Origin of the sequence: Jiulongibacter sediminis, assembly GCF_001306455.1 — a bacterium.
Classification (GTDB): domain Bacteria; phylum Bacteroidota; class Bacteroidia; order Cytophagales; family Spirosomataceae; genus Jiulongibacter; species Jiulongibacter sediminis.
In genome coordinates this window covers 173,015-230,685 of sequence record NZ_LGTQ01000006.1, presented here as the reverse complement: position 1 = coordinate 230,685, position 57,671 = coordinate 173,015, and the positions used below count along the sequence as shown (strand labels likewise).

The following is a 57,671-nucleotide window of genomic DNA, read 5'->3' as shown; positions in this document are numbered from 1 at the left end:
CCGAATGCTGAAGAAGCCGTATCAAAGGCTCTGGAACTGGATCAGAAAAGAAGAGATACCCAAAAAGAACTTGACGATACGCTTGCTCAGTCGAACAGCATTTCCAAACAAATAGGAATGCTGATGAAAGAAGGCAAGAAAGAGGAAGCCGAGCAGGCCAAAGCTCAAACAGGCGAGCTGAAGAGCAAGTCAAAAGAGCTTGAAGAAGTATTGCGTGAGGTGAGTATTGAGCTAACAGAGCACTTATATACGCTACCAAACCTGCCGCATGAAAGTGTGCCGGTGGGTAGATCAGCGGATGATAATGAAACGGTATTGACTCAAGGCGAAATCCCTAAATTACATGAAGGAGCTAAGCCTCATTGGGAGCTTATCAGCGATTATGATATTGTGGATTTTGAGCTCGGCAACAAAGTGACTGGTGCTGGTTTCCCGTTTTATAAGGGAAAAGGAGCCCGTATTCAGCGTGCCTTGATTAACTTTTTTCTGGATGAGGCCATTGCTGCCGGGTATTTTGAAGTGCAGCCGCCCATTATGATCAATGAGGAATCAGGCTACGGTACTGGCCAGTTGCCTGATAAAGAAGGTCAGATGTATGAAGCCACGGCAGACAAACTGTATCTGATCCCCACCGCGGAAGTTCCGATCACTAATATTTACCGGAATGAAATCATTGACGAAGCAAACCTGCCTATCAAAAATGTAGGGTATACACCATGTTTCAGACGGGAGGCCGGTAGCTGGGGAGCTCATGTGAGAGGCCTAAATCGCCTTCATCAGTTTGATAAAGTGGAGATTGTTCAGATCAGAAAACCGGAGGATTCTTATCAGGCTTTAGAGGAGATGATTGACCACGTCAAAGGTCTGTTGGAAAAACTAGAATTACCTTACAGAATTCTCAGACTTTGTGGCGGCGATATGAGTTTTACAGCGGCCATTACCTATGATTTTGAAGTGTATTCAGCGGCCCAGGAACGCTGGCTGGAGGTAAGTTCGGTATCAAATTTTGAAGACTATCAGGCTAACCGACTCAAACTTCGCCATAAAGTGGATGGCAAAACCCAATTACTGCATACCCTGAATGGTTCTGCTTTGGCATTGCCACGTATTCTGGCTTCTATTTTAGAAAACAACCAGACGCCGGAGGGAATCAATATTCCGAAAGTGCTGCAGCCATATTGCGGGTTTGATAAAATATAACTTCTGCCTTACTCGTGGCACGACTCCTCACGGACGAGTATAGTCGTGCCACGAGTATTTTAATAAAAATGAACAAATCAGCCCTAAGAAAAGCCTATCTGGAGAAACGTCTGCTACTCACAGACGACGAAGTGGCCGTCAAAAGCAAGGCCATCAAAGAGTTGCTTTTCAGCCGACTGATGATGCATCGGTATGATCGGGTGCATTGCTATCTGCCTGTGAAGGAGCGGAATGAGGTCGATACGAGTTATATTTTAGATACCCTCCACGCTGACTTCCCGGTGAGTGTTTATGTTCCGAAAATTGAACCGGATGGCATTCTTACCCACCATCTGTACGAGAAAGATACTCCCTTAGAACTCAATAGATGGAATGTTCCCGAACCAGTCAATGAAGGAGTCTCTTCTGAAGCATTTTTTAAGACTGAAGATGATATTCTGGTGATTGCTCCCTTACTGGCCTATGATAAATCGGGTAACCGAATAGGTTATGGAAAAGGATATTATGATCGCTTTTTAAGCCTGAAAACTGAAAACACCCTCATAGTTGGCCTCAGCTTTTTTGAACCCGAAGAACACATCCCAGATGCCGAAGAGACTGACGTTCCACTGGATTATGTGTTCACGGCAGGAAGGATTTGGGGCTTTTAAATAATGGATACTTTCAAGTGTCCTAATCTAACTATACATCTCTTTTTGAAAGCCTTACCCATTGAAAGAGGTGATAAAATTAAATACTCTATAAAAAAGGTAGGACAAGTAGGGTTTGTGTTACTTTTGTAAAGTATTAAACCCATTAAATACTCAATCGAGTAAATATTATCCATTCGGGAATTCAGATAAAACGTTTTCTCCTGGTTTTCCTTTCGGAAGTGTTTGTTGGGACAGACTCTTAATTGTAAAATTTTATGAAATGAATAAAAGGAAACAGCCAAAAGGAAGTACAGAAAAACTGTGGTATGTGATTCCGGCCTTGATTTTAACGGGTTTGATTACGTTTCTACTCATCAGTAACCTTGAACAATTAACCTGGACTAATTTCAGAAAGGGTCTGAATAGCGATCTGCTAATTTTTCTTGCCATTGGTATCTTTGCTCAGCTTGTAGATGGCACCATGGGTATGGGCTACGGTGCTACATCCACCAGTTTTTTACTGGCCTTTGGTGTGCCGCCGGTAGCAAGCAGTATGGCAGTTCATGTGGCAGAAATGTTTTCAACCGGGGCCTCGGCTTTGTCACATTTTAAGTACAAAAACGTAAATAAAAAGCTGGTTATGAATTTGCTGATACCGGGGGTAATGGGGTCGGTAGTGGGTGCATACGTTTTAACGGATATAATTGATGGAAAGGCCATTAAGCCCTTCATAGCGTGTTATATGATTATTTTGGCCCTCCTGATTATCAGGAAAGGGTTAAAAAGCAATATCAAAAAGAAGAAAGTCAAAAGATTGCAACCTCTTGCTCTTTTTGGTGGCTTTATGGATGCAGTCGGAGGCGGGGGCTGGGGACCTATTGTAACCTCCTCTCTCATGGGAAAAGGTCGGGATCCACGTTACACGATCGGATCGGTAAATACAACTGAGTTCGGTGTAGCCTTTGCCAGCGGAATAACCTTCATCCTTTTTGAAGGAATAAATCACTGGCAAATCATCATTGGTTTGGTTATCGGAGGAATTATAGCAGCTCCTGTTGCAGCCTCTGTTGTCCATAAAATCCCAAGAAAACCCATGACACTCGTTGTGGGCGTTCTTCTGATTCTTTTGAGTTTAAGAACAATAATTTTCGGTTAAATAGGATGATAGAGGTTTAGAGCTTTTGATGGAAATCGTTCACTTTTCTTTCCTTTTTGAATAGTTTTGAGGAATGAACCACTTGAACGTATTTCCACCAAATGAAGCACACCTATCTGCTGTTTTTTGCCCTGTTTGCAGTGCTCTCTTTTCCTGCAAAGGGTCAAAATCCTGTTAATTATGACACCCTTCTTTTTGCCCAACAACAGGCCAAAAAGGATGCCTTTCTGGCCGAGATTCTAAAGCGAAAAGCCGAAGAGCAAAATAATAAAGATCAGAACACAGTAAAAACAACTGCTTCTCTACCGGTGGATTGGAAACCTAGAGGACCGAAAGCACTTTCTGAAGGTTTTAAAGATTTTCACTTTGATTTAAATGACCCATCGGAAAAAAAAGCTTGGCTGGGAACTTACAGCGGACTTTGGTACAATAAAGATGTCCTGGCAGATTCATCCTGGCATGAAGTAGAAAGTGTAAAGGAGGGCGTTTTTTCGATTGCACAAAACCCGGTTAATCCTTTAGAAATGGTAATTTCTACTTTTGGCAATTTCTATATTTCAATCGATGGCGGAGAGACCTGGAATTTTCATGAATCGAGCTATTCATTTTATTTAAAATATAATCCACAGGGAGAGCTATATTCTTGCAGTTTTGAGCCTTTTAATTCTTTATTTAATACCGTTTATAAGTTTAATAGAAGTACATATGAATTCGAAACATTCATAGATATTCAAGCTACCTTTTGGCAAGATTCTGATCCTATTGCAACTTCTCTGGCCTTTGATCATGATGGTCTGATTTATGTGGGTCTGGCCAGCGGCAAAATCTACCGCTCTTCTTCATCCACAGGTGGAAGCTGGTCAAACATTATGACGCTTTCACTTTCAAATCAATCACAGTATACAGAAATAGCAATAGGGAAAGACTCAAATAACAATAAGATTCTATACGCTTTAAACACCAAAGCCCCTTACAATCAAAATTCAATTAACTGGATTAGAAAAAGTAATGATGGAGGAAACACCTGGGTCAATTTGTCAATCCCTTTATTTAGTGGTGTTCACTTCAATTTTCGAGGTAATGTATCCTTTCATGTTGACAAAGATGACCCTAATAAATTTGCGATGTTTTCGGGTAGTCTTGTTTATTCCATAAATGGGGGGTCGTCATGGTTTACAAACCCAAATTTTATTATTTATTCTTATGATAACCACCTAAGCGTAAGTTCAACCGGCACAGCTGTTGCTTCGGGTGAACAAGATATTGAGTTGATTGCTGGCTTGTTTTCAGGATCTGAAATTTCTTCGTCTGATCGAAGAAAAGATTTGAATACTGCATTTGTATATGACCTGGACTTCCCAAATAATTTTAATGACTCGCTTCTATTTACGCATGGTTCGAATTTAAGACCTTGGGCATTTGGTGGTATCGATTATCTTGAACCCATTAACTCATTTCCCCAATATTATGGGTATGGTAGTAAAAAATACACAGACAAAAATGAACCGGAATTAGCCTTTTTCTCCGACCCTTCTTTGAAATTTTTTGATCGGGAAGGAAATTTTGACGATCACAACGTTGACCTTGGCAACTCTTATGGCCCATTGGCTTATGATGAAATAAATAATGTAATATATGGCTATAGGTTTTCAAGCGAAATCAACAATCAGACAGTCTTTTTTAAGGTGTTGGATGTGGGCTCAGGTAAAGAAAGGATAGAAAATATCCTTGTTAATAAGTATTTTAATTATCCGAATATTTATTCATCATCAGGAAATGAATTTTTAATCCAAAATTACAGCGAAGAGGAAACCAACCATCTTTATCGTATTTCTGTTTTACCTGACAATACTGGAACTTATGAGGAAATAGGTTTGCCAAATTTATATTTTAATCAACTAAATGTCTGTCGTGACAACCCTCAAATTATTTTTGGGGGTTCATATGGCTCTCTCCATTTTAGTCTGAACGGTGGCGAAACTTGGCAGCATAAAACACAAAATTTGAATGCATACAACCTCTATTATGCGTTTGAACCGGCAAATTTGAATAAGGTTTTTGTATCAATTTCAGACGGTGTATTTTTTACTAATAACTTTTTGAGTCAGTCTCCTATATGGAATGAAATCACGGGAAATTTTCCCGGTAATGAACGTAACCGAATTTGGTATCGCGAGTCAGACGGTCGATTATTGGTATCCACTTATTACAGCGGCCTCTATTCCACAGACTATTTTAGAAGCTCCGTCGCTGATAGCATCATCTTTGCAAAATACCCCAGCTCCTTGTGTGTAAATGAACCGCTAAAGGTCACTTTTTACCGAAACGGGGCTTTCTCGGAGCATAATTCGTATGAGCTCTGGCTATCTGATGCCAATGGTAACTTCAGCAACGCCACTAAAATTGGCACCTCAGAAACTTCACCCATTTATGGCCAGATTCCAAATTCAGCCATTTCAGGTACAGGTTACCGCCTTCGCATCATTTCCACCAATACGGCCGTTCCCATCATTCATGCAGATTCTGAGCCTATTGAAATTAATCAGGGGTCTTCTTTATTTTTGCCCGGTTATCCGCAGGCCATCAATGAAACCAATAATGGGTTTGTATTGAACGCTCCTGTAAGTCAAAATGCGGAAGTATGGTATGTGGCGGTTCCATCAGGTAATCCCACTCCCACCCTTGAGCAATTTATAACGGGTATTGATTCCTCTGGGTTGTCCTATTTGGTAGCCGACAGCTCTCTGGCTTTAGCAAATGAGTCAAACCCAATCATCGTTACCGGCCTTTTGGCTGGAACTCAATATGACCTCTACGTGGCCACAAAATTACCGGGAGAAACCTGCTTTTCTTCTATGTCAAAATTAACCGTGCAAACGGCGGGAAACCCTGTAAGTTATTGTATTCCTAGTCATACTAACGGCTGTTCATCAGACACCTACATTTCTGAAGTGGGTGTATATAATTATCCAACCTATTCAAGTTTGATATTGAATTCATTTAATTCTGGATGGTCCGGAGGGGCTTATTCTTTGAATTCTGACAAGGTAGAATCTATTATTGGCGGAATTTTAGATAAAATCCTCTTCCTTCAAATTCATGATTTCCAAGGCACTTTTCCAAAAAGGCGAATGGCTGCCTGGATTGATTTAAACGACGATGGCGACTTTGAAGATGATTATGAAACGCTATCAAACACCTCCATAGAATATAATTCACCCCAATTAAATCTCTCCGTTCCTGCTAATACCCCTCCTGGAATAAAACGATTGCGGCTCAGAGTCACAGACGAAACTGAAATAGAAACCGGAACTGACATGACTTCCTGCGGCACCTATATTACTGGCGAAACAGAAGATTATCTGATCAATGTAGAAACCAATGACCCTTTCATTTTTGCGAATCTCGATAAAGAACAGGTAGGTCAGTGCGAAATAATAAAAGTGGTGATGGAAGTGACAGGTAGCTATAATGTCGACAATCTGTTCCGGGTAGAGCTCTCAGATTCCACCGGTAATTTCGCAGATTCTACAGTTTTGCTTTCGGGCTTGTCAGCTATTTTTCCTGTTAATATTCAGGTGCCTCACGGTATTCCTTCGGGTGATCATTATAAACTTCGTGTAGTTTCTACTGACCCCGTGGCGGTGAGTTATGAGTCGGCTGATTTTAAGATTAGCCCCGCTGTTTATGCTGTATCGGCCACTTTGCCAGAAGGTTTAAATGAGATAAGCGGAAAGGGAAGTATTGTCTCTACTGAGAACCTGAACAGCTCCTCAAGAACTAGCTACAAAGCCTGGAACTCTGTTATCCTTCAGCCTGACTTTATCGCTAGTCCATCATCGGGAGGTGCTTTTAAGGCTGAGATAGTAGGTTGTAATCCTAATTAAAGTTTCGGCAAGGTACGGAGCATCAACTTAGGGATTTTTGACTATTTTGACATTTCGGGCTTTTCTTCTTTTGCCTTTTTCCCTAGTTTAGGAACACTAAAAAAGCATCTGCACTTCTATGCGGTTAATTCTCTCAGCCTTTATTACGCTGACTACTGTTCTCTCATTCGACGTTTACAGTCAAGATCTCTCATCCTCCCTTAACCATACCACTCAGCCCGCTATTAACTGGAAAGCGAGAGGGCCAGTAGGTATGTCATCGGGGTTTCAAGAGCCATTATTTGACATAAATGATCCTACTGGAAAAAGAGTTTGGTTAACCACTTGGGGTGGCTTATGGTTGTGTGAAGATATCTCTCAGGCAAATCCCCATTGGGAAAGAAAGGAAGCGAGAATAGGATCAAATTCAATAGCTCAAAATCCTTTAAACCCTGATGAAATATTTACCAATAATGATGGAGGAGGTACATTTCGTTCAAATGACGGAGGGCAAACTTGGATTCAGCTAGGTTCATTTACTCCTTCTGGTCGATTAATGTATAATGGGCTTGGGGATCTTTTTCTCTTCGTATCCTATTATCCGTCAAATCAAATATATCGGTATAACAGGAGTACAGGGGTCTTTGATTATTTCTTTAATGTAACGGCTAACTCATCCTCTGATGCTAAACAGAAGATAACTGACATTGATTTTGATAGGGATAACCTAATCTACATTTCACTTTCGAATGGTAAAATACTGAAGTCTCAAACTCAATATGGGGGGCCTTGGATAAATATTAGCCCAATCAGTAATTCTGCAAGCTCTAACTTTACTGGTTTAGCTATTTCAAGAAACGAATTTGGCAACAAAGTTTTTTGGGCCATTAATATAAGACCGAACTCTTTTGAGCCAGCGGACAATATTGTTTGGGCTAAAAAATCTCTTGATTGTGGAGTTTCATGGACGGATGTAATTTTACCCATAAATGGAGATGGTTCAAGATTTTCTTCTTTGGGTTGGAGGCTCGACCTTTCATTTAATTATGGAAGTGATTCTGAGATAATTCTTTCGGGTGGAAACCAAATCCTGATTAGTAGTAATGGAGGAGTAAGCTGGAAAAAGGTTTCGAATCAGACTTATGATAAAGACATTTGGTTATCCCCTGGTGGAAGTGCTCTTCTAGTAAACTTTATAAGTATTCGCTATCTAGCAAATCTTTTCAATACTTCGTATCCCTATTTACAGAGTAAAGAGTCTGATATTATTACACCAAGTATTTCGAGTGTTCACTTTTCAGACGCAGAAAATCCGGATTTACTTTTTTTGAATGGTTCTGTTTTTACGGGTGACGGTATTCTTAGTCCTGGAAACACCTACAATTCAACCCAAGGGGCTTTTTTCGATATTGACGAACCTAATCTGGTTGTCTCATTAGCTCCTGCAGTAGGTTGGTCTGACACTCTGTTAATTCAGGATTCAAAAGGAAGATTAATGAACAAACATAAGTTGGATAGAAAAGTGCCGGCAATTCTTGGGTATGAATCGGTAGGTAATAGTTTATACTCAATTATTGATGCCAGTAGTTTGTACGATTATACAAGGTTATACAGAACCTCTAAAGTAGGTTCAGGAGAAGAGGAATCGAACATTTATACACTCAATCAATATATACACTATCAGTCTTCGGTGGTTCCGGTAAACGATTCATTGGTTTATATATATGGAGCCTTTCTGAATGGATCTCTATACAAAGTATCTTTGAAAAAAGACGGTTTAGGAATAGTTGAGGAAGTAAAAAATTTCACGAACGGCAATCCCAGTAGGGTAGTAGTAGGAAGAGAAAATCCGAATGTAATTATTGTAATGCATTCGGCCTCACTCTATGTTAGTCTCGATGCGGGTGAAAGCTGGTCTGAGCCCCTCAATCAGGACATTGCATACAGTTTTACTAATGTTGGATCAGACCTTGATAAGTTATTTTACACGTCAAACGAAAAGGTTTACTTCACTAATAACTTCTTAAGCTTAAACCCATCATGGGAAGTCATAACTTCTACAGAACTTGAAAAATTAGGTGCTTGGGGAGGCCTACGTTATCGTGAGTCTGACGGATTGCTTTTTATGGCAAGCTCCTACAAAGGGGTTTATTCTACAGATTATTTCAAAGGCCTTGTTTCGCCTGAATTAGCAATAATTAGGAATTTTCAGAAAGACACCCTGTGTTTTAATGAAAAAGTAACGATCCCTTTTGTCCAAAGCAATTGTGCTGGTCCGTTTAAGCTAATTTTGAGCCCATTACATGGAAACGTGAGCGACATTATTTTCGGAGAAAGTACTCAGTCGCCTGTTTCAGGGATCATTCCAGACACATTGGTCAATGGAAGATACCGATTGAAGATAGTTTCTGGAAATTTCGAAAAACAAGTTAAAAGCTCTCTTTATATAAAAGGAGATAGTTCAATTTTTCATAATGGCTATCCAAGAGTCATCAACCCCGGGAATACCAGTTTCGTCATGAAATTCCGATCAAAAAAAGAAGCCAAAGTAGCTTACATTTTAAAGGTAAAAGGATCGTCAAAACCTACCCATTTGGATTTTAATCAGGTTAAGGATTCAATAGAAATGAATTTTCAGGGCCTAGTTCAATTAAAAAAGGATAGTATAACGAATGTTCTAATTTCTGGCTTGCAGCGAAATACAGAGTATGTTATCTATTTTGCTTCTATAGATCCAAATTGTCTTTGCCAATCGATAATAAACTCAAAAGAAATAAAAACAACAGGGAATCTGATTTCTCTTTGCAGACCTTATTACTACTATCCTTGTGATAATAATACATTGATTTCTTCAATGTCCATTTCCGGGCCAGGATTACAAAATCCAGCAGAGGTTAAAACTTTTGATTCTGGTTGCACGGGTTTTAAAACCCAAAATGAAAATGTACCGACAGTTCAAGCTGGAGGTACTTATACCCTAAACGTAAAAACAGGATATCTTGCTCAATTAAAACAAGAAAAAGCTCTTGGTGTCTGGATTGACTTTAATGGTGATGATCAGATATATGACAATCAGGTTTTTGCAGGGAAATTATCAAGTTGGAGTTCTGATATTGTTATAAATATCCCTGATCAAATTTCTCCGGGATTAAGGCGGGCACGAGTAAGAATGGTGGATGGGTCTGCATTTTCGTATAATATGGCTATCTGTGGAAGTACCTCCTACGGTGAAACAATTGATTTTATGGTTAATGTGAGATCAGGTAAGAATGACACATTATTACATGTCACTGATTCTACTTATTATTCCTGTCAAAATGTTAACCTACTAACTAATGTTCCACTTTCTCAAAGTTTTGAATTGGAGCTTTCATCGGCCCACGGGGACTTTAATGGTTCAACCTTGCTTACTGCCGAAGAGGTTTCAGGAAATAGATTTGCTTTTCAATTACCACTGAATACGCCTATTGGAGATCAGTACAGGGTGAACCTTCGATCTACAACTTTAAACCTAACAACACCTAGTTTTCGTGTAGATTTTCAAAACTATCAGGACCTTCAAAAGTCGCCGTCAGGAGGAAGAGAAGTTGTGGATAAAAACTATATTGATTCAAAAGCCGAGATTACTAATACTGCTCGCACAGCCTACAAAGCCTGGAATTCCATAATCCTTCAGCCAGACTTTATGGCAAGTCCTTCATCGGGAGGTGCTTTTAAGGCTGAGATAGTAGGTTGCGAGAATTGAAACGTCAGTTTTTAAGGAAAATCCACTTCACTATTCCCACAATTAGCATTACTTTTGCAGCCCGTAACAGTTTAACAGAGACCCTTTTAGGAAATCTCTACGATAAAAAAGGAGAATAGACCTCTCTCCTGAATCACATTAATCGCTCTGCCATGGGTCGGGGAGCATGATTAAAACAATGAAAGTAGCAGTAGTAGGTGCTACCGGTCTGGTCGGTAGCGAAATCCTCAAAGTTCTGGACGAAAGAAATTTCCGGGTAACAGAAATCATTCCCGTAGCTTCTGAACGCTCAGTAGGCAAAAAGGTAAGCTTCAAGGGAAAAGAGTTTACCGTGGTAGGTTTTGAAGAGGCTATTAAAATGAAACCAAACGTGGCCATTTTCTCCGCTGGTGGTGGCACTTCTCTGGAAGTTGCTCCCAAGTTTGCAGAAGCAGGTATCACGGTGATCGATAATTCATCAGCCTGGCGTATGGACCCAACCAAAAAACTGGTAGTACCTGAAGTAAACGCTGATGTGTTGACCAGCGAAGACAAAATTATTGCGAACCCGAACTGCTCTACCATTCAGATGGTGGTTCTTTTGAAGCCTCTGCACGAGAAATACAAAATCAAGCGTGTGGTGGTTTCTACTTATCAATCGGTAACCGGCTCTGGCAAGAAGGCCGTAGATCAGCTTTTTGATGAAAGAGATGGTAAGGCTGTAACAGATCCTGCCTATCCTCATAAAATTGACCTGAATGTGATTCCTCATATTGACGTGTTCCAGGAAAATGGTTACACCAAAGAGGAAATGAAAATGATCAAAGAAACCAACAAGATCATTGGAGACGACAGTATCCGTGTGACGGCTACTACCGTACGTATCCCTACTGTTGGTGGACACTCGGAGTCTATCAATATTGAGTTTGAAAATGATTATGACCTTCAGACCGTTCGTGAGCTTCTTGCAGCCATTCCGGGTGTTTTGGTACAGGACGACCCTGCCAATAACGTGTACCCGATGCCTTTGAATGCTCATGGCAAAGACGAGGTACTGGTAGGAAGAATCAGAAGAGATGAGTCTCAGGATAATACACTAAACCTTTGGTGTGTGGCTGATAACCTTCGTAAAGGGGCTGCAACTAACGCGGTTCAGATTGCTGAGTATTTGCTTGGCAAAGAGATGATCTGATCATAAATCAAAGCATAAAAAGTCCCCGAAGGCGAAAGCTTTCGGGGTTTCTTTTTGGACTTCATTCTTAATATTTTTTAACGACATAGGCACATAAGTGTACATGGTTTTATTCTAGGTGCGTTTAAACGCTACTCAATTTCTAACACCACGCCATCAGTAAGCGGATGCGAAACACAGGTGAGCACCCATCCTTCTTCCTGCTCGGCCTGGGTAAGGCCATCATCTTCGTCCATTTTAATTTTACCCTCCACACATTTACCCAGACAGGCCGTACACATACCCGCCTGACAAGAGTAAGGCAAGTCAATGTCAAGCTCCAATGCTGCATCCAAAATACTTTGGTGTGGTTCTACCTTAAACGTGTAGTCGTCGCCCATATATTTCACAGTCACTTCCCGCGATTGAAGACTTTCGTTTTCGGGTAGCTCCAATTCTTCATCCAGCATTGGAGCGTTAAAGTTTTCTTTGAAGATCTGCGATTTCGGGACGTCAAAAACGTCAAAAATTCCTAGAGCTTCATCCATCATGCCTACGGGACCACAGAGATAGAATTCTTCTTTTTCTGACCGGAAATGGATGTCCAGCTCTTTGAGCATGACCACAATATTGGCCTGATTAATTCGTCCGCGATACCCGGCCCATGAGTCCGTGGCCTGACTAAGCACGTGGACCACATTGAAGCGTTTGCGATCGGCCAGCTCCATATCCATCAGCTTTTTCCAGAAAATGATGCTCTCTACGGTCCTGTTTCCATAGATCAGCGAAACCTTTGATTTTGGTTCCATTTTGAGAACAGACTTGGCTATTGACATCAAAGGCGTAATGCCACTACCGGCACCAATCAATACCACGTGCCGCTCATTTTCAGCATTGGGCTCAACATAAAAATTGCCCATTGGCTCTATCACCTCAATGAAATCCCCTTTTTTGACCTGATCACACAGGTAATTGGACACCAAACCTCCCGGGACTCTCTTGACCGTCACGGCTACAGCAGTATCGGTATGCGGAGAGGAGGACATAGAGTAACTTCGGCGAACCTTTTTACCATTATCAGCCGGTACAATCAGCGTGATAAACTGACCCGCTTTATATTTAATTTGCTCTGCAAGCGGATGCCAAAATTCAATGGTGATAGCATCTTCAGTTTCCTGGATAACCTCTTTAACCTGCAAAAAATATGTCTTCATTGATTTCTTGATGTTCTCTTATGATTGGGGCAGACAAAACTACAACAGACAAACCATCTATGGCTAATTTTGGTTTAACCAATATGAAGTCAATGGGTTTAAACTCAAAAAATAAATGTTGACATTCGCATAACAGTACCATTATTGGTACAAGATAAATTAGAAAAATAGGCCTAATGGCAAGAAAAAAGAAAAATGAAGTTAAGCTCCTCAAAGAAGATATTCTGAAGTTTTTTGAAGAGCACAGCGATAGACCTTACACCTTCTCAGACCTTTATAATCACTTCAATGTTTATGACAAAGACGATCAGGTTTTCTTCAAACTGATCATGGAAGAACTGGAAGAGAAAGGGAAAGTCAGCAAAGTTGGACGTGGAAAATTCACCAAAGGTCAAGGCGATACCAGTACTGAAGTGACTGGGACGTTAGATCATGTCAACCCAAAATTTGGTTTTGTGCGTTACGAAGACGGGCAGAAAGACATTTTTGTCAATTCGGATATGATGGGAGGGGCCGTGGATGGCGATACGGTCAAAGTTAGATTACTGGGAAGAGGAAGAGGTGAGAACCCTGAAGGACGGGTAACACAAGTGGTTAAAAGAGGACGGACGGAGATCGTCGGTAAAATAAAACTGTACGCCAATTACGCCATCGTGAAACCTGATAACCGAAAGTTTCACGAAGATATTTTTATCGCCAAAAGTCATATTCATCATGCCAAAACCAATGACCTGGTCATTGTCAAAATCAAAGAATATCCGTCTGATTTTCAACAGGCTACAGGCGAGGTCATTGAGGTGCTCGGCAAATCAGGCGATAACGATGCTGAAATGCATGCTATTCTGGCTGAGTTTGGTTTACCCGTGAAGTTTCCGGAAGAAGTTGAAAAGTTGGCAGAGGCTATACCTGAGGAAATTGAGAAGGCAGAAATCGATAAAAGAAGAGATGTGCGGGAGATTCTCACGTTCACGATTGACCCGTATGACGCCAAAGATTTCGATGATGCCATCAGCTTTCAAAAGCTGAAAAATGGTCATTACGAAGTCGGTATTCACATTGCGGATGTTACGCATTATGTGAGACCCGGCAATGTGCTTGAAGAAGAAGCTTTCAGAAGAGCTACTTCGGTGTATCTGGTAGACAGAACCATTCCAATGTTGCCAGAAAAGCTGTCGAATCGTCTTTGCTCTTTAAGGCCTAACGAAGACAAATTGGTTTTCTCCGCCATTTTTGAGATTGATGAATCGGGGAAAGTTTTCAATGAATGGTTTGGTCGCTGTGTAATGCATTCAGACCGACGTTTTACTTATGAGGAAGCACAGGAACTGTTGGAGCTTCCTTTCGGAGAAACCTTGCCTGATAATGTTAGCCCTGAGCTACATGAAGCCCTACTAATTCTCAATAAAACGGCAAAAACATTTAGGAAAGACCGCTTCAAAAAAGGAGCTTTCAATTTTGAGACCAATGAAGTGAAATTCCAACTGGATGAGCAGGGGAAACCATTAGGTGTTTATCAGAAAGTCAGGAAAGATGCCCACAAGTTGATTGAAGAATTCATGCTGCTGGCTAATAAGAAAGTCGCTGAGTTTGTGTTCTTCTCAAAGTTTGACCCGAAATCCAAAAAGAAAGGCGGTAAAACGGATGGTGAAGTCGAGAACCCACCCACCATGGTGTATCGTATTCACGAACCGCCTAATCCTGACAAACTGAATACTTTTGCGTCTTTCGCTGGTAAAATGGGCTACAAAATCAATGTGTCATCTCAGCAGCAGCTCTCTAAATCGCTGAATAACCTAATGACCGAAATTGAAGGAACGCCTATCCAGAATGTGCTGGAGTCGCTGGCCGTAAGAACGATGTCCAAAGCCCGCTACAGCACCGCTCCGCAGGGGCACTTCGGGCTAGCCTTTGAGCATTACAGTCATTTTACCTCGCCTATACGACGATATCCCGATATGATGGCCCACCGCATGCTTCAGCATTATCTGGACGGCGGTAAAAGCCTGAATAAAGACGACTACGAAGACAAATGCACTCACTCCTCCGACCGGGAGAAAATGGCGGCTGAAGCTGAAAGAGCTTCCATTAAATACAAGCAGGTGGAGTACATGAGCTATCAGGATCGTAATGTGGTTTACGATGGCGTGGTGACTGGAGTCGCCGATTTTGGCATTTTTGTGGAGATTGATGGTACTGGTTGCGAGGGAATGATTCGTCTGGCGGATCTCTCCGACGACTATTACGATTATGACGAAGACAATTACAGAATAATTGGTCAACGCACCGGTCGTATTATCGGCTTTGGAGAGAAAGTAAAAGTGACTATCAAGGAAACGGACCTCGAACGTCGAAGCATTGATTTAAACTTAGAGGAAGTGGACGGCCAGCCAGTACGCAGCAATGGAGGTAAAAAGTCAGGAGGCTTTTCAAGAGGCCGGAAATCATCCGGAAACAGGAAAAGCAAAAGTCGCGGTGTGATTCCGCCGAAAAGAGGAAAAGGGAAGAATAGAAGGAGGAGGTAGTTAGAGCACGTCGTTAGTCAAGTGCAATTTTTGAAAGCTTAACACCGTTTTTGAGATACAAATCCATTCAAAATGTATCTCAAAACGTTACGGAATCTTGCTTTATGCCTCATTTTATCGCAAAAGTCATTCGGTCAAAAGGACACTAAATTCCTGATTTCAGCCAATTACAGGTTATCGGCAGAGACCCTCGCAAAATATTATCCAGTCTCTTTAAAACTTGGTCTTCAGATGTTAGAAAGTAGATATGTACGCTTTATTCCTTACCTGAATGGCGAAATGAATCTGACTGGACTTTCAGCATTAGGTGTTGGCTACTGTTTAACTGCATTTCAAAATGAAAATCAAGGTTCAACTCATTTGATTCTGGATGTCCGGGGAATTGAGCGGTTCATAAACTATTCTGATCGAATACAAAACCAATACGGTAGTGTTGCAAAAGTTGGATGCGGATATTCGATAGGACGAATGAAATTCTTAGAGGGTGGTTTAACACTGGAAGATGGCCGCTATTTGGGATTGGAACTAGGCTACTCTCAAATTGTGAGTATCCCGAAAAGGAATAGGACCCCAAAGAGGTTCGGTAAAGCAAAGAATATGGTTAAATGTCCGTAGCTTGATAGTTAAAAGCCACATCTAAAGAGAGAGCACAGGGCATTATAAGGCTATGTTTCTATGTGGTCAAAAAAAAACGGTCTACAACCGCTTCACACTCTCGTGCTCAAAGGTCATTTTACCTTCAGGGGAATATTCGTATAGGACGATCGGTTCGGCTTCATCATAGCAATCTTTGCCATAGCGGGTTACCTTTTTCCGGCGATTACCGGTTTCATAGTATTCTATCCATTGACCCACCTTTACCCCACGATCATAATGCCCTTCTGTGGCCAGAGTTCCTCCTTCATGAAAAGCATAATAATCCCCGGTTTTTTCGCCGTAAAGTATTGGGGTCACTTCCTTGATCTTTGAGCTGTCAGAATCATAATAGGTGATTTCGGCATCCGCAAGAAAACCTTTCTCATAAGTCACCTTGTCTAAGAGTATAAAATCCTGATCATAAGTAACCCAGCGACCATCCTGAGCTCCCAGGTAATAGAACCCTTCTTTCACCAAGGTCTCACCACGGTATTCTTTATAGGGCCCATGCATCAAGTGGTTGGTTTTTCGGTCCCGCATTACGGCTTCAACAATCCGTTTTGTACGCTCATCGTACCAAAAAAGTGATTTTACGTAAGGATTAGGCTGCTGAAAATCTGCCAAGGTGTAGAACTCGATATACTGCATACGGCGGCCTGAGCCTCTTCTGTAAATCTGCTTTTCTACTTTGATGTCTTTGTATTGTTTACCGTCGAAAACCTCCTTCCGTGCTTCTTCTACTGCCTTTTTGGTTTTTCGGGCCTTTTCTTTGAATTCTTTGACCTTCTTCCCCTGATCCTTAACCGTTTCGTTAAAGTACTTCTTGGCATCTTCTACAGAGCTGATTTTGTCGGTAGGCGTATTGATCGAGGCCGAGGGTAGAGTTACATCGACAGGCAGAATATCCTCAATACGTTCTTCAAGACTCATTTCTTTACGCTCAGCTTTACGTTCAGCTTTGGTTTTGGCTGTGGGCACGGCTTCCTGAGCGTTGCTAAGCATCGTAGTAGTTAATAATAAAGATGTGATAATGAGTTTCAATTTCATATATGATCGAAGCGTCGTACTTTTGGACTTCAATAAGTCTGCCAAGATGCAAAATTTGTGTTTCTGAAGGGGCAGAACTTCAAGCTAAAAACGCAATAAATACTCAAAAATTGGAGAAAAACGCTAAAATCTATGTCGCCGGCCATCGTGGAATGGTGGGTTCTGCCATTGTAAGAAAACTGGAAGCCGACGGATTTGAGAATATCATCACCAGAACTTCAAAAGAGCTTGATTTGAGAGATCAGGTCGCCGTTTTTGAGTTTCTGGAAACTGAGAAGCCCGATTATATTTTTCTGGCAGCAGCCAAGGTGGGGGGCATCGTAGCCAACAACACTTACAGGGCAGATTTCCTGTATGAAAACCTACAGATTCAGAACAATGTCATTCACGGAGCCTATCTCAATAAAGTCAAAAAACTGATGTTTTTGGGCTCGTCCTGCATTTACCCGAAACTGGCTCCACAACCTCTGAAAGAAGACTATTTGCTCACAGGCCTCTTAGAGCCAACGAATGAGCCTTACGCCATTGCAAAAATTGCCGGAATTAAAATGTGTGAGGCTTACCGCGACCAATACGGTTGTAACTTCATTTCTGTGATGCCGACCAACCTTTACGGGCCAAACGATAATTACGACCTTCAAAATTCTCATGTTTTGCCAGCTATGATCCGGAAGTTTCATGAAGCCAAACTTGAAGGTAAACCAGAGGTGGAACTATGGGGAACGGGCAAGCCAATGCGTGAGTTTTTACATGCCGACGACCTGGCAGAAGCCTGTGTTTATCTGATGGAAAATTATAGCGAATCTCAGCTGGTCAATATTGGTACCGGAGTTGACGTTACCATCAAAGAACTGGCTGAAACCATACAGAAAACGGTAGGCTATGAAGGCAAAATCAACTGGAATACGGATAAACCGGATGGCACTCCACGCAAGCTGATGGATGTTTCTAAACTGAACGGTTTAGGCTGGAAACATACGATAGACCTGAAAGAGGGAATAGAAAAAGTGTACGAGGATTTCAAAAATAATATCGTCAGAAAAATGTAGGTCTTTGCCATGAAAAAGGCTTTTCAAAAATACCTGAGCATCCCTATGCTGACCTCGGTGGTGCTGATCATCGTTCCACTGGCGGCTACTTCATTTCTAAGTGTTTTTTTTGTTAAAAACGAAGAGACTTTTCTGGCTTACAGCACTTTTGAGTGGCTCAGCTTTTCTGCTGCAGGCATATTTACACAGGCATTTGCTCTTACACCGCCTACTTTCGTGGCTCTGGTGTTGAGTTACTTCTGGGGCTGGAAAACCCTCCCTGTTCTTTTCATTATCAACCTGCTGGCCATCTATTTGATCAATATAATCGTAAAAATGCTGGATCATGAGCGATTTGTTGGCTTTCTGGAGAACAATCCCAAAGCTCAAAAACTGATGAAAAGCATTAGGAAAGAAGAGGTCAAAATCATCTCTCTGGCCAAGCTTTCGCCGGTATTGCCTTTTACTTTTACGAATTTTGTGTTTACGCTTTCGGGAGCAAAGCTTCGCAATATTTTGCTGGGTGGTTTTTTAGGTATGATTCCCCGAACGGTGATGTCGGTATGGGCCGGTACGCAGGCCAAAGAAATCAGGAAATTACTGGAAGACCCTAACCGGAATAATACACAACAAATTCTGGTCATCGCCCTAATTATCATCTCCGCTTTCGGGTTGATTTATGTAATCAATAAGGCCGTAAAACGAGTGACGGATTAGGGTTCGTTTTCCTCTCAAAGTGCAAGACAGAATCTTTTCATCCGCGTATCTTTGATCTTCTATGAGCCTGCTTAAAAAATTTCTACAGCAACCGTACAGCTTCTATTTTGAAGGCAAAAAGCTGTGGCAGATTATTGCTGTGATCTACCTGATGGCTCAGTTTTATAACTCCATAATTCAGCCCTTTGATGTGTATCACCCCGAGTTGAAATTTGGGGCCTTCGGCACCGAGCTGATTCACTCTCTGATTCCCGTCATCGTGATGCTTTATACAGCACTTTTTCTGAAGGCGTTTCCCGGAATTACGGACAACTGGACCTTAAGGAAGGAGCTGGTTCTCTTTTTTGTGATTTTGCTGCAGGTGGGGCTGCTCGACTTTTTGATTCGTGATCTCATTTATGACAATCCGGAGAATTGGTCATGGCATTATTTACAGGAAGAGGTTCTGAATACGCTGTTGGGTGGAATGTTGATAGTGACACCCATAATTTCAATCAATCTGAACATTCAATTGCTTAAGAATCAGGAGCGGGCAGAGGCCATCACTGTTGGCAAGAGAGAAGAACTCAAAACGTTTGATTCCGATGTTTTGAGCATTAAAACCCCTCTGGCTTCTGAATGTTTTGAGTTAGATCTTACCCGACTTTTATTTGTCAATGCAGAGGGTAACTATCTCAACTTTCACCTCAAAGATGAGGCCACCTTACTTAAGCGAATGACGCTAAACGGTTTGGAAGAATTATTGAGTGAATATCCCAACTTACTTCGTGTGCATCGTTCCTACCTTGTAAACCTTTCGATGATAGAAAAAGTAGTTGGCAATGCTCAGGGGTATAAGCTAAAACTACGACAATCGTCAGACACCGTTCCGGTTTCACGAAGCTACCTGGAAGTTTTTGATCAGAAAATGAAAGTTTGACGCTGGTCACAATCTCCTTGCGGACTGTCACATTGCCTTGCGTTTGACGACAAAAGCCTGCGGCCTGTAACAGCGGACTCGGTTAACTGGTTCTGCCAGTTCACCTTTGTGGTATGGAAAGACGCTATGACATCGACTGGCTGAGAATACTCGCCTTTGCCCTTTTGATTTTTTACCATACCGGAATGTTCTTTGTGCCCTGGGGCTGGCATATCAAAAACCCTGTCATTTACGATTGGTTACAGGCTCCTATGCTTTTTATGAACCGCTGGCGAATGCCTTTGTTGTTCATTATCTCGGGCATGGGTGTGGCGTTTTCATTGAAAAAAAGAGAGCCGGGGAATTTCATTTGGGAGCGAATCAAGATGTTACTAACACCATTAATTTTTGGAATGTTAGTAGTCGTACCGCCACAGATTTACGCCGAGCGAGTGGTGGATGGAGCGTTTGCGGGGTCCTATTTTCAATTCTGGCCTTCACAGCTTTTTGTAAACGGGGCCTATCCCGAAGGCAATTTCAGCTGGCATCACCTCTGGTTTTTGCCCTATATTCTCGTTTTCTCACTTGTGTTACTTCCCCTTTTTCTCCTCCTGAAACGGTATCCGGAAGGCAGTTTTATAAAAATGATTCATCAACTGGTAAGCGGTCCTTTGAAAATCTATGCTTTAACAATCCCATTGATTCTGCTGGAGGTTTTTGTCGATCCTTTCTTTCCGGTCACACATGATCTTATTCACGATTGGTTCTACCTTCTGTATAATGCTGTTTTATTCTTTTACGGTTTTCTGTTCATCTCTGTTTACCCGTCGTTTTTAAAGGCTTTGCAAAAAGGACTCAAAGGCTTTCTTTTTACAGGTATTATTGCTTACGCAACGTTTCTTTTTCTTCGGACTTTTGAAGATGGCTGGCCGCGACATATAGCAGAGGCGGTGGTGAATCAAATCAGCCTTTTGTCCTGGCTGCTGCTTTTCTTTTCATTGTCTGCCCGATACCTTAATATCAAAAGCAAGGCTGTGGCCTACTGGAACAGGGCGGTTTACCCATTTTATATTCTTCATCAAACCGTGATTATTCTACTGGCCTGGGGGGTGATGGATGCTGACTGGAACTTGTTTTTCAAATTCAGCTTTATCAGTTTGGCCTGCTTCTTTATCTGCTGGGCCCTTTATGAGTTTATTATTAAACGTTTTAAGCTTACTCGCCTCTTCTTTGGTGTACGCCCTTCGACTCACAGAGTCCCGGGGACAAGCTCAGAGCCCGGATGAAGAATTTTTATTACTGGTACGCTACTCAGGGAAAACGGAGCAAATACAGAAAACCTCGGAGATCAGGACTAAGGGCCCTCTGTATTCGGTTCTGCTAAAACCTTTAACTTTTAACCAAGAACCTTCAACCAATTAAGCCTTCCTAACAAACTCCGATTTCAGAGCCATTTGGCCGAAGCCATCAATCTTGCAGTCGATGTTATGGTCGCCGTCGGTGAGGCGGATGTTCTTGACTTTTGTGCCTGCTTTGACCGGTTTTGGAGCCCCTTTGACCGGCAGGTCTTTGATTACCACCACGTCATCACCATCCTGAAGTACATTGCCATTGGAGTCTTTGATTTGAGCGGCCAGTTCTTCGTCGGTTGGCATGTCGGGATTCCATTCATGGAAACACTCCGGGCATACCAAAAGGCTGTCCATAGGATAGGTAAATTCGCTGCTGCATTTAGGGCAAGGTGGAAATTCGCTCATAACTTTTATTTGTATTGGTCAAAGACCTCCTTGGTGGCCTGTAGGTATTGTTTTCCCCATTTCTGATCAGGCTCCAGATGATTACCTTCAGCCCACTCGTTCATGGCGTTAATAAAGACAAAGTTCTCTTCTTTTGATGCTGGTGTAAACTTATCGCATAGCCGCTGCAGCCAGTTTTTGTACAATGCGGGTGTAGAGCCATCGATTACAAAGGCCCTTTGCTTTTTGCGGGCACAGTTATCCCAGGCAGGCATTATGCAGTGGAAATGTTTAGTGTCTGGGTCTTTTTTGGCTAGCATTCGCTCTACTACCGAGGCGTAATCGTCTTTGAAATACGAAATCTTGAAGCCAAGCTTTTGCTTCACTCTTTGCCAGAAATTCGGGTTAATATTCAGATTTCCCCAGTCTGGCTGCCATTCTACCACGGCATCAAAACCTACCCCTTCGGGGTCTTTGATAGCATCCTGATAGGTCTTTACACCGGCAAGGTAGATATCCGGGAAACCATGTTTTTTGACCTCGTCTCTCCAGATTTCAATGCTTTCTTTGAGGTCAGGAATGATGTGGGTATTGAAAAACAAAAAGAACGGTCTACCGTCAATGGTGATGTATCTTTTGTCTTTGAAAGCCGTTTCGCAAAGGTATTTTGCATGAGCACGGTGGTCTTCGGCAGAATAATCCTGCTTCATGAGCACCTCCTGATCAAGCCCATCCCAGCGGCGGGTCCAGTTTTCATTGGCCCAGCAAAGCATAAACGGAAAATCCGGCTTGCCCAGTCGCAGCATTTCGTTGACAGGCGTCTCCAGAAGCTGTTTGCCGTTAAACCAGTAATGATGAATACAGAAACCGTAGATGCTGTGCTCTTCAGCCAGTTTAGCCTGCTCTTCACGAGACTGCTCCAGACGGAGATCGTAAAAACCGAGATCAGCCGGTAAATGAGGTTGATAATGACCTGAAAACCTCGGCTGAGCTTTGGTGACGTTCGTCCATTCGGTAAAACCCTTGCCCCACCATTTGTCGTTTTCAGGTATCGGGTGAAACTGTGGTAAAATAACAGCTAGTCCGCGTAGCTTTTTTTCCTGCATAGGAGGTGTACTCTTATTTACTTTTTAATACTTCTGAAGGCGTCAAAAAGAATAGGTGGTGTCACCTGTTTGATGAATCGCTTCAGAGGGTTGGCTTCATAACCGATCACATTTTTCTTGTCCTGCTCGGCCGGAGCATCGCCGGGGCGGGTGGTGAATTTTACATGAAGTTTCTTATTCGGGTCTATTTCCTCAGCCGGGCGGCCATTGGTGAAATAGAAAAACGCCAGCGATTTACGGCTCATGCCTTCAGGGCAAAGCACCTCATCGGGCACCCCGTGCATATTGAAATCGGTAACGTTAAACACCAGTAGTCTGTTGAATAAAGGACTTACACGCTTCTTGCACTCCGTCATTTCGGTATCCCACAGTTCCAGGTGGCCGTTGTACTCTTCTTTCCAGTCTTTATTGAGGTATAGAATAGCGTTTACTCTACGGTCAAGCGGCCATTTCACGTGTTTGCTGTAGTCAGCATGTACGCCCAGTTTACCTTTGCCGTTTAGCTGGTGAAGGCCACCTCCATAGAAATAGGGGTCAGGAATCAGGTGCTCTATTCCTGTCAACTTCTCCAGAAACATCAGGAAAGGAGCCGAGTTAAACTGATACAGAATATGCTGGGTAAACTCTCCAACACGCCCTTCGCCGTTAAGCTCCTGCTTTTTTTCAAAATCGTTTTTGTAATCGTGCCAGATTTTCTGGCCGGGCTTTGGAAACTCCTCCAGGATTTTCTCAAGTGCCTCGGGATCCATAAAGTTATCAATGACTACATGCGGAAAAGGATCATTTTTCTTATACTCGTCAGCATATTTGGTGGCCAGCTCATCAAGCCTGGCATTGTCAAAGTATAGCTTCATTGAAAAGGAGACGTTTTTCGTTACAAAATTTGCCCAAAGGTAAGTATTATTTGTTTATCTTTTGTGGGTCAATATCGCCCCAAAGAGGCCTTTCTGATGAAGATCATAGCGTTTATGAGCCGCCGGAAGCAACACTGGAAAGCAGCCTGATGTCTATCCATCTAAAACAAACTAAAATGAAGAAATACTCTATCTATCTTTTGATTCTCTTGCTTTGCAATCTTACGGTTACCGCCCAATCAAAAGCCGAAGAAGGCATCATGGCCAATTTCAAAGAGCAGGAACGCTGCTGGAATGCCCATGACCTCGAATATTACGTCAAAGCCTACCGCGATAGCCCGGAGAGCAAAACCATTGGCCGAAGTGGAGTCACTTATGGGGTGGAGAACATTCTGGCCAACTATAAAAAGTACTATAACGACGACAATATGGGCCATCTGTTTTTTGATGAAATCACGATGGATAGAATCACCTCAAAAGTCTATTACGTGGTGGGCCGCTTTAATCTGGAATACGAAGGCAAAGAAACCCGCCGTGGCTATTTCTCCGTGATCATCAAAAAGTTTGGTGACCAGTGGCTGATTGTGAGCGATCATAGTTCGTGAGGGTTGTCCTAATGCCAACGTTAAGAAATAAACCGTAAAATTTTTTCTAAAATCTCCTCTATTTCGATTTTGTCTTTAGAGTTTTGGTTTCGGTAATCCTTTAGGTCAAAAGCTATTTTTTTCTCGAGTTTGCTTTTTGCAAAGGCTTCTTTGAATAGCTGTATTTCATTTTCTAGTAAATCAGATTTTCTCTGACTAAAACTTTTTCCGTCTTCTCGTGTAATGAGAGAAGCAACATCTGAGTCGAAAAGAAGTATAAGAAAGACTTCATTTCGCTCTTTTTCTGACATTTTTTCTAGAAATTGATGCTCAAGTTCATAAATCCAACTGCCGGAATATCCTCTGTAAATTGGCGAATAAACAACTTCACCAAGGTGTGCTCTATTTAGGAATAGGTTTCTTCCTTTTGTTAATTGAGAATAGACCAAGTCGAAAAGGTCAGCAAAAAATGTCTTTTGAAAATCTTCTAGATTTTTAGCACTTTTGGGAGGAGCACTACATTTTATGACTTGGGTTGGCTGAATTAAAATTCCTCGAAGAGAGTTGATAGTTGTATCTTTAAGGCAATTATCCATACCTTCAAAAAAGAGAATCATCTTAGTTGAAATGTTTGGTGAATATTTGAAATTGCACAAAGTTTTTGACAAACTCATTTTAATAAATTTGATTGTTTCTTTCTCACTTAGAGAACATAGAGATATCTGTACTGACAACTTGAGGGCAGGAGAGATTTTTGGAAATGAAAATGCAGTAACTCTTGGTTCAAGAATTGCAGATTTATTTGCCGCAGAATGCTGGTCAGAAGTAATGATCGGAAACCCAAGAATAATAGAAACAGAAGACGGGGAAGTCAACTTAATTTTAGATTTCGGCCCCGATTTAAAATTAGTAATGGTACCTATCCTGAAAGCGGGTGAAAGTAAAAGTTTGAACGCGGTAACGGGTGCCAGTAGAATTAAAATCATACAAATCGGTCATGTATAGTTCTTTAGTGAAATTAAATCCAAATTGGCTTTCTCATCCAGGACAATCACTATATGACGTATTGGAGGAGAAAAGAATGTCTCCTGATAGTTTGGCTGAAAAAATAAAAGTTGATCTAAACGAAATTCAAGAAATTCTTAAAGGGCAAAAAGATATAACTGATTCGGTTGCCACCAAATTGGAAAATGAATTGGGAATACCCCAAAAGTTCTGGTTGAGTCGACAAAGGCAATATAAAGAGTTCAAGCAGGTATTTCTTAAGAACCAAGAGAAGGCTTGGCTGGATTCTTTGCCAATCAAAGATATGATAAAGTTTGGGTGGCTATCAGGAGTAAAAAGCGAATTGACTGATCAGTGTTTAGATTTTTTTAATCTAAAACAAGTCCCACAATCTTTAGACTCCTCCGCGAATTTTGCTCAAGGTGGAGTTAGGTTTAGAACCTCAACTAAATATGAAGCTCATATAGGATCGACAAACGTCTGGATTAGACAAGGAGAAAGATGTGCTGAAAAGATCGAATGCAATGAATGGAACCTTGAATTACTTTGTGACAAGCTCGAATCTATGAGAGCTTTATGTAATGTCAAGAAACCGAATGAATACATACCAAAATTAAAAGAAATTTGTGCCGAATGTGGAATTATTTTGGTGGTTATTCGTCCAACAAGCGGTTGCCGAGCTAGTGGTGCCACAAAATTTTTACCTTCGGGAAAGGCTCTGATATTAATGAGCTTTAGGCACAAAAGCGACGATCATTTTTGGTTTACTTTTTTTCATGAAATTGGCCATCTTATATATCACAATAGTCAACAACGAACATTCGTAGATGAGGATTCAAATTGGCAAGAGAACTTAAATCTTGAGGAACAAGAGGCAAATAAGTTTTCAGGAGATTTACTAATTCCCTACAGCATACTTCCTGAGCTATCTAAAATGAAGCGTGACAAACGTACTATTGTTAGAATGGCATTGAAATTAGGAGTGAGTCCTGGAATTCTGATTGGTCAAATGCAACATCATAACATTATAGATTTTAGTTATCTCAATGGGTATAAGAGAAGATACTCAAATGAAGAAATACCTTTTGATTGCTAACCAATAAATTGCTTATAAACTGTTGGTGATTTTTGCCAATTACAGAGTGCATCTTCTAAAATTTGCATTCCAAAATCATAACCCAAGAAGTTGTCTAGCTTTTCTAAGATGGCTTCATACTCTTTATTTTTGATAACTTTTTTTTCATCCTTCATAAGGACACGGGCTCCCTTCTTGGGGCCAGTAGATTCCGCAATATAAATTTTCCCGGGAGTGACATCATAGATTCCCATTTTACCTATCATACACAAATAATCAAATCTTGCAAGTCTCCCAAATCGAGGAATAATATCCATTGAATTATAAATAATTTCAAACTTTTTCTCAGGTCTTATTGACGAATTGGTAGTAAGATAATCAAACTTCTGAAGGTGATTCTCTTGTTCTAAAACCCACCTTATGTATCTTGAATAAGTATCCGTTCTTTTCAAACTTTCCCTACTTCTATGATTACTGAATGACCCGGCCATTTGCAAATAAGCCAGATTACTATTGTACCATTCCAAAAATTCGGGTAGGTTTCTTGATACATTTTCCCACGTCCAAACTTTACTTCCATTTATTCCACCATATAAGGTCCTGGCTAAGGCCCAGTTTTTCTTTTTATGTTTCCCAAAATGTATTGCAAGAAAAATCAGCCAAATAGCTTCATCAATTTGGTCATTATTTTTAAAGGTTACAGCTAGTTTTAAAGGATCAAAAGCTGATGAATTAACATCAGCGGGCGAAGAATTTCTAGAGCTTATAACTTTAATGTATTCAACGCGTTTTACACTATCTACAATTTGACAGGCTAAAGTATAACGCATAAGGTCATTTTCGATTCCGGGCAATTCCTCAATATTTTGGCTAAAATGGGCTAAAGAATCAGATATTTGTCGTGCTTTCGGTTCGTCCTTTTTTGTCATGCTTATAATAGTTTTCAGTAAATCTGTTTCTTATCTCTTTAGAGATTTTTGAGCTAATTCCATAGCTACTTTGAATGTTATGATTAAACCCAAAAACATTAATTTTTTTGGATTTATCTTGGATTTCTAAGTTTAGTATGCCTTCATAAATGTACCCGGCCACTCTTCGATTATTAGTTCTAGGAAGAGAAATACTGTCATCTAATTTTTTGTTCAAGGTAATGTCAAAAACTTCTTCAAAAATATTTATAACACCTTGTCCATTAAGTACTAGGAAGCCAATGTCTGAGGAGATGAGTATTTGAGATAAAAAGTCCGAAGTCTTTTTAATTAAAACTCCCTTATCTGCCTGATTCATATTACCCCATTTCGTGGAGGTTGCATATGGTACAATATCAAGGTGACAGACTTCTTGAGATGGGAAATAATATGACTTTTGAGTTCCAGAAATCACATAATCAAGCTTCTTGAACCAGGCATCGTAGGGATTTTTTTGAAAATAGTTCAAGCAATCATTAACAATTAAATCTACATGTTTTAAATTCAAATCTCTCCAATCTTTTAACCCAAGAGATTCGAGAGTTTGAAATCTTCTACTATGATTTCTTAACTCCTTGCCGTCCTTATCTACAAATTCGAGGTTACTAGGGTTTAAACCTAAGGTTGCAATTTTAGCCTTTCCAATGTTTCCAAAAACGGGCACTGGGCTTGCCCATTTGATAACAGAGTCAATAGTTAAGCTTCTTTGTACCCTGACAAGTTCCTTCGTTATATTTTCTATCCTTTCAGACATCTTTCAATTTTTCATCAACGTAAGTTCTAAACGCTTTACTTCTCATGTTCATATTTAACATCTTAGCCTCTTGAATCTCGCCTTTTTTCCAACAATTAAAAATTGATAACAGTAATAGAATGTCAAACCAGTATTCATCAAATTCTGACTGATATTTCAAAACGGTTTCGTGACCTCCATCTCGAATTTTATCTTCCGCATTAATCAGCTTATCGAGAGTTGAAAGTTCAAAATTAGGAGGTAATTCCTTCATTTGTTCCTTTATAAAATAACCTTCATTTTGATAACTTATAACCTTGGCTAAATCTTTCTTATAGATATGAAGACTTGATACATAATGATAATATTCTCCTAATTCCACTCCTAGAATAGAACTCACCATTTCCTGAAGCATAGTGAAGCAGAAAATATCATGTGGTAATCCCCTAAAAGCATCGTTTGACCTCATATTAACAAATAAGAACAACTTATTGTTACGAATAATAAAGTGAAGAGTTAAAGTACATGGTATATCCTCGTATTCTTCTAGTAAGTCATCATTTTCAAATAGCTGGATTACTGCTTTTCTCGTAGTTGGCTTCTTTTTCAGTTTTGAGATTATTAAACTAAGATGCTCATTCCCAAAAATTCTAGGGCCGTAACCTCCATGAATATATTTTTCCCCTAATTCATTGGTGTCAGAATATTTCTCATAACGTTTAATATAATGTGAAATAAAGTCTAGTTTATTATCTCCTGTAAAATACCAAAATAGTTCGCCTAGGCCACTGAATATCATTTTCTTATTGTAGGAAGAGCTTAAACGAGATCGCGGGTTTTTAAGACATAAGGAAGCCCCCAATATTTCATAAGAGACAACTCCTTTATGAGCCTCATAATTAACTTTATGGTTTAATAATGCATTATAAGTTTCTTGGAGTAAGTCGTCCAAGGTTTCCTCTTGTATGGAAATCATAGCGTGAATATTTTATCAAATCTAACCAAAAAGCTCCGTACTTCAGGGGCGTTGGATTTGTAGTTGGGTTGTATGTTTTCTTTATTCAATAATCGTATTGCTCACAAATAAGATCTTTCGGCTATCGGGGCTCCAGCTGGGGGTGTTGATGGTGCCCTGGCCGCCATAAAGGTAGGCGATGACCCTTGGCGGAGCTGAGAGGTCCGTCGGCATCAGTCGTAAGGTCACATGCTTATAAAACGGGTGATCACCGGGCTCTATGTCATCGCCATAGCTGATGAAGGCTATCCAGCGGCCATCCGGCGAAATATGCGGAAACCAGCTGTTCATGTTTTCTTCAAAAGTCAGCTGAGTTTGCTCGCTGCCGTCGGGTTTCATCCGCCATAACTGCATGTGGCCGGTACGTACCGAGTTAAAGTAGATGTATTGGCCATCAGGACTGTACTCTGAGCCATCGTCGTATTTTTCATTATTGGTCAGGTTGATCTCCGGCTCGCTGCCATCGGCTTTGCATTTATAGACGTCCCATTGTCCGTTTCGGCGTGCGGTGTAGGTGAGCCACCGGTTATCGGGGCTCCATCCGTGAAAATAAGAAGGGCCGGTGGGCGTAATGCGTTTAGGCACTCCTCCGGCAAAGGGTAAGGTATAAATTAAAGAACCGTACTCCTGCTCGCCACTACTACTGCTGATACCAAGCATCTCACCACCCCAGGAGATCACATGGTCGTTATTGTTTCTGGTGGCAAAATCGGTATTAATAACCTCAGGTTTTGTTTGTCCAAACTTTAGTTTGTAGATCAGTCCATCAGCATTATAGATGAAGCCGGAGTTGTCAGGAATCCAGTTGGGGGCCTGTAAAGAGCCTTTTTCAGAATACAGTATATCGCGTTGCTCTGTAAAGACATCCAACATTTCGATATGGCTACCGATATAGTCACGGTAAGGCCTGAAATCATCGGGTGCAGGGCGGTAGATTCGCACATTGTGAAAGCTGGCGTCTTCCAGCTGTTCGGCATGATGAGCACAGACAAAAAGCCCGATATACAGCTCACCTGGCATTGCTATCTCGGCAGTAGAAACAGTGGAAAGGGTATCACCTTTTTGGGCAATCTTTACCGTAAAGGTATTGCCATGCCGCTCCAGTTGAAGAATATCGGCCTGTGTAATCTCTGACATCTTCGAAACTACTTCTGAGCCTTTGGCTGGCCTGTACTGGAAACCGGAAAGCAGGTCGCCATGAGTAACTGCGGTGGCCATTTGGGCATCGTCTGAAAGTTCGGCTCTTACCATCAGGCCACCTTTTCGGTGACCATCGGTTCCTCGGCCCAATAAGCGAGTTTCGGCGTTAAAGATGAAATCGCCTTTAATTTTTTTATAGACAAACCGAAACTCGTCATGACTGCTCCAAACATTGGTACCACCACCGGTGAGCTGGTATTCTCCAAAACGTGCATCATACTGAGCTGATCCTTGAAATTTAGGGCTACCGATATCTGCGGTTTCGTTAAAAATGCCCAATTGTGCCTGTGCAATTACTGAAGTGGTGATCAGAAGGGCCGTTAGTAAAGTTTTCATTTAGGTAGGGTTGAATTAAGGTCAGACTTCTCAGAAGCCTGACCTGTCCTTTTTAAAGGCTTTTGAGGTATTCCAAACTCTTTGGAATGTTCTCAAACTCATGGTCACTTTCGTCTTCAATGAAGTAATGAGCGATGCCAATTTCTTTGGAAAGCTTCAGGATTTCAGGCCAGTTGCCCTGACCTTCGCCTACCGGCACATCGTTTTCGGCTGGAGTACCTCCCGTGCCGTCACCCACAATGCCTTTTTTGAGGTCTTTCACGTGCATCAGCTTGAAACGCTTGCCGTATTTTTTCAGCAGGTCTTCCGGAGCAGTGCCACCGCCGCCATGAAGAGCCCAGAGCACATCCAGCTCAAAAGAAACATATTCAGGATCGGTATTCTGGATGATATAATCCAGCAAGTTGCCCTCGCCTTCGGGGTTAGGACCAAACTCGTAACCATGAGGGTGGTAGCAGAAAGTCAGACCGTTTTCGGCGAGAACTTTGCCGGCGGCATTGAAAACTTCCACGGCTTTCTTTGCTTCTTCAAAATCAAAGCCATCTTTATGAGGCACCCAGGCACACATCACAAAATTGGCTCCCAAAGCTTTGGCGTTATCGGCCACGGCCTGCGGGTCGTTTTCAAACTGCTCAAAACTACCACCTGTTGAGACAATCTGCAGGCCCCGATCGGCACACATTTGTTTGTAATCTTCAGGTGAGATACCACGGGGAGCTCCGGTTTCATATTCTGTAAAGCCCAGAGCGGCAATGGTGTCCAGAATAGCCTCGGTAGTCCAGGTGCTGTCAGCAAACTGATGCCGGAAAGTATAAGCCTGCACACCCAGAGGTGCTGTAAAAAGCGGGTCTTTTTCTTCGGCGTTTTCTTCAGAGGACGAACTGCAGGAGAACGTCAAAAAGGCTGTTAAAGCCAGGAGAGATAGGGTTATTTTTTCCATATGGGTTTGGTTAATAATGTTCTTTTAATTTGGTGCTTGTTAGAGGTCCTCGACTCCGCTCGGACTGACAATACGTATGTCAGTCCGAGCGGAGGGGGCGGCCTTCCGCACGAGACCCTCATTTTATCTTAAATTCTTCCTGTTCAACTCATCTACTGCATGGTTGGCTGCACGGGCGGCAAACATCATGTAGGTGAGTGTTGGGTTTTGAGTACCGGTGGAGGTCATACAGGCTCCATCGGTCACGTACACGTTTTTACAGGCGTGCAGGGCGTGGTTGGCATCCAACATGGAGGTTTTCGGGTCTTTGCCCATCCGTACGCCGCCCATTTCATGAATATCAGACCCCGGTGGATGATGCGAATCGCTGGCTTTTATATCGGTGCAGCCGGCCATTTCCATCATTTTCGGAATTTCGGTCATGAAATCTTCCACCATGCGGTCATCGTTTTCCTGCCAATCGCAGGAGAACACGATCTGCGGAATACCGTATTTGTCTTTCAATGTATCATGAAGCCGGATATGGTTTTCCTCCACCGGGATGGTTTCGCCCATCATCCAGGCAGAAAGACCCCAGCCACCAAGCTGACGACTCAGTAGATTTTCACGCAGCTGATCACCTATTCCATCTCTGGAACTGTAACTTCCACGGCCGCCGCCAATGCCGGTGGCGTAGCCTCGCAGGAAGTTCTGATCATGCTTGTACAGGTTTCTAAACCGCGGAATATATGAATGACTGGGGTGGGCTCCGGCCGTTTTTTTATCCAGAAAACCGGGGTGTTTGGCTGAGACACGGCCACGGTAATTGTGCCAGGCAATGTATTTGCCCAAAACTCCGCTGTCATTGCCGAGTCCATTCGGGAAACGCTTTGAGGTGGAGTTCAGCAAGATGGCAGTTGAGTTGATGGCCGAGCCATTGACAAAAATGACTTTGGCGTAAAATTCCACCATTTCCTTGCTGTTGGCGTCGATGATCCGTACACCGGTGGCTTTCTCTTTGCGGTCGTCATAGATGACAGAATGAACCACCGAATGAGGGCGGAGAGTCAGGTTTCCGGTTTTCGCTGCCCAGGGCAAGGTACTGGCATTGCTGCTGAAAAAGCCTCCGTAAATACAGCCGCGATTACACTGTCGCTGGCTCAAGCAACGGGTACGGCCCTGTTCTTGATGAATTTTCTGGGGGTCGGTGAGATGAGCACAGCGTCCAAAGATGAGAAAACGGTCATCATATTCTTTTTCAATGGTTTCTTTGAAATGCTGCTCCAGGCAATTGAGATCCCAGCCGGGCTGAACAATGCTGTTAGGCAAGGCGTCAAGGTTATCATTGAAGCCTGCAATGCCTGCAAACTTCTCAACATGATCATACCAGGGCTCTACATCTTTATAACGAATGGGCCAGTCGACCGCAAAGTCGTCACGGGCAGGCCCTTCAAAGTCGTAGTCAGACCAGCGTTGGGTTTGTCGTGCCCAGAGCAATGATTTTCCACCTTCATGATACCCACGTACCCATCTGAAAGGCTTTTCATAAACCACAGGCTGTTCATCATCTGGAATAGCCCAATGAAAAGTTTCGGCACGCATGAAACGGGCGTTTTTAAAGTCTTCTTTTTGTTCACGGGTAAGATCACCCCGGTATTCAAAATCCCATGGGGCTTTGGAGGCCGTGGGGTAATCGGTGATATGTTTTACTCCCCGGCCGCGTTCGAGCACAAGCGTTTTCAGGCCTCTGTCGCACAGCTCTTTAGCGGCCCAGCCACCACTGGCTCCGGAGCCGATCACGATGGCATCGTAGGTGTTCTTTTTCTTTATGTTAAGATTAAGATTTGACATTTAAATGTTGGCAAGTTTAATAAACTCAAAACTCATGGCCGAAAACTATATTACATCAACACACCCGTCGAAAAATCCAGGGGCCATGACGTAATCATAATGGTTTACCATGACGTACTCTGATGTCGTATAGCCCCTGATAGTTTCACGTCGCAGCGTATCGTAAAGCCAGGCTTTCTCTTCATCAGATGGACTTGAAAAGGCCATCAGAATACTTTCTCTTTGTCCCTGATTACATTCTGAGAAAGTTTGAGCGTAAACCTTCCGTGCATAGGTATCCAAGTCTTTCAGACCGGTCTTGACGCGAGCGAGGTCTTCTAATTCATAACAGTCGGCAAACAGGCGATCCATGAATTGATCAACACCCAGCGATACGGCTCCGGGTTCGTTTAGTCCCTCGGGGATGAACGTATCAGCGACTGACCGAATAAGACTTCCCTCAGCAGGAGTAAATCTACCTGAAGGCCTCACCTGACCAGCCTGCCAGCCATATGCCCAGCCGGGAAGTGTCATGGCTGCCCCTGTACCCAGAGCCAGATTTTTGAGTAAAGCTCGTCTTTTCATGCTTTTATCATCAGGATTATCTTTAAAAGTAAATCCAAAATCGTGACAATTACCAGTTACGGTTATTCTATTCGATGAAAGGGAAGTCAGGGGAGACGAAAAGGGAGGGGATTCATTCTTTTCTCGTCAGCGAAACCTTCGAGGTCTTCAAGACCTCGAAGGTTTGATTATTCGGAAAACGGAAATCCATCACTCCACGATCTTCTCTATCACCAAGTCCTCAAACTCGCTGTTTTTAAATGGTTTGGCTTCCTGTTGCTTTAGAAAATCTTCTTTTGAACCGAACAATTGATGAATAGTGGCCCGCATAAGTTTGGATTGCTTCTCAGATAAATGACTTTGATAAGAGGAATGAGGGTAAAACCTGAAATCTTCCGTAAAGCCATGCTTTTGAGGATTTTGATGGATGTAGGTGATAAGGTTAAGCAGGTATCGCTTGTTTTTGATTGTCTTTCTTTCAAACCGGCTCTCAAACAAACTTCCTGTTAGGTGGTATGCCTTATTGACTCCTTTAGCATAGGCGTTAAAGCAATTAGAGAATTGCTGAGAGCAGAAATAGGTCAAGGTTTGTTTTGAGTTTTTGGCTTCCATCAGTTTATGGATAACGGCCTCCTCCCGAATTCTGATCAACACATGAAAATGATTTTTCATCAGGCAGTACGCAAAAGTCTCAGCGATGGGCTCTACATGTTTATCCCAAAGGTGAAGAAAGTAGGTATAGTTCTTTTCCTCAAAAAAGATGTCGCATCCGCCGTTTCCGCGGTTATAGATATGATAAAATACACCTGATAATAGTGGTTGTTTGGATTCCATTATTGCGTTGATTAATAGTAGGTTGAAATTAAACTTAATTTGAACGAAATTCTATTTCTTAGATGACGAAACCTCAGAGGTCTTGAAGATCTCTGAGGTTTGATTCAACGAAAAAAGGAGAAATCAAAACAATTCCTTACGTAACCGATTCTTCGCTAAGTAGACCCCGGAGGTTTTGGAGACCTCCGGGGTCTGTTCGTAGAGTAAGGAAAAACCGATTTCGTAGTACCAAAACCAAAAAAGAAAACCCCTCCCGAAAATCAGGAGGGGTTTCTAACCTATATATTTTACTTAAACCCTAGTTTCTGCTACTTCTTGATGACCTGCTGCCACCTGAGCTTCTGCTGGCAGAGCTGCTTCTGCTACTCCCTGAAGAAGATCTCATACTCGCTGAAGAGCGACTGCTGCTTCTGCTCGGGCTTACGGCCGAAGATCTGCTTCTGCTTGGACTGCTGCTTCTCATGCTTGATGATCTCGCAGAGCTACTTTTGCTCGGACTACTGCTTCTCATACTCGATGATTTCGGCGAGCTGCTTCTGCTCGGAGCCGTCCTCATAGTAGAAGAAGATCTGCTGCTGTTACCAGATGACCTCATTGAAGGGCTGCTGGTTCTATTGTTGCTATTCCCGTACGAGCGGGTGGTATTCGGAGCTGAGCTTCTCGTAGAAGGTCTGTTATACTCCCGTGCACTGCGTGAGCTTGTGCTGGCCGAGCCATTTCTTGCAGATTCATAAGACCTGCGGGTGTTAGGCGAGTTATAGGTACTGCTTCTACGGGCCGAGTTATTGGTAACTCTGTTTGCAGGGTCAGTTCTATCTCTACGTACTACTGTGTTTCCACGAGTGTTTCGATCTCTTATCGGCTCATTTGTATGATGATACGTCACCTGATGGTTATGGTAGTAATTCCTTAACCTGTTAGTGTGTACAAACACATTTACGGTAGGCACATAGTATCTTGGCACATATCCATATCTCCAGCTTCCCCAGCCCAGTCTGTCGTATCTGTAGAAATCCCAACCGTTCACATACCATCTGTTATACCAGAAGGGGTACGAGTTAAAGCCAACATACACGTTTCCAAAACCATAGAATCTGCGATCCCAGTCTGCAAGCTCAATACCTACCCTTCTGTTTAGCCATACCACATCATCCCAGATGTCATTCTGCTCCCAGCGGTCGTAGTTACCATCAGCCATATAGTCATATTCCTTCTCTTCTATACGCTCCAGTTTTCTGTAAAGGCGGTTAGCCTCCCAGTTGGTAAGCAAACCGTTCTGCTCACCTTCAGATATACTTACACGTACATCCCAGTGCCAGTCAAACTCCTCATCATAGAAGTGCCTGTCGTCGTAATATCTTTGAGCGGTGGCAGTGGTTACACCTACCACCATCATCACCAAAACTGCTAATATCTTTTTCATAGTTGTAATCTTTAAGTCCTTTAGTTCTTAGATGCACGCAAGGGCTCTCAGGTTGTTTGCGAAATGTTAATAAACTGTGAAAGAGTAGAAATATATATTGAGTAGTATGAGATGCAAACTCAATATCAGGGCATTCCTCCGCCTATGGCAGGGTCTGGCTTTCGCTACTCTCCCGATAGCTATCGGGATCAAACATGCCGCTCTATCCCTAATGCAGGGGAAGTTTTCATGACTAAGTCTGTCCGTAGGACTCTGTGAGTCGATCCAAGTAACGGGTGAGTGAGCCTGTCGAACTCATTTCCCAATCATCAAAACCCCGGCCAGTACAAACACCGAACCGATCAGTTCCTGCACCGAAAGCACTTCTCCTAAAAAGATATACCCCAGAATGATTGTAGAAACAGGCCCAATACTTGCGACTATAGAAGCCCGGTTTGCTCCAAGAAGCTTAATGCCCTCCATCACCATGAAAGTAGGAATTACAGTACTGATGAGTGCCAGTGCTATTCCATAGAAATGCACCCCTATGGGCAAAATAAACAGATCCGCATTTGAGAAAAGAGAATAATGAACAAGCACGTATAAAGAGGATAAAATCATGCTAATGCTGTTAAAATTCACCGAACCGATTTTATTGATCATCTCCCCTCCGAAAACCAGATAGAGTGAGTAGGTAATAGCTGAGATGAGAATGAGTGTTCCACCTTTGACAAAATCCGGAGCCTCAAAAATTCGGGGCTCCGCGGCAATAATGAGAATACCGAAATATGTAATACCCAAAGCGATCAAACTTCTTTTTGAAATACTTTTCTTCAGGAAAATCCTCGAGAAAATGACAACCAGAGTAGGGTAGATAAACAAAATAATACGCTCAAGTCCTGCAGTAATATATAGCAGCCCTTTGAAATCTAACCAGCTGGCCAGGTAGTATCCCAGCATTGCGAGCAAAGCTATAATACCCAGGTCTCTGGTTTTTATCTGGCTCAGCGTACCTTTTCGGTAACGCCACCAGGCAATTCCTATGAAAATGGGCAAAGCGTAACCAAAACGAAGGCTAAGCAAAGAGATATCATCAATATCATAATCAGCATAGGCCATTTTGATAAAAATGGCTTTGGCTGAGAAACAAACCGCCCCCAGAGCCACCAGAAATACACCTTTTTGAGAAGCTGTCATACTTTGTTTGAGATTCAGTGTCCAAATGTGAAAGAAATTTCGTTGTGATTTTAGGCTAAAAGATCATTTGGACGATTTCGACAAAATGTTTGACCATAAACGCTATGTTATCACCCTTTTGGATTCTGAAATTTTCAAACCATGACAGGCCTTTACGACAAATCACGCATATTTGAGACGTTAAACTCAACCTTATTGATGTACAGAAAATTAAGTCTTTTATTTATTCTTTTTATTCCATTGGTGGGTCTTGCTCAGCAGCCTGTTGTGAGCAGTAAACTCAGCCAAAAAGGGCAGAAGCTCTTTGAGCAGAATTGTGGTAGCTGCCACAATTTTACGCAGGATGGCATTGGCCCGCATCTTGGAGGAATTGGTGCTATTTCTGACAAGGCGTACATCCCGGGAATGATCAGGAACGCTCAGGCGATGATAGATGCGGGTAATACTCGTGCTTTGCCTTTGTATAGAAAGTTTAGAACTGTAATGCCCTCTTTTGATTATTTGAAAGAGAAGGAAATCAAAGCCCTTATCGCTTTTATTGAAGATCAGCCCGAGCCACCCAAGGTTTCTTCAACTATGGGAAAGGCAATTGAAGATCCTATTCCTCAAAAAATTGGGAGTTCCGGTTTGGTTGTAAAAATGGAGCCCGTTTTACAATTTCCGTTTACAAATGATCGAATTCCACGAACCCGAATTACCAAAATGGATGTCCACCCCATTACTGGAGAAAGAATGGTGGTAGACCTTCAAGGCAAACTATACAAACTCAATGCTAAAGATGAGCCCTCGGTTTATATGGACATGGCGAAAGAGTTTAAATCTTTTATTAATTCGCCCGGCCTGGCTACAGGGTTTGGTAGCTTTGCTTTTCACCCTGAGTTTGAAAAGAAGGGCCTTTTTTACACCACACATTCTGAACCAGCCGGCACCAAACCTGCTGATTTTGCCTACGCAGATAGCATTCCGGTAAAGCTTCAATGGATAGTGGAAGAATGGAAAACGGACAATCCTGAATCAGAGGTTTTCGAAGGGAAATCCAGAGAATTGTTTCGTATCGACATGGTCACTCAGATTCACGGAATGCAGGAAATAGCTTTTAATCCGTACGCTGAAAAAGGGGATGACGATTACGGCCTTTTATTTATTGGGTTAGGAGATGGTGGAGCCGTGGAGCAGGGTTATGATTTTATCCCAAGAGGAAAAGAAATGGCTTGGGGTAAAGTTTACCGCATTGACCCGCAAGGACGAAACAGTAAAAACGGGCAATATGGAATTCCGGCTTCAAACCCTTTTGTAGGAGATCCAACAGCCATTCAGGAAACCTATGCGATGGGTTTCAGAAATGCTAATAGAATTCACTGGTTAAAAGATGGAAGGATGTTGGTAAGCAATATTGGTCAGCGTCAGGTGGAGTCGTTATATCTGATACCTGAGCCGGGTGTAGACTGTGGCTGGCCTGATCGTGAGGGTACTTTCCAAATTGAACGGAAAGGAGACATTAATTTTGTTTACCCTTTACCCGGGAATGATGGAGATTATAATTACCCCGTCGCCCAATATGATCATGATGAAGGAAATGCCATTATGGGTGGTTTCGAGTACCGAGGAGATGATATCCTGGAACTGAAAGGCAAGTACATTTTCGGTGAAATTGTCAAAGGAAGACTTTTCTATATTGATGTTGCTGATATTGAGTCTGGCCGTCAGGCTGAGATAAAAGAGTGGTTTGTCAGTTTAGAGGGTAAGCAGGTGAATTTATCTGACTTGACAAAAACCAGCAAAGTTGATCTACGTCTGGGACAGGACAAAGACGGGCATGTCTATATCATGACAAAACCTGATGGAATGATGTACAGGCTTATTCCTTAAGAAGGAAACCACATAGGTACATAAAGCACATAGAACCCTTTGTGTCCTCATGTGCCTATGTGGTTCAAAAATTATAGGCGTAGCCCCACCGTCAACACGTTGGCATTGATCGGGTTATTATCATTGAAAAGGGGAAGCATGTCGTATTTGGCGAATAGTCGCATATCACCACGACCAGCCTCGGCCATGACACCGTAATTGAACCTTCTGAGGTTATACTCTCCTTTTTCTTTGAATTTGCCAGCCGCATCCTGAAATTTCTGATAACTGTTAATTCTAACGCCGGCATAGCCACCTACACCAAAGCGGAAATTACTTTCTTTAAAGCCAAATTGGAGCATGACAGGTAGGTTTACCATATTGTTCACCAATTTTGATTTCTCTAATGGCTCTGATACTAACTCAAAATCGCTTATGTCACCGGCTTCAAAATACTGTTCGTCGTATTTCATCATGAAGTTGTTCCAGGCGATTTCAAGGCCTGTTCCCAGAGCCACATCCACTTGTCTTCCGGTAATAAGGCGGTGATTTCTTCTCCATTGCAGAGCCACATATCTTGATTGCCAGGTGTTCAACTCCGGCATGTCAATGGCAGCATCAAAACTATTGAGAGCCAAAATTAGCCCAAAGTCTTTTTTGCTGAACATACTTTGAGGTTTCTCATACCTGTGTTCTCTTTGATTTCTCTGCCAGTGATCATCTCTGTCGTTTTCCCATTCCCAGTCTCTTTCCTGAGCGTTTGATCCAAATGCTGAAAGGGTTAAAGCCCCTATCGATAGTAGTTTAAATAGCTTTTTCATAATCCGTGTTTTTGTAATTTTTTATAGCTTTTGGGTCTCAGATGTGAGAAACACGGCAATAGTTGCGTGAGAGGCTAAAGAATTAAATTTTTCGAATAAGCATCGCCAAAAAAGAAAAGATAATGGCATGGGTTAAAAACAGAATAAAATAGAATCTGTTATATTATTTATTAAAATAGTAACATTATTCTGAACTTTCATCACTTTACTTCCGTACTTTGTAGTACAAAACCTATTGAAATGAAAATCAGAATATTAGGCATTCTTTTGGCCGTGATTATAAGTCTTAGCGGATGCATGAAATCAAACTACCAGACCATCGGAAATCAGAAAATACAAAAAGCGGATGAGTTGAAAAGCTTTGCTTTTGCCGAAGAAAATGTATCGAATTCTAACCATTGGTCTTCTCTGCAACGAGCGGTTTACCGCGACCTACAGGGCAAAAACTATTTCTACGATAATGTTAACCCGGATATTCTGGTTTTTGTGAAGGAGCTTCCAAAAGGTGTTGAGCTTTTAAGTGGGAATTCTTATAAAGGAACTTTGGAAACAGGTAAAATTAAGACCAAAGGCCAAACTCTTTTAATTCAACTGGTGGATACACAAAATTACCAGACCGTTTGGAGAGGATTTGCAGCATCACAATCCAATCGACTTGCATTCTCGGCTGTACAGCCAAGAATGGTTGAGTCTATCTTAAATCAGTAAGTCTTAGAAACAAAGGCTGGCTGCTCCCAGCAGGCCGGCGTCATTTCCTAAAGTTGCTCTTTTGATCTGAAGGCTTTTCATGTAGTATGGGGTAAGCCAGTACTCCAGCTGACGATTTACCGCAGGCATGATATACTCGAAAGAGGCTGAAAGTCCACCGCCAATAAGGATAGTAGTGATGTCCAGAATACGGATCATAGAAACCAGTCCATCACCAAGGATGGCCCCGACTTCATCAAAAATGGCTAAAGCAAGTTTGTCACCTTCTGCAGCAGCTGCAACAAGACCTGTTGTTGAAATACTTCCGTCGTCTACCAGAGTAGTGTCACCTTTCCATTCGGCTCTCATACCATTTGCAAGATCGAGTAATTCTACTTTGCCGATATTTCGTTCAAGAACACGGCCATGTTTTGAAGGCATGTGACCAGGCTCCATGGCATTTCCACCACCGCCTTTGAAGACTTGTTTGTCAATGATAGCGGCTCCACCAACTCCGGTACCCAGTGTCACAAAAATGTAATCTTCAGGCACGCCATCTTCACCGAAATAATATTCTCCAAGAGCAGCAGCATTGGCGTCGTTTTCCAGATAAAACTGACGTCCTTCAAAACGCTCTTCAAGTTCAGGAATTACTGATACCCCGTTGATTTCAGGAATAGCTGTAATTTCAATTAGGCTTTTGCGGTCGCGGGTAATGAGACCCGGTACACCAATACCCCCTTTTTTGACATGAGGATTCTCTTTCAATTGCAAAGCAATAGCATCTCCAAGGCGTTTTACGAAATGACCTGACTTTCGCCAGCTTCCGGTATCGTGACTGTAGAAGTTAGTAATGTTACCGGTTTCAGCATCTACAATGCCCATTTTCACGTTAGTACCACCAATGTCTATGCCCAGGTATTCTGTTGCCATTTGCTAAGATTAAAAAGGATTATAAGGCGACAAATATAAGTCAAAATGTCTGTTTGCCTAAGTCAAAGGCCAAGATTAGCCAAATAGATTAAAAATCAATGGACATTTATTAAAAAAATTAAGAATGCGAGGCATTTATCTCGTCAACAAGCTGGAGAACCTCCAGCCGGCCCAAGCCTTTTTCTGAAGAAGTTACATAATGCTCAGGCAAAATGGCCCATCGCTCGGCAAGGGCCATTTTAAAATCATTGATATTTTTCTGACCCTTCATGGGCTTTACTTTGTCCCATTTGGTAAAGATCAACTTTAAAGGAATCTCCTTTTCACCAAGTTTATTGACAAACTCAAGATCAATTTTTTGAGGAGGGATACGGCTATCAATCAGAACGAAAACGTAGAGCAAATTCTCACGTTGCTCCAGATAGTCCCAGGTCATTTTCTCCCATTTGGCCTTTTCTTTTAACGGAACTTTGGCAAAGCCATAGCCGGGTAAATCAACCAGATACCAGCTGTCTTCAATAAGGAAATGATTGATTAGCTGCGTTTTACCCGGAGTAGAGGAGGTTTTGGCCAGCTTTTTATTGCCAGTCAGCATATTGATTAGTGAAGACTTTCCAACATTTGAACGCCCGATAAAGGCATATTCTGGAAAAGAGGGCTTTGGACAGTCTTCTACTTTAGGCGTACTTTTGACGAACTCGGCTTTTATAGGATGCATCTAATTCTGGCAGTTTGGGCAACGCCCCTCTATTAACAGGTTTATATCTTCTCTCTGGTAACCATCGGGTAAGGTAATACCTGGAATGTGGACAGATTCAAGGCAAGTGGTATCTCCACAGTCATTGCATTTAAAATGCACATGATCATGATGGTGTACTTCTTTTGAGCATTCATGTTCTTTACAAAGGGCATATTTGCTACCTCCTTCGGCATCCAGAATTCGGTGAATGATGCCTTTTTCCATGAAAGTCTTCAAGGTCCGGTAAATGGTCACCCGGTCGTATTTTTCATCAACTGAGGACTCAATGTCACTATGAGACAGAGCCGCTGTACTGTTCACAAAGGTATTCAGCACCTCTTCCCGGCAGTCGGTATGACGCAGGTTAAAGCTTTTCAGTGCTGTTTTTGTCTCTTTGTTCATCAGTTTGAAATCAGTGAATTACTCTCCATCTGCAGCTTAACCAAATTTGAATAAATTCCTTCAGGATTCAAAATAAGCTCTTTATGGGTGCCTTTTTCAGCCACCCGGCCTTTGTCAATCACGTAAATCTGATCGACGTTTTTGACCGTGCCCAGCCTGTGAGCAATGATGATGGTCGTTCTGTTTTCCATCAATTTGTCTAGAGCCTCCTGTACCAGATATTCTGATTCAGAATCCAAAGCACTCGTAGCCTCATCCAGCAGCAAAATTACTGGATCTTTCAGAATAGCCCTCGCAATCGCCAGTCGCTGACGCTGCCCACCTGAAAGTTTAACACCACGTTCGCCCACAATGGTTTTCATTCCGTCCGGAAAACGCTCAATAAACTCCAGGGCATTGGCTTTTTCAGCAGCCAATCTAACTTCCTCATCTGAGGCGTCTGGTTTTCCGTAACGAATATTCTCTTCAATTGAGCCGCCAAACAGAATAACCTCTTGCGGAACAATAGCCATTTGCTCACGCAGTGCAGTGATATTATACGTTTTTGAGGATTGACCGTCAATAAGAATATCGCCTTCCTGAAGATCGTAAAAACGCATCAAAAGCTGAACAATGGTAGACTTACCGGCACCACTTTGACCCACCAGAGCTACTTTTTCTCCGGGTTGAATATTCATTGAGAAGTCATCCAACACCGTAACGTCTGATCTTGACGGATAGGCAAATGTGACGTCCTGGTAGTTGATCTCGCCCTTCAGGTCAATTAGTTCATGTGTTTCATCCAATTCAACTTCTTCATCTTCTTCCAGAATTTCAAGTAAACGCTCTGACGCACCGATGCTTCGCTGAATCTGGGCATAGATATCGCCCAGCCCATTCAGTGAGGCTCCGATAAAAGCCGTGTAGAATAGGAAAGACATCAAATCTGCCAGTGCAATTTCCCCACTTTCAACCAAACCGCCACCGTACCAAACCACAAGCATGATACCTCCAAACAGACCAACGATAGCGAAAGAAATAAAACCACCTCTGATGGCTGCGGCTTTGAGGGCCAGTTTCACAATGTCCGTCATAGAGTTTCCGTATTTCTGAGCCTCCAGTTTTTCATTGGTAAAGCCCTTAACTACGGTAATGCTTTGAAGGGTTTCTTCCACCTGAGTATTGGCCTCAGCCAGCGTAGTCTGTACTTTTCGGCTCAGTACCCGTATATACTTTCCAAAGAAAAAGGCGGCCACCACTACTACGGGGAAGGTCAACAGCATAAATAAGGTTAGTTTCCAGGAAATGTAGAAAATGATACCTATACCTACGGTCAAAGTGGCTATTTGCCTGAAAAACTCGGCCAGTGTAAGGGAAAGAATACTTTGAAAAGCACTAACATCAGCAGTAATTCTACTCAAAAGATCGCCAACTCGATTTTTCTCAAAAAACGAAATCGGCAGGCTGATGAATTTATTGTAGACATGCCTTCTGACATCTGCAGAGGCGTTTTCACTAACTATTGCAAAGAAGTATACTCTGAAAAAGGAGAAAACTCCCTGAAGCAGTAGAATGAGTCCAAAGAAAAGAACCACTTGATTCAGGCTGTAATCAGAACCGCCCTCGATCACCCGTGTTACTTCGCCAATGAGGCTGGGAAAAGTCAGAGTGGTACTCGTAGAAAGCACAAGAAATACCAAACCAATAACAAAAGTCCACTTATAAGGGAGTATGTACCTAAATAGCTTCCTGGCCTTTTGAAGCCCTTCCCGACTTATCTTCCGTTTGTCTTTTGGAGCAACCTCCTCTAAAACACCTTTTCTTTCTTTTGCCATTTATTCCTCCACAAGCCCGCGGTATTTTGATTCGCGAAGAATCTCCTGCGGGTCTTTGATTTTAAGTAACTCCTGCAACGAAACATCCGGGTTTTCAGTTCTGAATTTGTCAATGATTCGCCAGCCTAGCCACTGACCCACTCTTCCCGGGCAGGCGGGGCCTATTTCAGGTACATTAGGGCGTTCGCCAATGTACTTTTCCTTGGTTCGGTGATTCTGCTCATACAGCAGTTGTTTATCAATAAAGTGAGCCCAGATAATATCCTGATTATACCAGTTGCCCTGCAATGAGCTGTCAGGCAGAGCAATAATCAGCGAATCGGCAACTCCCGGCATCATGGCCTTGGTAAACTCAAAGGACTTTCCAAAGAAAATCATGTCATTCAACAGATCGCTTCCTGCATTGCTTTCAATATATGGACCAGCCATAAGTCGGATGACCGTAGGAACGATATACTCCCGCTGGTATCTGTTTTGAATATAAGCGGGCTGATCTGGCCTGTAGCTAGCCTCAGGTCCGGCGAAAGCTTCAAGCGAAATAATGACAATGGAGTCACCAACAAAAAGGTCGTTTTCAAGCCCTGTAAAAGTGGTATATACCGAAGGCACCTTAAAGTCAGGATAAGTAGCCTTGATGTTTCCAAAAGCCTTTCCAAACTGTGCTTTCAAGTCAGACAAATCTCCAAAAGTGCTGTCAACTTCTTCATAAAATGCTCTTGAACCAGGGTGCGAGATAATGTCGTAAAGGTGACTAACAAAGGACGTGTCTTCAGGGAAAGCACGATAGAGGCTTTTGGAGTACCAGGGGTTTTCAGCCAAAAAAGACTGAAGCTCCTCTTTGCTTTGCAAACTCATTAGCTCTTTGTCAAACCTGACGAATTTAACCTCCGCCTCCGGGGCTTCAGAGCTTTTTTCGGAGTCCTCTCCACAGGAAAATAAAGCCACCGATGAAAAGGCAAAAAGGAGAGCATAAATGGTAAATCTCATTCGTATTGTATTTTTCTTGCTACTGTTTAACGATTAAAACGAGCGATCTGTTTCATAGGAGATACCGGCTTTCTGGCGGGTCATATCCAGCAGGTGAATCAGCCGTAAGCTGTCTTTGAGACTCCAAAGGTCACTTTGTTTTTTACCCGCTCTCAGGCATTCGTTGACCTCTCGGGCCTCGTAATCATAGCCAAAAGTTGTTCTCGGGAAAGAGAATGTTTGAGGCTCGCCTTCATCGGGGATAAGCTCAATCTCCTGACTTTCATGAAACTTCTTTTTTATATGAATCCGGCCTTTTGAGCCATAAATAATGGCATCAGTCTCCGTATTTGCTCCAAAAGTACAGTTCAGACTGGCAGTGGCCAGATCATCATATTTGTAAACAAAAGTGGTGGTTTCATCAACACCGGTGGGGCCTAAGGTGGCTGCTGCCAATATCTGCGAAGGGTAACCCAAAATGAGGAGGGAAAGAAATGCCGGATAGATTCCAATATCTAAAAATGCTCCTCCGCCAAAAGCCGGGTTCAGTGTGCGGCGTTCTGGCAGATAGGGTGGTATAAACCCAAAGTCGGCATGTAGGGTTTTGACATCGCCAATTGCACCTTCATTGATAAGTTCCAGTATTTTTTTGGTTGTTGGCAAAAAACGTGTCCATAAGGCTTCCATTAGAAACGTGTCCTGTTTTTCTGCTTCTTCAATCATCTCTCTGACTTCTGCTTCATTCATAGCAAAGGGCTTTTCGCACAGCACCGCTTTTTTATTTTTCAAGCAGAGCATAGTGCATTCATGATGAAGACTGTGAGGCGTAGCAATATAAACGGCATCCAGCTCGGGAGCTTCAAAAAGCTGCTCGTAGCTTCCATAGGCGTGTGCTGCATTATGTTTTTGTGCAAATGCTGTGGCACGGTCAATTGATGTCGAGGCTACTGCGGTTAATTTGGCATCTTCAATGGTGGCCAGATCTGAAGCGAATTTCTCGGCAATTTTACCAATACCGATAATGCCCCAGTTGATCGTTTTGTTCATAGGGTTCCCTGTTTTTACAGGGCGAAATTAGGAAAAGATTCGCTTAACGTATCACAAAGCGTTTGGTAGCCGAGAGTTCACCAGATTGAACTTTGAGTAAATACGTACCTCCTCTCATTTCCCGCAGGTCGAAAGTCCAGCCGGTATATGGGGCATATTGAGCATAAAAAGACTTTCTATTGCCTGCCGCATCATACATATCAAAACGGGCATAAGGGTCTTTTACAGGCACAATTATTTTCTCTTTGGCCGGGTTTGGGTAGAAAACCCAATCTTCTGTACCTGAAACCTGAGGAGAAATCGATAGTGGGGCGTTATTGATGCTTACGGTAGGTCCCTTAAACTCTTTGCCTTGCTTGCTGAAAAACTTAAGGCGGTAATAGAAGGTGCCGTATCCGATATTATTATCGATGTAGCTATAATTAGCTCCGCTCGTGGTATTTGTCGATGCATTGAAATCCTGAAGGCGGGCGAAATTCTTATTGTCCATGCTTTTTTCAAGACGAATAACATCAGCTCCATCCTGATAGATGGTTTTCCAGTTAAGGTTAACCTGTGATTTATCAACCAGTTCACCTCTGAAATATTCAAATTCGATAGGATCAGGAGGAGTGAGGTTTAAAAACCAGAAGTCGTTTTCACCATTATTGTGAGAAAGATCCTCAGCTTCAGATCGGCTGATACAGGCAAGAGCAATGGTTCCGTCAGTCATTAATATACCTGCACGTGCCACATCAATGTCTTCACCACCAAACATTCCTAAGTCCTCAATAACACCCGATGGGGTAATTTTAACCGTAAAAACATCTGTAAGTGAGCCTTTATTCTGAACGCCTCGGATTCTGGAATCACTGGTACCAAATGCCAGCAAACTGCTGTTTGACTCCTTGATAATATTGAAAAGGTTATCGTTGCCATCGCCACCTACTTTAGTTTGCCATCGCAAATCCCCGGAAGAGTTAATTCCGATGATATGTCCATCTTTCTGGCCGAAGCTCTCTGTCACTATGCCGTTTGTTGAGGTAGATTCGCCGACAAGGATATAGCCGCTTCCATTAGGATTTTCTGTAATACCATGTAAAGCATCAATGTTGCTGCCTCCATATCCCTTTTGCCATAGAAGCTGACCATTGGAGTTAGCCTTGATCACCAGATAGTCCAGATTGCCATTTCCAGCTCCTGAAACTTGGTTTGCCAGGGCCGTTGTGCTGCCGACCATGACGATTTCACCCGATCCGGTAATGATGAAGTCTTCCATCTGATCATCCAGCGGGCTACCGAAATAGCGTTCCCAGAGGGTGTCACCTGTAGGTGTAAGCTTGGTTAAGTAAAACTGCTTGGCCAGATAGGGGTTTGACCCAATCTCGTATGTACCACCAATAAAAATGTTACCTGAGCCGTCAACTTTCACCGAAGGTTGCGAAAACTCGCTCGCAAAGTGGTAGGTAGCTTCCGTAAATCTTCGTCCGCCCGGTAATATTCTTTTTGAAACTAAACTGCCGTCTTCTTTCAGTCTGATAATGAGGATCCCGCCGTTTGGCCCGTTGAAATTAGCGTCTCCATCTGTTGAGCGGGAGCTTCCTACAATAACGTACTCACCATTACTCGTGCGGGCGATGTCAGTGGCAACGTCGTCATTGGTGCCACCAAAAGTTTTGATCCATTGAATAGTACCCTGAAAATTGATTTTCAAAACAAGAAAGTCTGTTCCGCCATTTCCACGGTGAGCCAGAGAAAGAGGCACATCTTCACTATCGTTTGAGTTTGTGGAGCCGGCGAGAATAAAGCCTCCGTCAGCCGTTTGGGCTATGGCATAGGCATTATCATTTTCTGAGCCTCCAAATGAAAACTGGGAGCCTACGTGATAAACGGTCTGTGCCGCAACATTAATAGTAAGAAAGAGTAGTGGTATTAATCTGAAAGCCTTCAATTCTTGACAAAATCTTTTGGGTGCTAATTCAAAAGTTCAAACATCATGCCTAAAACAAAAGCAGCCTTTCCGAGTGAATCAGAAAGGCTGCTGAAGGTTTTAAAATCGACTTGTCTTACAACTTCGCTAAAATACCATTGAAAGTCGCACTCGGACGCATTGCGGCAGAAGCCACATCGTCGTTTGGCTGGTAGTACCCTTTGATATCCACAGCTTTACCCTGAACTTCATTCAGTTCATTGACAATACCTTCTTCGTTTGCAGTAAGCTCTTTGGCCACGCTTTCAAAAGCAGCCTTGAGGTCTGCATCATCGTTTTGAGCGGCAAGCTCCTGAGCCCAATACATGGCCAGGTAGAAGTGGCTTCCACGGTTATCAAGCTCATTGACTTTTCTTGAAGGCGATTTGCCCGTAGTCAGAAGCTTCTCGGTTGCTGCGTCAAGGGCATCTGCAAGAACCTTGGCTTTAGCATTATTATCTTTTTCACTCAGGTGCTCCAGTGAAACTGCAAGAGCGAGGAACTCACCCAAAGAATCCCATCTCAGGTGATTTTCTGTGGTGAACTGCTCAACGTGTTTAGGGGCAGAACCACCCGCACCGGTTTCAAATAAGCCACCACCGTTCATTAACGGAACAATAGAGAGCATTTTGGCACTTGTACCTAATTCAAGAATCGGGAAAAGGTCAGTCAGGTAGTCACGAAGTACGTTTCCTGTAACGGAGATGGTATCTTTTCCTTCAATAATTCTCTCCAGCGAGAAGCGTGTGGCCGCCTGTGGAGATAGAATATGAATCTCAAGACCGTCAGTATCATGATCAGGAAGGTATTGCTGAACTTTCTCAATTAGCTGAGCATCGTGAGCTCTGTTAGCATCTAACCAGAAAACGGCCGGGGTACCTGTAGCACGGGCTCTGTTAACTGCCAGTTTAACCCAGTCCTGAATAGGAGCATCTTTCACCTGGCAAGCTCTCCAGATATCACCCTCCTCTACATCATGCTCAAGGATTGTATTACCAGAAGCATCCACAACTCTGATAATACCGTCTGAGTCAACTTCAAATGTTTTATCGTGAGAGCCGTACTCTTCAGCTTTTTGAGCCATAAGACCAACGTTAGAAACACTACCCATGGTGGTAGGGTCAAAAGCACCATTCTCTTTACAGAAATCAATGGTCTCCTGATACACGGCGGCATAACTACTATCAGGAATTACCGCTTTTGTGTCTCTGGTGTCACCGTTCTTATCCCACATCTGACCAGAGTTTCTGATCATGGCTGGCATAGAGGCATCAATAATCACATCACTAGGAACGTGCAGGTTGGTAATTCCTTTGTCAGAATTAACCATGGCCAGGTCTGGACCATTTTCATAGATGGCTTTGATGTCAGCCTCGATGGCTGCTTTTTCGTCAGCAGAAAGTTCGTCAAGGCTGCTGACAAGGTTGCCAAAGCCATTGTTTACATCTACTCCGATTTTCTCAAAAGTCTCACCATATTTAGCGAAAAGATCTTTGAAATAAACACGAACGGCATGTCCAAAGATGATAGGGTCGGAAACCTTCATCATGGTGGCCTTCATGTGCAATGAGAATAGAATATTGCTTTCTCTGGCGTCGGCAATTTCATCTTCGAGAAATTCTACCAAAGCTTTTTTACTCATTTTGGTAGCGTCAATAATCTCTCCGGCTAATAGAGGAGTTTTCTCTTTTAATACCGTTATGTTACCCGCTTTGTCAACGTGCTCAATTCTTACCGTTGTAGCTTCAGAAACAGTTACTGATTTCTCGTTTGAAGCAAAATCATCTGCTCCCATTGTGGCAACGTGTGTTGCGGAGTCTTTTGACCAGGCTCCCATTTTATGAGGGTTTGCCTTGGCATAGTTTTTCACAGCTTTCGGAGCTCTTCTGTCAGAGTTTCCTTCACGCAAAACCGGGTTTACAGCACTACCTTTAATTTTATCGTAGCGTTGCTTGATTTCTTTTTCAGCATCAGTTTTTGGCTCGTCAGGGTAGTTTGGCAGAGCATAACCATTAGCCTGAAGCTCTTTGATTGCCGCTTTAAGCTGAGGAATAGACGCTGAAATATTCGGCAACTTGATGATGTTAGCCTCAGGTGTTTTGGCAAGCTCACCAAGCTCAGCCAGTGCATCACTGATCTGCTGATCTTCTTTTAGAAAATCCGGGAAGTTGGCAATAATTCTACCTGCAAGGGAGATATCTCTGGTTTCAACTTCAATACCTGCCTTACCAGCATAAGCCTCAATAACAGGGAGTAGTGAATAAGTAGCCAAAGCCGGAGCTTCGTCGGTTTTGGTGTAAATGATTTTAGACATAGGTTCTTTATCAGATTTTAGGGTAGCGTTCATGGCCACCAAACAATATTTCTCGATTGAAAAAGGAGTGCAAATCTACAAAAAAATGGATCATGAATGCAGGGCAATAAAAAAGAGCCTTAGGAATAAGGCTCTTTTTCAGGTTATCAAAATATTGTTTCACAAAAGTGAAGTCTTATTTATTTAATAATTCGTCAAATGTGATTGATGCATAATACATTGAACCAATAGACGCACTGCCAAATGCCTGAATATAAGGCTTGCCACCAATGTTAGTACCACCAATTTTCAAAATTGACTTGATAGCAGGCAGCTTAAAGCTCACCTGAGCGTCTAGGTTTTTGATGGCCGGTACTGTTGTATTTGAGAATAATGGTGCCGTAGTGGTGGTAGGAATCACAAAGCTGGATTGCCACAGATATTCATCAGCATAACGGTAATTAATATTAAAGCCAAAACGATCTCCACTACCAATGCGTTTACCAAAACTCACATTATAGCGATATGTCGGTGTATTAAAGCCGGCGTATTGCTGCTCAGGAGTAGGCGTAAAGTTAACCAGCTCGTTATTTGAAACATTAAAACCGACATTATAGCCATTTTTAATGCTGTAATTGGCACCCAGAGCCCAACCTTTCACTTTGATTTCTTCAGTTGTATTGGCTACTCTTGAATAACCGTTGAAATTACCGACACCGATTCCGGACTCAATTGGAAGACCAGGAGCCGCAGGAGAAGTAGGTACCACGATTACCGTACCTCCCATAAAATTGGTATAGATACTCTGATAGTAGTAAGCATCAATAAACAATTTTCTGGCGATTAGCCCTTTGTATCCAATTTCCCAGGATTTGATTCTTTCAGGAGAAAGACCTGGGTATTGGTACTTTGAAAGTGCGGCCAAAGCAAAGGCCGGAACTACCTGCTGGGTAGTTGCAGTAATTTGAGAAACCACGGTACTTTGCACGTTCTGCTCAATCATAGAGGTAATTGTACTCTCCACATTTGTGGCGATCAACTGCTGAGTAGAAGGCAATGAAAGAGCTTGAGCTACACCGGCCTGAATCTGAGCCGGGGCTTGATCTGCCGGAATTTGACCAGCGGCCACTGCAGCATTTACTTGTGCAGTAACTTGCTCGGTAATCGTTGCAGTTACGGCCTGAGTTACTCCTGCCGTGATAGCAGCAGTTTGAGAAACTACAGCCTGAGTTACAGCCTCTGTAATTTGTGGCAAGGCAGCGGTTACAGCTTGAGTGGCGTATGCCTGGGCGTTCTGAACAATTGAAGGGTTTGCAGCGATAGTAGCCGCAATGTTTGCGGTAGAAAGGTTTTGTCTCAAAATTCCACTTCCCAGGTTATAGCGATCATCAAACTCAGGCAAACCACCAATCAAAGTACCATTTGGCGTTGTCAGGTCAATGTACTGGTTCTGAGTCGTCGGAATTCTAAAACCTGTCTGGTAAGAAACTCTCACGTTTTGATCTCCAAATGACCCAACTGCTGAGATACGAGGGGTGACTTGACCATCAAAGTTTTGGTTTTTATCATAACGTACTGATCCTGTAAGTTTCAGGTGGTCCTCAAAAAGGCTTTTACCGGCCTGAAGAAAAGCACCGTATTCGTTGATAGGAATCACTCCGTTTCTGCCGTCTTTAGTATCAGCGAAAAGCGTTCCTTCAGATTGTAGTCTATAATGTCTGAAGTTAGCACCGGCCAAAAGATCGATAAACTTGATTTCATTTTTGAAATTATAGAAACCTTCAGCATGGTACATGTCTGTTTTATCAAGGAAACGTCCACCACCATCGGCAATGCCAAGGTCTCTGTATTTATCAAGCAAAGATTGGAACTCAGTAGTACCCGGCTGCGGCATACCCTGATCAGCGAAACCACGGGCTGCGAGATGAGCTTCAGCCTCACCAAGGCCTCCGGCTCTAGCTTGTGCGAAGGCTCCTACATATTGGCCAAACCAGCTCGTATGTGGTTTGTAATCATTTAGCATTGAAACGGCAGCTAAGCCAGCTAGGTAAGACTGCCCTGAATTTTCCTGAGTAGTATAACCTCTGACGGTGAAATTATCCCCGCGGAGTTCCAGTTTGGTTTGAGAAAGGTTGAAATTTCTTAATGAATATCTACCTGTACCTGTGTAAACTGTAGTACCGTAACCATAATTAAACTGACCAACGGCCTCAATACTTTCATTGATTCTGTAATGAAGAGCAATATTGGTTTTAAAACTCTTGGTATTGTAGTCAACTAAATCTCTTTCCAGATAACCTGTTCTGCTCACTACCTGATCCGGGATCAAAGCTTTTGCTTCCGGGGCCATCAAACCGGCAGAAATGAGAGCATCAGCAACACCAGTCATATTAGTCTGTACTTCATCGCCGTAGATGTTCATTCCGTCGTAGTCGTGATTTACTCCCGCTCCGCGAGTTCCGTTTTGGGTTCCACCTACGTTCAGGTTGGTATAATCAGTGGCTTGCCAGTCGTCAGCGGCGATGTAAGCAAGGTTGATTTTGAATGCAAACTTATCATTGAATGCTTTGGCATATCGCATTGATAAATCATAGAAAGGAGTGGTAGTAACATCTCTGTTGCTGGCAGACATCACTCCTGATTTAACATTGGCACTTAGGCCCTGATACAAAAACGGACTTTTTGAGTTCATCAAAATAAGGCCGTTCAGGGCGTTTGGTCCGTAAAGAGCGGAAGCTGCACCAGGTACCACTTCAACACTTTCTACATCCAACTCAGGCATACCCACGATATTATCAATCGGGAAGTTCAGGCCGGGAGCGGAGTTGTCCATTCCATCAATCATCTGTACTGTACGTGGGTTACCGGTTCCGCTGAAACCCCTCATATTGACAGATTTAAAGAGCAAACCCTGAGTAGTCATGCCCACCCCTTTTAAGTTGGCAAGGCCATCATAGAAAGACGAGGTAGGGTTTTGCTGAATCTGGCGTAAATCCATTTTCTCAACCGCCACAGGTGATTTCATGACACTTTCTTCCACTCTGGAAGCCGCCACTACCACTTCCTGGCCCTGAATGGCCTGCTCTTCCAGTGAAATGGTGATGTCTGAATTGTCAGAGGTGATCTGAACTTCCTGTGTCTGGTATCCTATGGAGGAAATCACGAGCTCAAACGGAAGCGGCGTGGAGGTATTGAGCTCAAACTGCCCCTTGATATCCGTGATGGTTCCGATGATTTTGTTTTTGACCTGAACACTCACACCAATGAGCGGTTCTTTTGTTCCGGCATCACTGATAGTTCCGGAAATTCGGGTTTGAGCATAGCTCAACGATGATACGCCTAATAATAAGATTATTAAGGGTATCAACTTTTTTAGTTTAGGTTTGTTCATATAGAAGTTTGATTACTTACGTTAGTGACTTTATAGGTTAGGCTATATGATTAAAAGCAAAAGAAATATTTATATTATACAATTCAAACAGAAAATAATTCTAAAGTTGAAGAAAGTTTTTATTTCTGTTTTTTTTATGACGGCACTTCTTTCATTTTCCGTCAAGTCACAAGGTGTTTTTAGTGTAAAAGTGGATTATAAAGAGGCCTTAGAGCCTCCAAAACCTGATTATTCTGATCAGCTTTATTGGGCTGCTTTACCTCAGATGAAAGACATGGCTGATTCGGTTCCAGGAAAATCCGGTCTTCAGGATTTGCAATCTATTGCAAAGGCGGATGTTTTTTTTATCTACCCAACGATTTACACTTTTGAACCTCAAAACGAGTATCGCTGGAATGCTGATGTTAATGATGCCGAACTCAATCTGAAGATTGATCAATCAACGATCTTAAATCAGGCCACGGCTTTCAATGGCTCATGTAAAGTTTATGCCCCGAGGTACCGGCAGGCTCACTATTCGGCCTTTACGACCAAAGATAAAATGAGTGCAGATGCCTCCCTTGACCTGGCCTATGCAGACGTAAAATCTGCCTTTGAGTATTACCTCGAAAATTTTAATGAGGGCAGGCCAATTGTCATAGCAGGTCATTCTCAAGGGACTGTGCATGCCGGCCGTCTTTTGAGAGAGTTTTTTGATGGTAAATCTTTGCAAAAGCAGTTGGTAGAGGCTTACCTGATCGGTATTGCCACACCTCCTGATTATTTTGAAACCATTAAACCTAGCAACTCCCCGTCGGATGTGGGAGGCTTTGTAACCTGGAATACGTTTGCCAAAGACTTTTATCCACCATATTACGAAAATGGCCTTGATGAAGCTGTATGTACCAACCCGCTAACCTGGCGGACAGATGACACGTATGCTGATCGTTTTGAAAACAGCGGGGGAGTAGGCCTGAAATTTAAGTTTGTCAAAAACCCTGTAGATGCTCAGGTACATGACGGGATGCTCTGGATCAGCAAACCGCACATTGTAGGCCGTATGTTTATCAAAACCAAGATCTGGCACAGGGCAGACATCAATTTATATTGGATGAATATCCGAGAAAATGTAGCTTTGCGGCTATCCACTTTTTTAACTCAAAACCAAACTCATGAAGAATAATTATGTAGTGATTATGGCCGGCGGAATAGGCACCAGATTCTGGCCATTCAGCCGAAAGTCTTTTCCTAAACAATTTCATGATGTACTTGGCACAGGTAGAACGCTGATTCAGCAAACTGCCGATCGTTTTGAGGGAATTTGCCCAAAAGAAAATATTTATGTTGTAACCGGTGAGGAGTATAAGGGTCTTACAAAAAAGCAGCTGCCTTTTCTTTCAGATGATCAGATCCTTTGTGAGCCGGGGAGAAGAAATACTGCACCGTGTATTGGATACGCCAGTTATAAAATCCAGAAGCAGAACCCAGAGGCCAATATTGTGGTAGCCCCTGCCGATCACATTATTCTCAAAGAGGAAGAGTTTAGAAAGCGAATCAGCATTGCTTTGGATTATGCCTCAAAAAATGACGCTTTGGTTACACTTGGCATTCAGCCAACTCATCCGAATACGGGTTACGGTTATATCCAATTCGCCGAAGATGAAGGCGAAGTAAAGAAGGTGAAAACCTTCACTGAAAAACCCAATCTGGAACTGGCCAAAATGTTTATTGATAGCGGAGATTACACCTGGAATGCCGGCATTTTCGTTTGGTCTGTTTCTTCCATCACTTTTGCATTTTCAAAATATTTACCTGAAGAAGCCGACGCCTTTAACTCGGCTCAAAGATGTTTCTACACGGCTGATGAGAAAACGGAATTGGAAGCTGCTTACAGTCGCTGCCGCTCAATTTCTATAGATAACGGCCTGATGGAAAAAGCCGATAATGTTTTCGTGGTAAAGTCTGACATTGGTTGGTCTGATCTTGGTACATGGCGGTCGGTTTATGAAAACTCAAACCTTGATGAGGAATCAAACTCCATTGATGGCAATGTGATTGCCTACGATTCAAAGAATTGCGTGGTTAAAACTCCCAAAGACAAGCTTGTAGTGCTCAATGGACTTGACGGTTACATTGTTTCTGAGTTTGATAACGTACTCATGATCTGCAAAATGGAAGATGAGCAAAAAGTCAAACAGTTTGTCGCTGATGCTGAGGAGAAAGGCAGCGAGTTCGTTTAAGGTTTCTGGCTGAGTTCAAATTTATAAATATGTCTGCCGAGCTCTCCTAGAAAGGGTAGGCCTTTGCTATCATATTCGTAGGTGTCGTCGTTGAGAGTGTCATTTTCATTGACATAGATTACTGCCGAAAGTAAAAAGTGGACATCGTTTTTTGAGTCTTCTACAAAAGCGTTATCGATCAAAAAACCATACGCTCCGCCGATTTTATTATAGATTTTGAGGTGTTCAGGAATTCGGTCTTTTCTATCGCCATATATTAGAAATTTGCCCGATCCATCAGGGAATTTGGCTTCGTCATAACCATAATTTCGGGGAACGGCCGAAATCATTTCTTTGACAAAAGACAGGTCATTTTCATTGATGCTTAATTGAGCTTCCTCTTTTAAACTTTCCGGGAAAAAGAGGGATTTGAGTAGCTGCTGTTGATCCCAGAGGTCAAACTTGTTTTTGAGAGAGAAGTCCATTGGATTGTTTATCAGTACATCGCCCGCATAGTATTTTTTCCCGAGCCAGATGGGCGTTTCTGTTTTGTACTCTTCTCCAATTTGCGGGCCCTGACGATAATTTTCTCCGATTTGAAGGTACAGTGTTCTTCGGTTTTCTTCCGTAGTAAGCGAAACAGATAGTCGATGAGTCATTCGCGAGTTTGAGAGTCCCATTTCCTCAAAACGCCTGTTGATCAAATCTATGCCTAAGAAATCATAAAGCCTGTTAAAGGCATCATTGCTTGATACCAAAAAGACTTTCTGAATATAGTCCTCGATACTTTGATCCCCTTCAGCAGAATCATAATTCTCGAATGTAGAGGTACTGAAATAAGGATCTGACTTGTCTATGCCGAACTCATTCAGTTTTTCAAGAGCATAAAGGGCTGCGGGTAGCTTAACCGTAGAGGCCGGGTAAAAGTAAAAATCAGGGTCGTAATTAAAATATTGAGGCTCGCCTGGTAATCCGTTGGAGTCAATTGACGTGTAAATGATCTGAATACGGTATTTTTGAGCCTGCTTCAAAAAAGGTTTGAGTTGCTTGTTTTTGTAGAGCAGTCTTTTAAAAGTCTTGTTTGTTTGCTGAGCAACAGCCGATGACAGTGCGAAAAGTAAAGCCAGCGAAAGTATTAACCTGTTCATTTTTTGTGTTGATGATGTTATTCAAAAATAAAATTAAGTTTCTTTTTCTCCCTCTAATGGCAATAATAAGCTGTAATAGCAATGTAGAAAAAATAGACACGTCTGCTGTGAAAGCCAAAATGGGGGAGTATAAAATCAAGAAAGTCTCAGAGGCCGATATTATGGCTTCTCTGAATAAGATGGGCACAAAGTCAGTGAATACTTTACAAGAAACGGGATGCCAGATTGACTCGCTGGAGCCGGAGATCGCCCGATACCTGAAACCGA

At 42.5% G+C, this 57,671-nt stretch carries 47 protein-coding genes (2 of these 47 running past the window's edge); 20 read left to right on the top strand and 27 right to left on the bottom strand.

The window, feature by feature from the left end:
- From serS to AFM12_RS06785, 6 genes are all read left to right on the top strand, one after another.
- Positions 1-1,200: the 3' portion of a serine--tRNA ligase gene (gene serS, locus AFM12_RS06810; protein ID WP_055145725.1), read on the top strand. Its footprint begins 69 nt before the window's first position; 1,200 of the gene's 1,269 nt are visible here — the last part of the coding sequence; its start codon lies beyond the left edge, outside the window; it ends in the stop codon at positions 1,198-1,200.
- Between the two features lie 68 nt (positions 1,201-1,268).
- Positions 1,269-1,850: a 5-formyltetrahydrofolate cyclo-ligase gene (locus AFM12_RS06805; protein ID WP_055145722.1), complete on the top strand. Its 582-nt coding sequence runs from the start codon at positions 1,269-1,271 to the stop codon at positions 1,848-1,850.
- A gap of 262 nt (positions 1,851-2,112) precedes the next feature.
- Positions 2,113-2,988, top strand: coding sequence for a sulfite exporter TauE/SafE family protein (locus AFM12_RS06800; RefSeq protein ID WP_055145719.1), 876 nt, complete (start codon positions 2,113-2,115; stop codon positions 2,986-2,988).
- A 101-nt stretch (positions 2,989-3,089) separates the two neighbouring features.
- Positions 3,090-6,875, top strand: a complete 3,786-nt coding sequence (locus tag AFM12_RS06795) for a GEVED domain-containing protein (RefSeq protein WP_055145716.1) — start codon at positions 3,090-3,092, stop codon at positions 6,873-6,875.
- Between the two features lie 118 nt (positions 6,876-6,993).
- A complete protein-coding gene (locus AFM12_RS06790) occupies positions 6,994-10,599 on the top strand; it encodes a GEVED domain-containing protein (protein ID WP_055145713.1) in 3,606 nt (1,201 codons plus the stop codon).
- 178 nt (positions 10,600-10,777) lie between these two features.
- Positions 10,778-11,770, top strand: coding sequence for an aspartate-semialdehyde dehydrogenase (locus AFM12_RS06785; protein ID WP_055147776.1), 993 nt, complete (start codon positions 10,778-10,780; stop codon positions 11,768-11,770).
- 131 nt (positions 11,771-11,901) lie between these two features.
- Here AFM12_RS06785 and AFM12_RS06780 read toward each other — a convergent pair whose 3' ends face one another.
- Positions 11,902-12,963, bottom strand: coding sequence for a ferredoxin--NADP reductase (locus AFM12_RS06780; protein WP_055145710.1), 1,062 nt, complete (start codon positions 12,961-12,963; stop codon positions 11,902-11,904).
- 176 nt (positions 12,964-13,139) lie between these two features.
- Here AFM12_RS06780 and rnr point away from each other — a divergent pair, with 176 nt between their 5' ends.
- Both rnr and AFM12_RS06770 read left to right on the top strand, forming a co-directional pair.
- Positions 13,140-15,485 carry a ribonuclease R gene (gene rnr / locus AFM12_RS06775; RefSeq protein ID WP_055145707.1) on the top strand — a complete coding sequence of 782 codons (2,346 nt, stop codon included), beginning with the start codon at positions 13,140-13,142 and terminating at the stop codon, positions 15,483-15,485.
- A 231-nt stretch (positions 15,486-15,716) separates the two neighbouring features.
- Complete coding sequence (locus AFM12_RS06770; protein ID WP_131458240.1) at positions 15,717-16,100, top strand: hypothetical protein; 384 nt, start codon at positions 15,717-15,719, stop codon at positions 16,098-16,100.
- An 81-nt stretch (positions 16,101-16,181) separates the two neighbouring features.
- Here AFM12_RS06770 and AFM12_RS06765 read toward each other — a convergent pair whose 3' ends face one another.
- The gene (locus tag AFM12_RS06765; RefSeq protein WP_055145701.1) at positions 16,182-17,168 is read right to left on the bottom strand and encodes a toxin-antitoxin system YwqK family antitoxin; all 987 of its coding nucleotides are present in this window, start codon (positions 17,166-17,168) and stop codon (positions 16,182-16,184) included.
- Between the two features lie 110 nt (positions 17,169-17,278).
- Between AFM12_RS06765 and fcl the strand changes: the two genes are divergently transcribed.
- From fcl to AFM12_RS06745, 4 genes are all read left to right on the top strand, one after another.
- On the top strand, positions 17,279-18,217 hold the full coding sequence (gene fcl / locus AFM12_RS06760) for a GDP-L-fucose synthase (RefSeq protein WP_055147773.1): 939 nt from the start codon (positions 17,279-17,281) through the stop codon (positions 18,215-18,217).
- 9 nt (positions 18,218-18,226) lie between these two features.
- On the top strand, positions 18,227-18,913 hold the full coding sequence (locus AFM12_RS06755) for a TVP38/TMEM64 family protein (protein ID WP_055145698.1): 687 nt from the start codon (positions 18,227-18,229) through the stop codon (positions 18,911-18,913).
- 61 nt (positions 18,914-18,974) lie between these two features.
- Complete coding sequence (locus AFM12_RS06750; RefSeq protein WP_055145695.1) at positions 18,975-19,832, top strand: LytR/AlgR family response regulator transcription factor; 858 nt, start codon at positions 18,975-18,977, stop codon at positions 19,830-19,832.
- 113 nt (positions 19,833-19,945) lie between these two features.
- Positions 19,946-21,097 (top strand): acyltransferase family protein, encoded by a 1,152-nt coding sequence (locus AFM12_RS06745; protein ID WP_055145692.1) that lies wholly within the window; start codon positions 19,946-19,948, stop codon positions 21,095-21,097.
- Between the two features lie 132 nt (positions 21,098-21,229).
- Here the strand turns inward: AFM12_RS06745 and AFM12_RS06740 are convergent, their stop codons facing one another.
- From AFM12_RS06740 to AFM12_RS06730, 3 genes are read right to left on the bottom strand one after another with little or no spacing between them, the layout of a single operon-like run.
- Complete coding sequence (locus AFM12_RS06740) at positions 21,230-21,568, bottom strand: zinc ribbon domain-containing protein YjdM (protein ID WP_055145689.1); 339 nt, start codon at positions 21,566-21,568, stop codon at positions 21,230-21,232.
- A gap of 5 nt (positions 21,569-21,573) precedes the next feature.
- The gene (locus tag AFM12_RS06735) at positions 21,574-22,653 is read right to left on the bottom strand and encodes a glycosyltransferase WbsX family protein (protein WP_055145686.1); all 1,080 of its coding nucleotides are present in this window, start codon (positions 22,651-22,653) and stop codon (positions 21,574-21,576) included.
- Positions 22,654-22,670: 17 nt separating this feature from the next.
- A complete protein-coding gene (locus AFM12_RS06730) occupies positions 22,671-23,507 on the bottom strand; it encodes a 2OG-Fe(II) oxygenase (RefSeq protein WP_055145683.1) in 837 nt (278 codons plus the stop codon).
- Positions 23,508-23,683: 176 nt separating this feature from the next.
- Here AFM12_RS06730 and AFM12_RS06725 point away from each other — a divergent pair, with 176 nt between their 5' ends.
- On the top strand, positions 23,684-24,112 hold the full coding sequence (locus tag AFM12_RS06725; RefSeq protein WP_157687316.1) for a YybH family protein: 429 nt from the start codon (positions 23,684-23,686) through the stop codon (positions 24,110-24,112).
- Positions 24,113-24,132: 20 nt separating this feature from the next.
- Here the strand turns inward: AFM12_RS06725 and AFM12_RS06720 are convergent, their stop codons facing one another.
- Positions 24,133-24,708, bottom strand: coding sequence for a hypothetical protein (locus AFM12_RS06720; RefSeq protein WP_055145677.1), 576 nt, complete (start codon positions 24,706-24,708; stop codon positions 24,133-24,135).
- 10 nt (positions 24,709-24,718) lie between these two features.
- On the opposite strand from AFM12_RS06720, the gene AFM12_RS06715 reads away from it, so the two are divergent.
- A complete protein-coding gene (locus AFM12_RS06715; protein ID WP_055145674.1) occupies positions 24,719-25,096 on the top strand; it encodes a hypothetical protein in 378 nt (125 codons plus the stop codon).
- On the top strand, positions 25,089-26,192 hold the full coding sequence (locus AFM12_RS06710) for an ImmA/IrrE family metallo-endopeptidase (RefSeq protein ID WP_055145671.1): 1,104 nt from the start codon (positions 25,089-25,091) through the stop codon (positions 26,190-26,192). The genes AFM12_RS06715 and AFM12_RS06710 overlap by 8 nt, the downstream gene beginning before the upstream one ends.
- Here AFM12_RS06710 and AFM12_RS06705 read toward each other — a convergent pair.
- From AFM12_RS06705 to AFM12_RS06660, 10 genes are all read right to left on the bottom strand, one after another.
- Entirely contained in the window at positions 26,189-27,100 is a 912-nt protein-coding gene (locus tag AFM12_RS06705; RefSeq protein ID WP_055145668.1) for an alpha-glutamyl/putrescinyl thymine pyrophosphorylase clade 3 protein, read from the bottom strand. The two genes, AFM12_RS06710 and AFM12_RS06705, sit on opposite strands and share 4 nt — an antisense overlap.
- Positions 27,060-27,893 (bottom strand): hypothetical protein, encoded by an 834-nt coding sequence (locus AFM12_RS06700; protein WP_055145666.1) that lies wholly within the window; start codon positions 27,891-27,893, stop codon positions 27,060-27,062. The genes AFM12_RS06705 and AFM12_RS06700 overlap by 41 nt, the downstream gene beginning before the upstream one ends.
- Positions 27,886-28,848, bottom strand: coding sequence for a thymidylate synthase (locus tag AFM12_RS06695; RefSeq protein WP_082391228.1), 963 nt, complete (start codon positions 28,846-28,848; stop codon positions 27,886-27,888). Before AFM12_RS06695 ends, AFM12_RS06700 begins: the two co-directional genes overlap by 8 nt.
- Before the next feature lie 81 nt (positions 28,849-28,929).
- Positions 28,930-30,423 carry a TolB family protein gene (locus tag AFM12_RS06690; protein WP_055145664.1) on the bottom strand — a complete coding sequence of 498 codons (1,494 nt, stop codon included), beginning with the start codon at positions 30,421-30,423 and terminating at the stop codon, positions 28,930-28,932.
- Positions 30,424-30,475: 52 nt separating this feature from the next.
- The gene (locus tag AFM12_RS06685; RefSeq protein ID WP_055145661.1) at positions 30,476-31,363 is read right to left on the bottom strand and encodes a sugar phosphate isomerase/epimerase family protein; all 888 of its coding nucleotides are present in this window, start codon (positions 31,361-31,363) and stop codon (positions 30,476-30,478) included.
- Between the two features lie 123 nt (positions 31,364-31,486).
- Positions 31,487-33,193, bottom strand: a complete 1,707-nt coding sequence (locus AFM12_RS06680; protein WP_055145658.1) for a GMC oxidoreductase — start codon at positions 33,191-33,193, stop codon at positions 31,487-31,489.
- Between the two features lie 45 nt (positions 33,194-33,238).
- The gene (locus AFM12_RS06675) at positions 33,239-33,757 is read right to left on the bottom strand and encodes a gluconate 2-dehydrogenase subunit 3 family protein (RefSeq protein ID WP_055145655.1); all 519 of its coding nucleotides are present in this window, start codon (positions 33,755-33,757) and stop codon (positions 33,239-33,241) included.
- A 189-nt stretch (positions 33,758-33,946) separates the two neighbouring features.
- Positions 33,947-34,570 carry a transposase gene (locus AFM12_RS06670; protein WP_055145652.1) on the bottom strand — a complete coding sequence of 208 codons (624 nt, stop codon included), beginning with the start codon at positions 34,568-34,570 and terminating at the stop codon, positions 33,947-33,949.
- A 298-nt stretch (positions 34,571-34,868) separates the two neighbouring features.
- Positions 34,869-35,993, bottom strand: a complete 1,125-nt coding sequence (locus AFM12_RS19685) for a hypothetical protein (RefSeq protein ID WP_131458236.1) — start codon at positions 35,991-35,993, stop codon at positions 34,869-34,871.
- Between the two features lie 294 nt (positions 35,994-36,287).
- A complete protein-coding gene (locus AFM12_RS06660; RefSeq protein WP_055145646.1) occupies positions 36,288-37,169 on the bottom strand; it encodes a DMT family transporter in 882 nt (293 codons plus the stop codon).
- A 198-nt stretch (positions 37,170-37,367) separates the two neighbouring features.
- On the opposite strand from AFM12_RS06660, the gene AFM12_RS06655 reads away from it, so the two are divergent.
- A complete protein-coding gene (locus AFM12_RS06655; protein ID WP_055145643.1) occupies positions 37,368-39,038 on the top strand; it encodes a PQQ-dependent sugar dehydrogenase in 1,671 nt (556 codons plus the stop codon).
- Positions 39,039-39,109: 71 nt separating this feature from the next.
- On the opposite strand, the gene AFM12_RS06650 is transcribed toward AFM12_RS06655, so the two are convergent.
- Positions 39,110-39,838, bottom strand: a complete 729-nt coding sequence (locus AFM12_RS06650; RefSeq protein ID WP_055145640.1) for an outer membrane beta-barrel protein — start codon at positions 39,836-39,838, stop codon at positions 39,110-39,112.
- Positions 39,839-40,078: 240 nt separating this feature from the next.
- Between AFM12_RS06650 and AFM12_RS06645 the strand changes: the two genes are divergently transcribed.
- Positions 40,079-40,546: a DUF4136 domain-containing protein gene (locus tag AFM12_RS06645; protein WP_055145637.1), complete on the top strand. Its 468-nt coding sequence runs from the start codon at positions 40,079-40,081 to the stop codon at positions 40,544-40,546.
- 3 nt (positions 40,547-40,549) lie between these two features.
- Here AFM12_RS06645 and AFM12_RS06640 read toward each other — a convergent pair whose 3' ends face one another.
- The 9 genes from AFM12_RS06640 to AFM12_RS06600 form a co-directional block, all read right to left on the bottom strand.
- On the bottom strand, positions 40,550-41,458 hold the full coding sequence (locus AFM12_RS06640) for an ROK family protein (protein WP_055145634.1): 909 nt from the start codon (positions 41,456-41,458) through the stop codon (positions 40,550-40,552).
- Between the two features lie 118 nt (positions 41,459-41,576).
- Positions 41,577-42,176, bottom strand: coding sequence for a ribosome biogenesis GTP-binding protein YihA/YsxC (yihA, locus tag AFM12_RS06635; RefSeq protein WP_055145632.1), 600 nt, complete (start codon positions 42,174-42,176; stop codon positions 41,577-41,579).
- Positions 42,177-42,599, bottom strand: coding sequence for a Fur family transcriptional regulator (locus AFM12_RS06630; RefSeq protein WP_055145629.1), 423 nt, complete (start codon positions 42,597-42,599; stop codon positions 42,177-42,179). It lies immediately after the preceding gene.
- Complete coding sequence (locus AFM12_RS06625; protein WP_055145626.1) at positions 42,599-44,413, bottom strand: ABC transporter ATP-binding protein; 1,815 nt, start codon at positions 44,411-44,413, stop codon at positions 42,599-42,601. The genes AFM12_RS06630 and AFM12_RS06625 overlap by 1 nt, the downstream gene beginning before the upstream one ends.
- Complete coding sequence (locus AFM12_RS06620; protein WP_055145623.1) at positions 44,414-45,400, bottom strand: gliding motility protein GldB-related protein; 987 nt, start codon at positions 45,398-45,400, stop codon at positions 44,414-44,416.
- Positions 45,401-45,433: 33 nt separating this feature from the next.
- On the bottom strand, positions 45,434-46,426 hold the full coding sequence (locus tag AFM12_RS06615) for a Gfo/Idh/MocA family protein (protein ID WP_055145620.1): 993 nt from the start codon (positions 46,424-46,426) through the stop codon (positions 45,434-45,436).
- 43 nt (positions 46,427-46,469) lie between these two features.
- Complete coding sequence (locus AFM12_RS06610; protein ID WP_055145617.1) at positions 46,470-48,356, bottom strand: T9SS type A sorting domain-containing protein; 1,887 nt, start codon at positions 48,354-48,356, stop codon at positions 46,470-46,472.
- Between the two features lie 115 nt (positions 48,357-48,471).
- Positions 48,472-50,688: an NADP-dependent isocitrate dehydrogenase gene (locus tag AFM12_RS06605; RefSeq protein ID WP_055147770.1), complete on the bottom strand. Its 2,217-nt coding sequence runs from the start codon at positions 50,686-50,688 to the stop codon at positions 48,472-48,474.
- Positions 50,689-50,863: 175 nt separating this feature from the next.
- Complete coding sequence (locus tag AFM12_RS06600; protein WP_055145614.1) at positions 50,864-54,058, bottom strand: TonB-dependent receptor domain-containing protein; 3,195 nt, start codon at positions 54,056-54,058, stop codon at positions 50,864-50,866.
- 106 nt (positions 54,059-54,164) lie between these two features.
- On the opposite strand from AFM12_RS06600, the gene AFM12_RS06595 reads away from it, so the two are divergent.
- Both AFM12_RS06595 and AFM12_RS06590 read left to right on the top strand, forming a co-directional pair.
- A complete protein-coding gene (locus tag AFM12_RS06595; RefSeq protein ID WP_229308469.1) occupies positions 54,165-55,220 on the top strand; it encodes a DUF3089 domain-containing protein in 1,056 nt (351 codons plus the stop codon).
- The gene (locus tag AFM12_RS06590) at positions 55,210-56,277 is read left to right on the top strand and encodes a mannose-1-phosphate guanylyltransferase (protein WP_055145607.1); all 1,068 of its coding nucleotides are present in this window, start codon (positions 55,210-55,212) and stop codon (positions 56,275-56,277) included. Before AFM12_RS06595 ends, AFM12_RS06590 begins: the two co-directional genes overlap by 11 nt.
- Here the strand turns inward: AFM12_RS06590 and AFM12_RS06585 are convergent.
- Entirely contained in the window at positions 56,274-57,404 is a 1,131-nt protein-coding gene (locus AFM12_RS06585; protein WP_055145604.1) for a serine hydrolase, read from the bottom strand. The genes AFM12_RS06590 and AFM12_RS06585 overlap by 4 nt on opposite strands.
- A gap of 56 nt (positions 57,405-57,460) precedes the next feature.
- Here AFM12_RS06585 and AFM12_RS06580 point away from each other — a divergent pair, with 56 nt between their 5' ends.
- Positions 57,461-57,671, top strand: the 5' portion of a protein-coding gene (locus tag AFM12_RS06580) for a hypothetical protein (RefSeq protein WP_131458234.1). The gene runs 209 nt beyond the window's last position; 211 of the gene's 420 nt are visible here — the first part of the coding sequence; the start codon lies at positions 57,461-57,463; its stop codon lies beyond the right edge, outside the window.

What these genes read in the sequence shown, in the direction of transcription:
- AFM12_RS06805 (WP_055145722.1), top strand. Translation starts at nt 1,269, where the DNA reads ATGAACAAATCAGCCCTAAGAAAAGCCTATCTGGAGAAACGTCTGCTA.
- AFM12_RS06800 (WP_055145719.1), top strand. Translation starts at nt 2,113, where the DNA reads ATGAATAAAAGGAAACAGCCAAAAGGAAGTACAGAAAAACTGTGGTAT.
- AFM12_RS06795 (WP_055145716.1), top strand. Translation starts at nt 3,090, where the DNA reads ATGAAGCACACCTATCTGCTGTTTTTTGCCCTGTTTGCAGTGCTCTCT.
- AFM12_RS06790 (WP_055145713.1), top strand. Translation starts at nt 6,994, where the DNA reads ATGCGGTTAATTCTCTCAGCCTTTATTACGCTGACTACTGTTCTCTCA.
- AFM12_RS06785 (WP_055147776.1), top strand. Translation starts at nt 10,778, where the DNA reads ATGAAAGTAGCAGTAGTAGGTGCTACCGGTCTGGTCGGTAGCGAAATC.
- AFM12_RS06780 (WP_055145710.1), bottom strand. Translation starts at nt 12,963, where the DNA reads ATGAAGACATATTTTTTGCAGGTTAAAGAGGTTATCCAGGAAACTGAA.
- rnr (WP_055145707.1), top strand. Translation starts at nt 13,140, where the DNA reads ATGGCAAGAAAAAAGAAAAATGAAGTTAAGCTCCTCAAAGAAGATATT.
- AFM12_RS06770 (WP_131458240.1), top strand. Translation starts at nt 15,717, where the DNA reads ATGTTAGAAAGTAGATATGTACGCTTTATTCCTTACCTGAATGGCGAA.
- AFM12_RS06765 (WP_055145701.1), bottom strand. Translation starts at nt 17,168, where the DNA reads ATGAAATTGAAACTCATTATCACATCTTTATTATTAACTACTACGATG.
- AFM12_RS06755 (WP_055145698.1), top strand. Translation starts at nt 18,227, where the DNA reads ATGAAAAAGGCTTTTCAAAAATACCTGAGCATCCCTATGCTGACCTCG.
- AFM12_RS06750 (WP_055145695.1), top strand. Translation starts at nt 18,975, where the DNA reads ATGAGCCTGCTTAAAAAATTTCTACAGCAACCGTACAGCTTCTATTTT.
- AFM12_RS06745 (WP_055145692.1), top strand. Translation starts at nt 19,946, where the DNA reads ATGGAAAGACGCTATGACATCGACTGGCTGAGAATACTCGCCTTTGCC.
- AFM12_RS06740 (WP_055145689.1), bottom strand. Translation starts at nt 21,568, where the DNA reads ATGAGCGAATTTCCACCTTGCCCTAAATGCAGCAGCGAATTTACCTAT.
- AFM12_RS06735 (WP_055145686.1), bottom strand. Translation starts at nt 22,653, where the DNA reads ATGCAGGAAAAAAAGCTACGCGGACTAGCTGTTATTTTACCACAGTTT.
- AFM12_RS06730 (WP_055145683.1), bottom strand. Translation starts at nt 23,507, where the DNA reads ATGAAGCTATACTTTGACAATGCCAGGCTTGATGAGCTGGCCACCAAA.
- AFM12_RS06725 (WP_157687316.1), top strand. Translation starts at nt 23,684, where the DNA reads ATGAAGAAATACTCTATCTATCTTTTGATTCTCTTGCTTTGCAATCTT.
- AFM12_RS06720 (WP_055145677.1), bottom strand. Translation starts at nt 24,708, where the DNA reads ATGATTCTCTTTTTTGAAGGTATGGATAATTGCCTTAAAGATACAACT.
- AFM12_RS06715 (WP_055145674.1), top strand. Translation starts at nt 24,719, where the DNA reads ATGTTTGGTGAATATTTGAAATTGCACAAAGTTTTTGACAAACTCATT.
- AFM12_RS06710 (WP_055145671.1), top strand. Translation starts at nt 25,089, where the DNA reads ATGTATAGTTCTTTAGTGAAATTAAATCCAAATTGGCTTTCTCATCCA.
- AFM12_RS06705 (WP_055145668.1), bottom strand. Translation starts at nt 27,100, where the DNA reads ATGACAAAAAAGGACGAACCGAAAGCACGACAAATATCTGATTCTTTA.
- AFM12_RS06700 (WP_055145666.1), bottom strand. Translation starts at nt 27,893, where the DNA reads ATGTCTGAAAGGATAGAAAATATAACGAAGGAACTTGTCAGGGTACAA.
- AFM12_RS06695 (WP_082391228.1), bottom strand. Translation starts at nt 28,848, where the DNA reads ATGATTTCCATACAAGAGGAAACCTTGGACGACTTACTCCAAGAAACT.
- AFM12_RS06690 (WP_055145664.1), bottom strand. Translation starts at nt 30,423, where the DNA reads ATGAAAACTTTACTAACGGCCCTTCTGATCACCACTTCAGTAATTGCA.
- AFM12_RS06685 (WP_055145661.1), bottom strand. Translation starts at nt 31,363, where the DNA reads ATGGAAAAAATAACCCTATCTCTCCTGGCTTTAACAGCCTTTTTGACG.
- AFM12_RS06680 (WP_055145658.1), bottom strand. Translation starts at nt 33,193, where the DNA reads ATGTCAAATCTTAATCTTAACATAAAGAAAAAGAACACCTACGATGCC.
- AFM12_RS06675 (WP_055145655.1), bottom strand. Translation starts at nt 33,757, where the DNA reads ATGAAAAGACGAGCTTTACTCAAAAATCTGGCTCTGGGTACAGGGGCA.
- AFM12_RS06670 (WP_055145652.1), bottom strand. Translation starts at nt 34,570, where the DNA reads ATGGAATCCAAACAACCACTATTATCAGGTGTATTTTATCATATCTAT.
- AFM12_RS19685 (WP_131458236.1), bottom strand. Translation starts at nt 35,993, where the DNA reads ATGAAAAAGATATTAGCAGTTTTGGTGATGATGGTGGTAGGTGTAACC.
- AFM12_RS06660 (WP_055145646.1), bottom strand. Translation starts at nt 37,169, where the DNA reads ATGACAGCTTCTCAAAAAGGTGTATTTCTGGTGGCTCTGGGGGCGGTT.
- AFM12_RS06655 (WP_055145643.1), top strand. Translation starts at nt 37,368, where the DNA reads ATGTACAGAAAATTAAGTCTTTTATTTATTCTTTTTATTCCATTGGTG.
- AFM12_RS06650 (WP_055145640.1), bottom strand. Translation starts at nt 39,838, where the DNA reads ATGAAAAAGCTATTTAAACTACTATCGATAGGGGCTTTAACCCTTTCA.
- AFM12_RS06645 (WP_055145637.1), top strand. Translation starts at nt 40,079, where the DNA reads ATGAAAATCAGAATATTAGGCATTCTTTTGGCCGTGATTATAAGTCTT.
- AFM12_RS06640 (WP_055145634.1), bottom strand. Translation starts at nt 41,458, where the DNA reads ATGGCAACAGAATACCTGGGCATAGACATTGGTGGTACTAACGTGAAA.
- yihA (WP_055145632.1), bottom strand. Translation starts at nt 42,176, where the DNA reads ATGCATCCTATAAAAGCCGAGTTCGTCAAAAGTACGCCTAAAGTAGAA.
- AFM12_RS06630 (WP_055145629.1), bottom strand. Translation starts at nt 42,599, where the DNA reads ATGAACAAAGAGACAAAAACAGCACTGAAAAGCTTTAACCTGCGTCAT.
- AFM12_RS06625 (WP_055145626.1), bottom strand. Translation starts at nt 44,413, where the DNA reads ATGGCAAAAGAAAGAAAAGGTGTTTTAGAGGAGGTTGCTCCAAAAGAC.
- AFM12_RS06620 (WP_055145623.1), bottom strand. Translation starts at nt 45,400, where the DNA reads ATGAGATTTACCATTTATGCTCTCCTTTTTGCCTTTTCATCGGTGGCT.
- AFM12_RS06615 (WP_055145620.1), bottom strand. Translation starts at nt 46,426, where the DNA reads ATGAACAAAACGATCAACTGGGGCATTATCGGTATTGGTAAAATTGCC.
- AFM12_RS06605 (WP_055147770.1), bottom strand. Translation starts at nt 50,688, where the DNA reads ATGTCTAAAATCATTTACACCAAAACCGACGAAGCTCCGGCTTTGGCT.
- AFM12_RS06600 (WP_055145614.1), bottom strand. Translation starts at nt 54,058, where the DNA reads ATGAACAAACCTAAACTAAAAAAGTTGATACCCTTAATAATCTTATTA.
- AFM12_RS06590 (WP_055145607.1), top strand. Translation starts at nt 55,210, where the DNA reads ATGAAGAATAATTATGTAGTGATTATGGCCGGCGGAATAGGCACCAGA.
- AFM12_RS06585 (WP_055145604.1), bottom strand. Translation starts at nt 57,404, where the DNA reads ATGAACAGGTTAATACTTTCGCTGGCTTTACTTTTCGCACTGTCATCG.